The 57,671-nt window shown below is 37.6% G+C and carries 49 protein-coding genes; 15 read left to right on the top strand and 34 right to left on the bottom strand.

Annotated features, from left to right (window positions below; all coding sequences use genetic code 11):
• Window positions 1-572: 572 nt before the first annotated feature.
• Complete coding sequence (locus tag QWZ08_RS00245; protein ID WP_290335139.1) at window positions 573-776, top strand: hypothetical protein; 204 nt, start codon at window positions 573-575, stop codon at window positions 774-776.
• Window positions 777-800: 24 nt separating this feature from the next.
• Complete coding sequence (locus QWZ08_RS00240) at window positions 801-1,178, top strand: single-stranded DNA-binding protein (RefSeq protein ID WP_290335138.1); 378 nt, start codon at window positions 801-803, stop codon at window positions 1,176-1,178.
• Window positions 1,179-1,600: 422 nt separating this feature from the next.
• Here the strand turns inward: QWZ08_RS00240 and QWZ08_RS00235 are convergent, their stop codons facing one another.
• From QWZ08_RS00235 to QWZ08_RS00140, 20 genes are all read right to left on the bottom strand, one after another.
• Window positions 1,601-2,179 carry an RNA polymerase sigma factor gene (locus QWZ08_RS00235; protein WP_290335137.1) on the bottom strand — a complete coding sequence of 193 codons (579 nt, stop codon included), beginning with the start codon at window positions 2,177-2,179 and terminating at the stop codon, window positions 1,601-1,603.
• A gap of 440 nt (window positions 2,180-2,619) precedes the next feature.
• Window positions 2,620-3,969 carry an alkaline phosphatase family protein gene (locus tag QWZ08_RS00230; protein WP_290335136.1) on the bottom strand — a complete coding sequence of 450 codons (1,350 nt, stop codon included), beginning with the start codon at window positions 3,967-3,969 and terminating at the stop codon, window positions 2,620-2,622.
• Between the two features lie 16 nt (window positions 3,970-3,985).
• Complete coding sequence (gene eboE, locus QWZ08_RS00225) at window positions 3,986-5,191, bottom strand: metabolite traffic protein EboE (protein ID WP_290335135.1); 1,206 nt, start codon at window positions 5,189-5,191, stop codon at window positions 3,986-3,988.
• Window positions 5,188-6,360, bottom strand: a complete 1,173-nt coding sequence (locus tag QWZ08_RS00220; protein ID WP_290335134.1) for a 3-dehydroquinate synthase — start codon at window positions 6,358-6,360, stop codon at window positions 5,188-5,190. Before QWZ08_RS00220 ends, eboE begins: the two co-directional genes overlap by 4 nt.
• A gap of 53 nt (window positions 6,361-6,413) precedes the next feature.
• Window positions 6,414-7,304 carry a UbiA-like protein EboC gene (gene eboC / locus QWZ08_RS00215; RefSeq protein WP_290335133.1) on the bottom strand — a complete coding sequence of 297 codons (891 nt, stop codon included), beginning with the start codon at window positions 7,302-7,304 and terminating at the stop codon, window positions 6,414-6,416.
• A 9-nt stretch (window positions 7,305-7,313) separates the two neighbouring features.
• Complete coding sequence (locus tag QWZ08_RS00210) at window positions 7,314-8,300, bottom strand: TatD family hydrolase (RefSeq protein ID WP_290335132.1); 987 nt, start codon at window positions 8,298-8,300, stop codon at window positions 7,314-7,316.
• 4 nt (window positions 8,301-8,304) lie between these two features.
• Complete coding sequence (locus QWZ08_RS00205) at window positions 8,305-9,204, bottom strand: EboA domain-containing protein (RefSeq protein ID WP_290335131.1); 900 nt, start codon at window positions 9,202-9,204, stop codon at window positions 8,305-8,307.
• On the bottom strand, window positions 9,204-9,569 hold the full coding sequence (locus QWZ08_RS00200; protein WP_290335130.1) for a transmembrane 220 family protein: 366 nt from the start codon (window positions 9,567-9,569) through the stop codon (window positions 9,204-9,206). The genes QWZ08_RS00205 and QWZ08_RS00200 overlap by 1 nt, the downstream gene beginning before the upstream one ends.
• Before the next feature lie 209 nt (window positions 9,570-9,778).
• Window positions 9,779-10,648, bottom strand: coding sequence for a polysaccharide deacetylase family protein (locus QWZ08_RS00195; RefSeq protein ID WP_290335129.1), 870 nt, complete (start codon window positions 10,646-10,648; stop codon window positions 9,779-9,781).
• 56 nt (window positions 10,649-10,704) lie between these two features.
• The gene (locus QWZ08_RS00190; RefSeq protein WP_290335127.1) at window positions 10,705-12,126 is read right to left on the bottom strand and encodes a neutral/alkaline non-lysosomal ceramidase N-terminal domain-containing protein; all 1,422 of its coding nucleotides are present in this window, start codon (window positions 12,124-12,126) and stop codon (window positions 10,705-10,707) included.
• 87 nt (window positions 12,127-12,213) lie between these two features.
• Entirely contained in the window at window positions 12,214-15,258 is a 3,045-nt protein-coding gene (locus QWZ08_RS00185; RefSeq protein WP_290335126.1) for a PVC-type heme-binding CxxCH protein, read from the bottom strand.
• A 119-nt stretch (window positions 15,259-15,377) separates the two neighbouring features.
• Entirely contained in the window at window positions 15,378-16,961 is a 1,584-nt protein-coding gene (locus tag QWZ08_RS00180; RefSeq protein WP_290335125.1) for a SusD/RagB family nutrient-binding outer membrane lipoprotein, read from the bottom strand.
• A 67-nt stretch (window positions 16,962-17,028) separates the two neighbouring features.
• Window positions 17,029-20,409 carry a SusC/RagA family TonB-linked outer membrane protein gene (locus QWZ08_RS00175; protein WP_290335124.1) on the bottom strand — a complete coding sequence of 1,127 codons (3,381 nt, stop codon included), beginning with the start codon at window positions 20,407-20,409 and terminating at the stop codon, window positions 17,029-17,031.
• Between the two features lie 115 nt (window positions 20,410-20,524).
• Window positions 20,525-21,568: a FecR family protein gene (locus QWZ08_RS00170; RefSeq protein WP_290335123.1), complete on the bottom strand. Its 1,044-nt coding sequence runs from the start codon at window positions 21,566-21,568 to the stop codon at window positions 20,525-20,527.
• 436 nt (window positions 21,569-22,004) lie between these two features.
• On the bottom strand, window positions 22,005-23,540 hold the full coding sequence (locus tag QWZ08_RS00165) for a glycoside hydrolase family 30 protein (protein ID WP_290335122.1): 1,536 nt from the start codon (window positions 23,538-23,540) through the stop codon (window positions 22,005-22,007).
• A gap of 64 nt (window positions 23,541-23,604) precedes the next feature.
• On the bottom strand, window positions 23,605-24,744 hold the full coding sequence (locus QWZ08_RS00160; protein ID WP_290335121.1) for a Gfo/Idh/MocA family protein: 1,140 nt from the start codon (window positions 24,742-24,744) through the stop codon (window positions 23,605-23,607).
• A gap of 27 nt (window positions 24,745-24,771) precedes the next feature.
• Window positions 24,772-25,956 carry a DegT/DnrJ/EryC1/StrS family aminotransferase gene (locus QWZ08_RS00155; protein ID WP_290335120.1) on the bottom strand — a complete coding sequence of 395 codons (1,185 nt, stop codon included), beginning with the start codon at window positions 25,954-25,956 and terminating at the stop codon, window positions 24,772-24,774.
• 141 nt (window positions 25,957-26,097) lie between these two features.
• Window positions 26,098-27,531, bottom strand: a complete 1,434-nt coding sequence (locus QWZ08_RS00150) for an APC family permease (RefSeq protein ID WP_290335119.1) — start codon at window positions 27,529-27,531, stop codon at window positions 26,098-26,100.
• A 64-nt stretch (window positions 27,532-27,595) separates the two neighbouring features.
• Window positions 27,596-29,416, bottom strand: a complete 1,821-nt coding sequence (locus QWZ08_RS00145) for a RagB/SusD family nutrient uptake outer membrane protein (RefSeq protein ID WP_290335118.1) — start codon at window positions 29,414-29,416, stop codon at window positions 27,596-27,598.
• 26 nt (window positions 29,417-29,442) lie between these two features.
• Complete coding sequence (locus QWZ08_RS00140; protein ID WP_290335117.1) at window positions 29,443-32,979, bottom strand: SusC/RagA family TonB-linked outer membrane protein; 3,537 nt, start codon at window positions 32,977-32,979, stop codon at window positions 29,443-29,445.
• Window positions 32,980-33,345: 366 nt separating this feature from the next.
• On the opposite strand from QWZ08_RS00140, the gene QWZ08_RS00135 reads away from it, so the two are divergent.
• Complete coding sequence (locus QWZ08_RS00135; RefSeq protein ID WP_290335116.1) at window positions 33,346-34,014, top strand: HAD family hydrolase; 669 nt, start codon at window positions 33,346-33,348, stop codon at window positions 34,012-34,014.
• Between the two features lie 483 nt (window positions 34,015-34,497).
• On the opposite strand, the gene QWZ08_RS00130 is transcribed toward QWZ08_RS00135, so the two are convergent.
• Complete coding sequence (locus tag QWZ08_RS00130) at window positions 34,498-35,322, bottom strand: c-type cytochrome (protein ID WP_290335115.1); 825 nt, start codon at window positions 35,320-35,322, stop codon at window positions 34,498-34,500.
• A 191-nt stretch (window positions 35,323-35,513) separates the two neighbouring features.
• Entirely contained in the window at window positions 35,514-35,705 is a 192-nt protein-coding gene (locus QWZ08_RS00125; protein WP_290335114.1) for a hypothetical protein, read from the bottom strand.
• Window positions 35,706-36,058: 353 nt separating this feature from the next.
• Between QWZ08_RS00125 and QWZ08_RS00120 the strand changes: the two genes are divergently transcribed.
• The 5 genes from QWZ08_RS00120 to QWZ08_RS00100 all read left to right on the top strand — a co-directional run bounded on the left by QWZ08_RS00120 (window position 36,059) and on the right by QWZ08_RS00100 (window position 40,130).
• Window positions 36,059-36,931 (top strand): creatininase family protein, encoded by an 873-nt coding sequence (locus tag QWZ08_RS00120; protein WP_290335113.1) that lies wholly within the window; start codon window positions 36,059-36,061, stop codon window positions 36,929-36,931.
• Window positions 36,932-37,200: 269 nt separating this feature from the next.
• Entirely contained in the window at window positions 37,201-37,722 is a 522-nt protein-coding gene (locus QWZ08_RS00115; protein ID WP_290335112.1) for a GNAT family N-acetyltransferase, read from the top strand.
• Window positions 37,723-37,895: 173 nt separating this feature from the next.
• The gene (locus QWZ08_RS00110; RefSeq protein WP_290335111.1) at window positions 37,896-38,354 is read left to right on the top strand and encodes a hypothetical protein; all 459 of its coding nucleotides are present in this window, start codon (window positions 37,896-37,898) and stop codon (window positions 38,352-38,354) included.
• A 71-nt stretch (window positions 38,355-38,425) separates the two neighbouring features.
• The gene (locus QWZ08_RS00105; RefSeq protein ID WP_290335110.1) at window positions 38,426-39,280 is read left to right on the top strand and encodes a DUF488 domain-containing protein; all 855 of its coding nucleotides are present in this window, start codon (window positions 38,426-38,428) and stop codon (window positions 39,278-39,280) included.
• Between the two features lies 1 nt (window position 39,281).
• Window positions 39,282-40,130: a DUF8758 domain-containing protein gene (locus QWZ08_RS00100; RefSeq protein ID WP_290335109.1), complete on the top strand. Its 849-nt coding sequence runs from the start codon at window positions 39,282-39,284 to the stop codon at window positions 40,128-40,130.
• A 145-nt stretch (window positions 40,131-40,275) separates the two neighbouring features.
• Here the strand turns inward: QWZ08_RS00100 and QWZ08_RS00095 are convergent, their stop codons facing one another.
• From QWZ08_RS00095 to QWZ08_RS00085, 3 genes are all read right to left on the bottom strand, one after another.
• Window positions 40,276-41,244, bottom strand: a complete 969-nt coding sequence (locus QWZ08_RS00095) for a transposase (RefSeq protein ID WP_290335108.1) — start codon at window positions 41,242-41,244, stop codon at window positions 40,276-40,278.
• 71 nt (window positions 41,245-41,315) lie between these two features.
• On the bottom strand, window positions 41,316-41,564 hold the full coding sequence (locus QWZ08_RS00090; protein WP_290335107.1) for a hypothetical protein: 249 nt from the start codon (window positions 41,562-41,564) through the stop codon (window positions 41,316-41,318).
• The gene (locus QWZ08_RS00085) at window positions 41,549-41,812 is read right to left on the bottom strand and encodes a transposase (protein WP_290335106.1); all 264 of its coding nucleotides are present in this window, start codon (window positions 41,810-41,812) and stop codon (window positions 41,549-41,551) included. Before QWZ08_RS00085 ends, QWZ08_RS00090 begins: the two co-directional genes overlap by 16 nt.
• A 171-nt stretch (window positions 41,813-41,983) precedes the next feature.
• Between QWZ08_RS00085 and QWZ08_RS00080 the strand changes: the two genes are divergently transcribed.
• Window positions 41,984-42,730 (top strand): HIRAN domain-containing protein, encoded by a 747-nt coding sequence (locus QWZ08_RS00080; RefSeq protein ID WP_290335105.1) that lies wholly within the window; start codon window positions 41,984-41,986, stop codon window positions 42,728-42,730.
• Window positions 42,731-42,763: 33 nt separating this feature from the next.
• On the opposite strand, the gene QWZ08_RS00075 is transcribed toward QWZ08_RS00080, so the two are convergent.
• Complete coding sequence (locus QWZ08_RS00075; RefSeq protein WP_290335104.1) at window positions 42,764-43,069, bottom strand: hypothetical protein; 306 nt, start codon at window positions 43,067-43,069, stop codon at window positions 42,764-42,766.
• A gap of 394 nt (window positions 43,070-43,463) precedes the next feature.
• On the opposite strand from QWZ08_RS00075, the gene QWZ08_RS00070 reads away from it, so the two are divergent.
• Genes QWZ08_RS00070 through mobC form a run of 3 tightly spaced genes read left to right on the top strand, consistent with a single transcriptional unit; the run spans window position 43,464 to window position 47,093 of the window.
• A complete protein-coding gene (locus QWZ08_RS00070) occupies window positions 43,464-43,859 on the top strand; it encodes a plasmid mobilization protein (protein WP_290335103.1) in 396 nt (131 codons plus the stop codon).
• Window positions 43,844-45,118 (top strand): relaxase/mobilization nuclease domain-containing protein, encoded by a 1,275-nt coding sequence (locus QWZ08_RS00065; RefSeq protein WP_290335102.1) that lies wholly within the window; start codon window positions 43,844-43,846, stop codon window positions 45,116-45,118. The genes QWZ08_RS00070 and QWZ08_RS00065 overlap by 16 nt, the downstream gene beginning before the upstream one ends.
• A 16-nt stretch (window positions 45,119-45,134) precedes the next feature.
• Entirely contained in the window at window positions 45,135-47,093 is a 1,959-nt protein-coding gene (gene mobC, locus QWZ08_RS00060) for a conjugal transfer protein MobC (RefSeq protein WP_290335101.1), read from the top strand.
• Between the two features lie 76 nt (window positions 47,094-47,169).
• Here the strand turns inward: mobC and QWZ08_RS00055 are convergent, their stop codons facing one another.
• From QWZ08_RS00055 to QWZ08_RS00040, 4 genes are read right to left on the bottom strand one after another with little or no spacing between them, the layout of a single operon-like run.
• Window positions 47,170-47,892 (bottom strand): DUF6602 domain-containing protein, encoded by a 723-nt coding sequence (locus QWZ08_RS00055; RefSeq protein WP_290335100.1) that lies wholly within the window; start codon window positions 47,890-47,892, stop codon window positions 47,170-47,172.
• 2 nt (window positions 47,893-47,894) lie between these two features.
• Window positions 47,895-48,830: an AAA family ATPase gene (locus QWZ08_RS00050; RefSeq protein WP_290335099.1), complete on the bottom strand. Its 936-nt coding sequence runs from the start codon at window positions 48,828-48,830 to the stop codon at window positions 47,895-47,897.
• Window positions 48,831-49,346: an HORMA-1 domain-containing protein gene (locus tag QWZ08_RS00045; protein WP_290335098.1), complete on the bottom strand. Its 516-nt coding sequence runs from the start codon at window positions 49,344-49,346 to the stop codon at window positions 48,831-48,833.
• Between the two features lie 4 nt (window positions 49,347-49,350).
• Complete coding sequence (locus QWZ08_RS00040; protein WP_290335096.1) at window positions 49,351-50,316, bottom strand: CBASS oligonucleotide cyclase; 966 nt, start codon at window positions 50,314-50,316, stop codon at window positions 49,351-49,353.
• A 136-nt stretch (window positions 50,317-50,452) separates the two neighbouring features.
• On the opposite strand from QWZ08_RS00040, the gene QWZ08_RS00035 reads away from it, so the two are divergent.
• Genes QWZ08_RS00035 through QWZ08_RS00025 form a run of 3 tightly spaced genes read left to right on the top strand, consistent with a single transcriptional unit; the run spans window position 50,453 to window position 52,349 of the window.
• Complete coding sequence (locus tag QWZ08_RS00035) at window positions 50,453-51,196, top strand: RNA polymerase sigma factor (RefSeq protein ID WP_290335095.1); 744 nt, start codon at window positions 50,453-50,455, stop codon at window positions 51,194-51,196.
• Between the two features lie 8 nt (window positions 51,197-51,204).
• Complete coding sequence (locus tag QWZ08_RS00030; protein WP_290335094.1) at window positions 51,205-51,552, top strand: hypothetical protein; 348 nt, start codon at window positions 51,205-51,207, stop codon at window positions 51,550-51,552.
• Entirely contained in the window at window positions 51,552-52,349 is a 798-nt protein-coding gene (locus QWZ08_RS00025) for an ImmA/IrrE family metallo-endopeptidase (RefSeq protein WP_290335093.1), read from the top strand. The genes QWZ08_RS00030 and QWZ08_RS00025 overlap by 1 nt, the downstream gene beginning before the upstream one ends.
• Before the next feature lie 193 nt (window positions 52,350-52,542).
• Here the strand turns inward: QWZ08_RS00025 and QWZ08_RS00020 are convergent, their stop codons facing one another.
• The 4 genes from QWZ08_RS00020 to QWZ08_RS00005 form a co-directional block, all read right to left on the bottom strand.
• Window positions 52,543-53,634, bottom strand: a complete 1,092-nt coding sequence (locus tag QWZ08_RS00020; RefSeq protein WP_290335092.1) for a PDDEXK nuclease domain-containing protein — start codon at window positions 53,632-53,634, stop codon at window positions 52,543-52,545.
• 1,186 nt (window positions 53,635-54,820) lie between these two features.
• On the bottom strand, window positions 54,821-55,702 hold the full coding sequence (locus tag QWZ08_RS00015; protein WP_290335091.1) for a helix-turn-helix domain-containing protein: 882 nt from the start codon (window positions 55,700-55,702) through the stop codon (window positions 54,821-54,823).
• 23 nt (window positions 55,703-55,725) lie between these two features.
• Complete coding sequence (gene fabF, locus QWZ08_RS00010) at window positions 55,726-56,982, bottom strand: beta-ketoacyl-ACP synthase II (RefSeq protein WP_290335090.1); 1,257 nt, start codon at window positions 56,980-56,982, stop codon at window positions 55,726-55,728.
• 39 nt (window positions 56,983-57,021) lie between these two features.
• Window positions 57,022-57,648 carry a pyridoxamine 5'-phosphate oxidase family protein gene (locus QWZ08_RS00005; RefSeq protein WP_290335089.1) on the bottom strand — a complete coding sequence of 209 codons (627 nt, stop codon included), beginning with the start codon at window positions 57,646-57,648 and terminating at the stop codon, window positions 57,022-57,024.
• Window positions 57,649-57,671 lie beyond the last annotated feature (23 nt).

Below are 57,671 nucleotides of genomic sequence, written 5' to 3'. Positions count from 1 at the left end.
TGATATATGCTTTCCGTCCTTTGGGCCTTTTTCAACTTTGGAAATTGCTGTAAAGTAGGAAGTAAAGACCGGTAAACATATTGAAATGACCCGGCACAGTACACCTGCCTTATTTCTTTCCGCCTTCGGCAAATAAGACAGGAGAACTATGCCGGACAATGTTATTGGTCATTGAGATTGGCTCGTACCTCACCAAACACAATTCCAGATGTAAAAAACTTCACAGATTTCGCCAACAAGATTATTTAAGTATTGCCACCTGAGAATTCACAAAACAGATTTATTAAGCAATATTATTTAAAACTCGTTCATCCTTATCTGTCGCAAATTTCTTGACAGGCTTTGACAAAAGCAAGGTCTGCGTTTCGCCAAAAATGCAAGGGCGAAACTTGCCACCGGTTTTGCAAAAACAATCTCCACCCCGGTTTGGCCTCCTTCGGAGATACATCTGTGGGGTAGTATTCTTTTTACAAAAACCTTGCTTTTGCCAAATCCCTTTCAAGGCCGGGTTGCTACGATTAGAACGAACGAGGCGTATGCCGGGTTAAGAAAATCATCTAAATATAAATCGTATGCAAACAAAACAACTTTCAGCACTTATGCGGCTTTCATGGAAGATTCAGCACTCCAAAAAAACAAGCCGTTCAAAATCCCTTGTATCTGCATGGGTAATTTATCAGCAGGCAGACATCATGGTTTACTATCTGGTAAAAAAGCACACACAGGAACAGCGAACAACTGCAGGAATTGACAAAAATCTGAAACTTATTTTTTAAACATAAAATCTATCAATCATGGAAATGACAGCAAGATTAACAGGTGATGCAAAAATCAACACCCTGAAAAACGAAAAGCAGGTAGTGAATTTTAATGTAGCTATTAATGATAGCTACAAAGCAAAAGGCAGTGATGAAACTACTAAAATTGTGACCTATGTGCAGTGCGATTATTGGGTAAATCCCGGCATTGCCCAGTTCCTCACCAAAGGCAGTTTGGTTGAGTTGCAAGGGCGAATTGGCGTAAATGCTTACACGGGTAAAGATGGGGAAGCAAAAGCCACTTTGACTTTTCATGTCAACACTATCAAACTACACGGAAGCAGCAGCACTAAAAATGAATCTCCTGCAAAAACTTCTGAACCGGCAAAAGAACCGGCAGCCGATGACCTCGCATTTTAAAATTTTCTCACAACAACATTTTCAAAAAATTAAAATCAATTATCATGGCACACAATTTAAATTTCAACGAGCAAACAGGTAAACACGGTTTCTTTTCAGTAAAGGAAAAAGCCTGGCATGGATTAGTATGATTTTGCCGAAGGCAAAGGTGGTAACCTGGTGGACTTTGGAACAAGATATCATCAATGCTCCGTTAGTGAATTTTTGCACACACTGGAGATTTTTAATCCATCGGTTAAACAACAACAAGTTCCTGCGATGGTTTCTTCAGAAAAAGAAGAAGAGATGAATAAAATAACAGTTTTATCAGCACATCATATCAGTGCCACTGCCCTTGTCAAATATCTGCAGACAAGAAGAATATCTTTTGACTCAACAATCAAGCCCCGCAAGGTATGCTTGGCCGGAGGGATAACTTAGTATTATACCGCATGCATATTTGAAAAGCAAGATTCTTTCAAAATAGCTAACAGCAAAATCATTGGAATATTGAGTAGCTCTTTTAATTTCAACAATGATCGGGTTATTAATTTATACGTAGCTTTTACTGAAATGTTCATTACCTGTGCTACTTCTTCAAACGATAAGGCTTCATAGAATCTAAGAAAAATAGCTTCTCTTTGGCGGGATGTAAGACTTATTAATGCTTGCTTTAATTGTTTGTTTAATTCAGCACTTGTTTCTCTATCAATTATGATATTATCAATAGAAAATTCTGGTTCCTTATTTTGAAAAACAACTTTTTGCTGCTTTTTTTGTTCTTTAAAAATGTAATTCCGAAATGAATAAAATATATAGCTATGAGGAGAAGAAATATCCACGAACTTCTCTCTGTTATTCCAGACCATAACAAAAACCACTTGAATAGCATCTTCAATCAACGCGGTATTATCTGTAAACTTTCTACCGTAATTGTACAATTTTTTGTAGTAAAAAATATAAGTTTCAGAGTATGCTTCTATATTTCCTTGTTCAATGTGATTCCAACGTTCACTTTCCAAATTAAAGAATATAATTTAAGGTTAGAAATGTTTAAAAAGAACAAGGCCGCATAACCTGAAACCTTGTTCCTGTTTGTTTTAACTCTATTTACTTTTTTCATACTGATACAAAAAATCATAACTTTAAAGAATCAGATTCTATGATAAAAGATAATAAAAATTATCTTATCCATTTTACAACTACCTTATCTAATACTATGTTTAAAAATACATTTTTTTAAATTAGTATCCTAATTATATTCAAATCCGTTTTCAATTAATAGGATGATATTCAGGTTATTAGGCACCATGTATTTAACCAAATAAAAATGCTTATATAATTTAATATCTATCAACTTAAATAGCAGCCCAAAATGGCGAGACTTATACAGATATATAATTTAACTGAATTGTAATCATCAGGTTTTTTAATATTCACAGTAGTGAGGATTACTTCCTTCCTATTTCCATATTTGTTCATAGATAATTTCAAAAACATTAATAGCGCTTATGTTATTTTTTTGCAGGTTTTGGCAAGTGATTATCACAGGACAATATTCCGGAGAAACCCCGATTCGTCCATGTGAACCTTTTATCAAAGTTGCATCAAGAGGTATAACATCCATTACATATCTTAAACCCAATTTTTTTCTCAATAATTTATAGGCTGCACGCAACTTTGAAGACATGAACATTTCGACCGGATCATACCCGGGTTTCTTATGTATATCCACACACCTTGCATAATCAGGTGCTTTTGCATCATCCATCCAGAAATAATAGGTGAACCAGCTTTCTACATCAGCCATTAATACAAGGTCTCCGGCCCTGTCATGATTAATACCATATTTTTCCTGAACTACTCTGTCAAGAATTAATTCTATACCGGAAACTTTTTCCAATAGACTTCTTACCTGCTTTGTTACGGAAACATCATTAATATAAACATGAGCCACTTGGTGGTCTGCAACTACAAAAGCTTTGGAGGCTCCTGCATCCATCAATTCCAATCCCCGTTCAACCCTTACTTGTAATAATCCTTCTTCTCTCAATAACCGGTTTAGGTGAATGGGTTTACTAACGGGTGCAATACCATATTCAGAAAGAATAATAATTTTTGCATTTTTCTTTTCATAAAAAGTTACCAACCTCTCCACCACTTTATCAATCTCCTGCAAATCCTTTCTGATCTTCAAAAGATCAGGACCAAATTTTTGGAGACAATAATCCAGGTGTGGTAAATAAATCAAACTGAGTGTAGGATCGTACCGATCATCGGTTAGCATGGATGCGTCAGCAATCCATTGGGTAGATTTGATGTTGGCGCCGGGGCCCCAAAATTGAAACAAAGGAAATTGACCTAATTGATCTTGTAGCTCATCCCTCAATGCTGCAGGGTATGAATAGCAGTCAGGAAGCTTGCGTCCATCTGCAAGATACTGAGGCCTTGGTGTTACAGAATAATCCGCAGAAGAATACATATTGTACCACCAAAACATTTGTGAACAGGTAAAGGAAGCTTCTTGCTTTTTTGCTTTCTCCCATATATTCTCAGCCAATACTAATTTGTTCGATTGCTTCCAGAATTTTATTTCACAGTCTTCCCTGTCATACCATCCATTACCTACAATACCATGTTCAGAAGGCCATTTTCCGGTAAGGTACGTTGACTGTACTGAAGTGGTTACAGAAGGAAGCATAGGAGCAATCGTAGCCAAATATTTTTTTGAAATATATTTTTTTAGAAAAGGCATCTCTCCTATTAAAGAAGAGGAAAGTGCTACTACATCAATTACAACTGTTTTATTCATTTAAATTTCTTTTGCTTTATAAATGCGGTATCACCCATTGCAACTCTCTTATAACAGACTCCTGAATTGGTAATTTCAATACTCCCGGAAGTACTTCCCATGTATATGTTTCCACTTCAAGATGGTTGGTAAAATTTATTTCCTTTTGTAACCGTAGTACTTCTTCAATATCTTTTTGTGTTGATTGCAATGATCCAAAATTTTCTTCAAAAATAGGTACATGAAAATGTGCACGCCATTCAATTACTTCCGGATTATCATAATCAGCCAAAGCTTCAGGAAGATCAGGATACCTTAATAATTCATCATTATTTTTTTTTGCAACCACCTGGTGCAGGTAAGTTGGTTCATTGTATTTCGAAAAGCTTTCTTTTATATTTTGCCTTAACAAAATGTCTTTATTTTTTGCTCCTTTTAGGGCTGCGCTTATTTGTATTTTACCAATCTTTATTCCTGAATGTAAAATTTCCCGGATAATTGCTGCATGAGGCTCATAGCCAATTGCAAAGTGGCACACATCATAACATAAGCGTACATGCTCTTTTAATAACTCTTCCGCCCGCGGAATGGTAACATTAAATTTTGTGGCAATAGTTTTTGCTCCCCCTGGAAGCAGCTCCGTTAAAAACCAATGAATAAATTCTTTCCCTGTTTCAAGCATTCCATCAGGCTCCGGTTCAATATCAAGGTGTAAAATTTTCCCGGTAGATTGATGAATGTCTATAAGACTTTTTACTACTGATACAATATTATCAGTGCTCAATTTCATAGCATTTTTTAATGCATCCTCCTGTTTAAACCAGTGTTTATAACTCAATGGTGATGTAGAAATACCACCCTCTGTTCCGGCAGGTAAAAGGTCTTTCAAAATTTGAAATAATCTAATGGTATATGCTACTCTTTCCTTCGTAGTCCAGTCGGGGGCGTGCACCTGATCTTTAACACGGGTATCATGAAAACTGCCATACGGAAACCCATTCATTGTAAATACATAAGCATTGTTTTCATGCAGCCATTGCCTGAACACCTCCAAGTTTTTATTGTCAATAAGCTCAATACTTGCAACGTTTGATAACCGCAAACCTATGCCCATGGCGTTGTCAGGAGACAGTTTCTTTTTTATGCCGGGAAAATATTTTTTAATTTCATTGAAATGATCTTGCCAGTTTTCACCATGATGAATATTGGTACAATATGTTAATTGCCCGGAATTGGTAATCATATATTTGAGTTGTTAAAAGTTTTCATTTCAGAATAAAACTTTATTTGTCGTGATGCTTCTATCAATAAAGTGGTATCTATTTCATGTACCTCTTCTCCCCTTCCAATATCTTGCAACAGCATAATAGTTAAACGTCCACCAAGGTGTTCCCTGAATTCGTTTAATCCCAATAAAATGCTACTATTCTCTTCTATTTGCATAAATGGATGAGAGATTTCAAAACCTAACCGCAACAATAGTTTGACAACTCTTTCAGCTTTTTCTACAGGCAGTCTTCCGGAAAGAGATGAATACGTAGTATCCAATGCAATCCCCATAACGACCGCCTCACCATGCAACAATTCAAAATTAGAAAGTTGTTCCAATTTATGCGCACTCCAATGACCAAAGTCTAATGGACGTGAAGAACCCATTTCAAAAGGGTCACCTCCCGCAATATGCTCCAGATGAAGTTCAGCACATTGCCTGACCAGGTAATTCATTGTATTTAAATTTCGGGAAACTAACTGATCTGCATTGTCCTCGATCCAATCAAAAAAAACAGCGTCCTTTATTAAGGCTACTTTAATCGCTTCAGAAATTCCTGAGCGCCAATCACGTTCTGATTGTGTGGGCAAAAACTGATCATCATTAAAAACACCAACTGGCGGAGCAAAAGTGCCCAGAAAGTTCTTTTTGTTGAAGTAATTGATACTATTCTTTACTCCCACACCTGAGTCGTTTTGTGATAATGTAGTGGTTGGAATTCTGATATGCCTGATGCCCCTGTGAGATACTGCTGCAGCATATCCTGCAACATCCAATACAGATCCCCCGCCGATTGCAGCTATGTAGGAGTGCCGGTCAATATTATATAAATTGACCGCTTTTACAATATTATCGAATAAAGTGAGATCATTCTTTGCGGCTTCACCACCAGGCGTTATTAGTATATCGTCAATTAATTGAACGGTAGTATATTTTTTAAAATAAGAGGAAATTTCTTCTAAAAGATGGCCATGTGCATTCGCAACATTTTCATCGATCACAAAAAAAATTTTTTGAAACTGGGCAGTATTTTTTTGTTTAAAAAAATTATCTAAAATTGTATTGGAAAGATTAAAAAGTGCCGAAGTAAAATAAACTTTATAATCAAAACTTACATTAAATTTCTGTTCTAAGTAGTCCATAAATATTAAATTTCAAAAACGGTTGACAATTTTAAACCCGGCATATTTTTTCTTCACGTTACTGAAAATTTTTTTGCGAGGTATAAAGATAAAGGCATTAAAAGCAATATTAAAAAAGCAAGCCCGGTCGAACCAAATGCCGATGCCCATGAAGCATTGAGAAATATTAAAGCAATTACTCCGGCTTTAACCGCTTTGCCAATATTTTTCCCTACAGGTTGCCGAATGGCTTTAACGAGCGGTATGAAGATCATCGCTGCAAAAGGAAATAGGAAAAGCAATGTCAGAAATTCACTCTTATTATAAAAAGAAATAAATAAAATGGAAAGTATCACCAAAATGTAAAGAAGACCTGCAAAATAAAGTGATTGACTTTTCCCTCCATGTACTTCTCCTCTGCTGATCATTGTAATAGACGCTATATAAATTATGGGGACAATGGCAACATACCAATATAAATTGAGTTGAGTTACCAAAATACTCACACCCAATAAAAGATTTAATCCACGGCACAATCCCATATTTAAAGGACCCAGAAAGGAACGATGCTTCCCCCATTTATTGTACACTATTGCAGAAACAGCAATAATAGTGGCAAGAAATCCGGAAACCAGGTTTACAAAAAATGCAGTAATAATACCCATCAGCAATAAAATGATTCCAAGCAAAGTTGCTTCTTTGATGGTGATGATTCCCATGGGAATAGGCCGCTCCGGCCGCTCTATTTTATCAAGTTCTGCATCAAATACGTCATTAAAAACAACACCTCCTCCATATAGCCCTATTGTAGAAATGCATAATAAAATAAGCGGCAAAATCCAATCAGCCAATAAGCCCTGCTGCATAAAAAATCCTGAAATTGCCACTCCTGCAAGCACATCTGCTATGGAGGTTACAATATTTGCAGGCCTCATCAATTTTAAATACGCAATTGTTTTATTCAAGAATATTCTTTAACTGATGATGATAGAAGAGGAATCAATCCGTGGTTGCTGGCCGCCACGAAGTACTGTGTTGCCTTCAAATTTTTCAGACTGATCTATATTTTTTGAAGTAACAAAATCTCTTTCATCAATCTGGCCACTCTGGGCGAAAGCGGTAATAGCATTTTGATAGGTAACTAATCGTATCTCCACATCGCTAATGCCACGTTGTTTCATCAGGGCCGCCGTTTTAGGAACAGCAAGCGGATCGCTTATTCCCCAGTCGGCTGCTGAATTGATCATAATCCGCTCGGTGCCATATTGCTTAACAATTTCCACCATACGTTCGTTACCCATTTTGGTGAAAGGATATATTGTAAACGCAGCCCAAAAACCTTTATCTAATACATCTTTAACGGTTTCTTCATTATTGTGATCTATTATAACCATATATGGATCAAGCCCATGCTCCAATGCAATATCCATGCTGAGTTGGGTGCCTTTTTTCTTATCGCGATGAGGCGTATGTACCTGTACAGGTAAAGCTGCTTCTTTAGCAAGTTCCAACTGAAGGCGATAATATTTTTCTTCAAGGGCTGTTTGATCATCAAAACCTATTTCACCCACTCCAACAACACCCTCTTTATAAATAAACAAAGGAAGCATTTCCATAACCTGTTCAGCAAGAAGTTCATTATTTGCTTCTCTCGAATTTAAACCTATAGTACAATAATGTTTAATACCAAATTGTGAAGAACGAAATCTTTCCCATCCAATTAAACTACTGTAATAATCCCTGAAAGTATCGGGGCCGGTACGTGGCTGTCCGAGCCAAAAAGCTGGTTCTATAAGCGCCACCACCCCTGCATCTGCCATAGCCTGGTAATCATCTGTCGTACGACTGGTCATGTGAACATGCGGGTCAAAAAACTTCATTCCACGGATACTTTGCAGATCAACGGGAATAGCTTCTTTGGACTGGGTCTCCTTTTCATTTAAAGAATTATTGCAACACATACATTCAAGCGTTTATATTTATCCAATTCAATTTGTTTGCGAGTATTTCGTTTTTAAGTTCCGGTACATTTTCCAATAAATTTTTAGCTGGTGCATATTCACTTTGAAAACATGTTAGCGCCGCAGCCTTTCTTTCACCAATATCTTCTGAAGCAGCTATCTTTTGAATGTCTGAGATATTAGTTTCATCAATGAACCCACCTACCAATCTCCAAAGCTGAATGTTGACCGGTCGCTTAGCTGCCCACCGTTCATGAGCATAATCAATAAGTGTTGAAGCCAATGATAGGTTTGCCCTTTCATCCAAGCCATCAATTCGGTTAACATCTTTTTCAGTAAAAAAAGCTTTTAGCACCAACTGGTTCCAGGCTGCCTCATCCAAAAATTTAGAAGGATATGGATTATCATACATGATTGCTTCGAGTACAATCCCGATGTTACTTCTTATACCTTCTGCACAACGTTTTACCCATTTTTCCGGATAAGCAAAAACCGGCAAAGCAGCATAGAGGTCTGCTAATTCATTCATCTCCGCATTTTTAAAAAGGCCGTCTATTTTATTGATGTAACTATCTTTCTCAACAGCATTCACATGTAACAATATCCAGGTCCTGCATAACCTGTGCAAAGGCCAGCCAACAATAGAAAATCCTGGAAGAATAGCGTTGACCTGTTTTTTTTGATCCGTATTTAGTTTAATTATTTCCCGCCCTGTTTTTCGTGAAATTGCAGCAAAAGAAAGATTCAATTGTGCAGCATTATTTTCTAACGCAACAAGACTGGCTTTTTCTTCAAGCCACAAATAATTATCGATAGTGAGATAATTCTTTATAAGAGTTGATAATACTATTTTCAACTCATCCACATCATACAAATAAATTTCATTTTTCACTGTAATATTCATTAAGCTGCAAAATAGTTTATCGCCAAAGCAGCACTGATAATAAGCAATCCGAAAAATTCTCTTGTCTGTTCAATATAAGGTTTTGTTGCCTGCATATTTTCCACTATACTTTCCCTTTTATACTTTGTTATCCAGTCCCGAACACCGTCTTTTGCAAAAAAAAGTTTGATGGCATATATCAGATAGAAAGCAATAGCAACTAAATCTATTATTGGGTAATATTTCTTAAAAATTGCCAGTCCACAACAAATAGCCGCTACCATATAAATGCTAACCCACAGCCATGCATCTTTATCGTTAACGTTTACATAAGCAAAAGCAATAAATGAAAGGAAGAAAATGACATTTAAAATTGTAAGTAGCATGAAACTGCATTGAGGGTTCAAAGGTAAAACAAGCAAACTATCTTATCTATATTATAGTATATAGGTATTAGAATATTGAAAAGTATATTATTTAAAATTAAACCTAATTTTATAAATTGATATCGTTACCAACATGTTAATGATATATAAATGCTGAATTTCAATTTAGCATTTATATCCTATAAGGCCATCTATAAATTTAAATCTCTTTATGGCTTTTCTTTCTTTTGTTTTTGAATATATTTGGCAACGGTTCCCATAGGTGCAATCCATATTCCATTAGCAGGATTTTGTACATATTCTGCTAGTTGTTTTAACATGGCGAGACGGGTTGTTTGCTCGCCTGAATCCCCCATTTCATGGCCTGCAAGCACCAACCAGTTTCCATTTTTCCTGGCATCTTCCAAAAGAGGGAGAATCTGATCAAAATTTTTACCATCCATTTCAACTCCGGTTAGCTGAGCAAAGTTACAATACGATGGATCATTGGCGGCTTCATCCATCCAGCCCCTACCCAAAAGAAACATTTTTGATACAAGCGGAACATAGCTCTTGGTGTTCGCACCCTTTCCCACAAATTTTTGTCCACATGGATAAGCAAAGACTTCCGCTTTTACGTGCAACAACTCTTCAATAAGTTTATTACATTCCATTAACTCAGTCCGCATATTCTTAAGCGTATAATCTTCTAACGCATTTTTTCGAGACCAGGAAAAATTTCCGGTACAAGGGTGGGTAAGAGAGTGGTTCCCGATTTCATGACCGTTCGCAACTGCCTTTTTCCAACCTTCCAAACGTTTTATGACTGAGGAAGGTTGAACAAAAAAAGTAGCTTTTATGTCATACAAATCAAGTAAGTTCGTACCCACTATTACCTGGCTCTCGCGGGCATCATCAAAACTTAAACTTACGGCTGCCTGTTTACCTTCCGGCCAAGAGAAAACAGCAGAATCCAGCTGTGCATTTGTAACCTCGCTCAAAAGAAATACAAAGACAAAAATCAGCAACTGAGGAAAAACATTAGTTCCTCTTTTGTTACGTTTAATATTTAATGCTAAGATCTGAGTATTCAATTTCATAAAAATAATAATTAAGATATGGAAGAACAGGATGTAGATTTTTATATCGTAATTCTTTAATTGTGACTCCGGTCTTTTGCCCGAATAGGAGGATTGCTTCTCATTTCACCTTGAAGATAACCAGTCACTGACTCTGTCAGATCCTTTGCTGCAGCAGGTGTATATGGAGAAACAGTTGTTTCATATCCACCCTGTTCCCAAGCTGATCCTGTTGGCAAATAACCCAGCCACCCATTGCTATACCCAAAATAAAAAGTGTAGGGAAAAGGAGACCGATCCCTTATTTCATTAGAAATATCACAAAACAACTCAAGCGGCGCACTCCATAATGCAACATCTTCATTGATTTTTAAGAAACGGACAGGCAGCCGGACCATCTTAATACCAGTATTTGTCGTCCGTGTATAATTACCAAGATCCGAGGGCCAGTTTGTTAAACTGGGCTTTCTTGGCGTTTCTATTATCAACGAACCAGACAATAACTTTACCTGATCTGTTGTAGAAGTAATCTTGCGGTTTGCTTCAATAATTCTGTCACCTAACAGCACACGGAATTGTCCTAAATGTCCTGCTTGAGGATTCGGGTATACACTGTAAATTGGGGCCAAATTTCCTGCGGCACCATTAATAAATAGGACTGGTACGCCACACTGCTGCTCCACATATTCTGAAACAATTCCAGGTGCATCTCCGCTAATTTCCAGATTTTCTCCACCTAAAACGGTCCCATGCATTGGGTAATTAGCAATTAAAGCGAGGGGACTTCCATCCTCCTTTTCAATACGCAAAAGCCCGATGCGCCGGTCAACAACTCCGTCTGGGTTGAGTCCAAGGGAAGCTTTGCCATCAATATCAATAGCACGCCTGTTGATATTCGCCTGAGAAAATCCCCAACCTACACCAAAGCGAGCTGGTGCAAGTTTGTTTCGGGCCTCCTTAATACCCTCAATCAATTTCTGTTCTACTGAAGCTGTATAAATTGAATCGACATTGTGATGATAACGTTCACCAAGGAAAATACCGAGCAGTCCCGGAACTCCTACTTCAGGAGCAGAGTGGGTATGAGTTACCGTCCACCACAGATTGGAGGGATTGACTCCTAATTGCCGCTTCACCTGCACTGCTACGTTATCACATTCAGAGGGGGAGATCAGACATATATCGGTTGATACCAGAAAGAATTGGGTAGTGCCATCATCCAAGGCTACAATCTTATGATAGATATGGTCATGAATCCCCATTGATTTCCGGGCCTGATAACCTAACAACATCTTGGAATCATCAGGTGTAATATCAATTTTAACTACCGCAGCTCTAAACCTGCCATTTGTTACATTTAAAGAGGAGCTTGTTTGTTGCGGAAATAGCAACTCGCCAACAAGCATTAAAATCCCCAATATTGAATACCTGAGAAGATTACCTGATAACAAACCACTGTTACGATAACTATGTTTATTTAGTTTTCTATTTATTTCCATAACTATCCGATTATGATTAAATTATTAGTATTTTTTTAGTAAAGAGTAGTGTTTAATTCTCTCCAGTGAAAAACCGAATTTGAAAAATTATTTGTTTTCTCTTAAGTAAGCCAGTAGATCAGCCATTTGCTGTTGATTGATTTGTTTTTCTAAACCAGTTGTCATCGCCGACATATTTAGTGCTTTTAATGACTTAATATCGGTTCTGTTAATTGTTCTTGCTTCAGTTCCAGAGTTTTTCAATTTTATTGCAGTGGCTGTTTCGTTTGAGATGATCCCCTGAATAGATTCTCCATTTTTTAGTTCAACCGCCCAAAGATCATATCCACTTGATATAGATAAGTTAGGCGCCAGAATATTTGCCATAATAGCGTCGGCTGACCAATTATGAATTGTACCTAAATCAGGCCCGAAACTTAAACCCATACCCCCTCTTATTTGGTGACAAAGGGCACAGTTTAACAGAAATACATTTTTCCCCTTTGACGTGTCTCCTTTCATAGAAAGAGATTGTTGATAATCTTTGTTGACCTTTACCCTATCCTCTTCGCTTTTAGTGAGCAGCATTCTAGCTTTACCACGTAATTTCATGTTAGATTGGGCCATTAGCCTTACACTTCGGCGCCAGCCTACACTAGCTGGCTGGACCTTGCCCGCTTCAATAGCATCTAATAACATCGCGATTCTATCATCGTTGACTAAAAAAGTATTCATGGCTGCATCCTGTATTTCCGGGGTTAAATTAGTCCATCGTTGCAACAAGTATTGAGAAACAGTAGTATCAGGTATGGCACTCAACGTGCGTAAAGAAGCTACCTGAATAGAAGATTGTTCACGTGGAGAAATTAATTTTTTAAGAAGATCCGAATAGGGAGCTGGATTTCCAAGTGCTAAAAAATTTATAGCTTCTACTCTTTTCTCTTCAAGTTGGTGCTCATCAACTATAATGGATACAGCTTTTTTTATGGCTTCATTTTTTGAAGTCTCATTTTTCATACCCATTACTTTTAACAGGTCAAAAGAAGCATTGCGTAAATTAGCTGAAGAATTTTCAAAAAATGTTTTAATAAGTATATCCTGTTCTCCATTAAAAGCAGCAGGTGTTTTCTGTGATTTAAATCCTTGTGCCAGGCCTTCCAGCAATGGTGCCTGCCATTCAGCTTGTTGGCCTGTAGTAGCTTTTTGAATTAGCTGGTGCACAACAATAGGTTTTTCACTTCCGCCAATCATAGCCCCTAACCGCTGCACCAGCGAAACATAAGCCGGGACCTCTTTATGAAAACTATCCAGCACTACATTCAATAGAGATGCGGTTTGAGAGGAAGAACCTGACAAAGCTGCCACCTGAACCCATTGGTCATCGATATCTTTGAATAAAAGTTTATTTCTGACCTTTAAAGCTTCGGGCGTAGTTATAGAGCCAAGAGTACACAGCAATTGAAACCGTACTTTGGCGTCAGCATCATCCTGCAATGGGAACAAGGCTTTTGATAAATTAGGTGCAGTAGTCAAATGAAGTTCAGCTAATTTAATGGCGTTTTCTCTGACTCCTGGCACAATATCTTTTAATGCAAATTCAATCAGTTCAGATTTTAGTTCGTGAACACCTTCTAAAGTCCAAAGAGCATGTAACCGTCCCAAAGGAGAAGTAGAATTTTGAACCATCTTCTCTAATAATGGCAGTGTAGTTTTATCTTTTCTGTCTACCAATAAACGCTGAGCATTTAACCTCCACCATATATTTGGATTGGATAATTGCTCTACTAGTTGTTCGCCATTTGCATCACCTAGCTTTAGGCCTTTTGTCCAATCTGCAGTTTTTGTATTAGTTGGTGTTATACGATATATCCGTCCCATGTCATGACCATTATAGAGTTTGCCCGACTTGACCACATCTTCCCCCATCCATTCAGGATGTTCGATAATCTGGCGATAATAATCTACCACATACAACGCTCCATCTGGTCCGACATACATATTTACAGGTCGAAACCAAGCATCCGTGGAAGCGAGAAACTCTTTGTTAGGATGAATACGGCTGGCTACAAAACTGGCACCTTTGTCAGTTAGTTTATCCACATGAACCAAGTTACTAACCGGCTCTGCGACGAAAGAAGCATTGTCAAAAGGTGCTGGAAAAGCACCTCCTAAGTAATCTGTTATTCCGCAAGCTGAAGTTATTACTCCTACATCCGTCAATAATTGACGTTCTGGATTTTTAGTAATAGGAAACACTTCGGCAGCATCGCTGTGATCGGAAAGTGACTGGGTAGCATCGGAAAGAATTAAACTGGGGTTTCGTTTTAGATAAGGAGCTGCGATGACTTCCTGAAATATATGGTTCGAATTACTCACAAGAAAATGATTACCCCATTGATCAAATGTATGGCCAAATTGGGTATTACTTGATGATGTTTCTATTAAGTGTTCATCGGGACGAAATCGTACGGAACGGCCACTTGCATTTTTCGCAAGACGAGGACTATTTGGTTGGTCTGGAAAATAAATTTCACTACCCAGATCGCCAAATTCTTTTTTATATGTTTGTGTCGTAACTGCCCCCTCATGCCCCAGGTAAATCCAATTATCGATCCCTAATACGGGGCTATTAAGGTTATGTTGAGGATTAGATAATGCAAAACCGGTGAGCATTGTGTCCTTGATATCTGCTTTACCATCACCATTAGTATCTTCAAAGTACAAGACATTTGGTGCATCTGTTACCAATATCCCTTTTTTCCAACGCATGATGCTGTTTGGCAATGTTAATCCTTCCGCAAAAATTACACTCTTATCCATACGACCATCACCATTGGTGTCAGATAACAGTTTTATTACTCCAGTACCACTTTTGTCTAGCGGATATCCATGCATTTCAACCACATAAAGTCGACCGTATTCATCAATCTCCATATCAACAGGGTCAGAAATCAACGGTTCTGCCGCAAGTAATTCAATCTTGAAGCCTGGCTCTAGTTCAAATGTAGAAAGCGCATCCTCTACTCGTACCCCCGAATTAGTAGCTTCCGATTTAATATTAGAATTCTTGGAATTGTTATGACAACCAGCCATAATTAAAATAAATAATATAGTGGAATATCGGTTTATTTGGCTAGGGAGACTCATTTTCATGTAATTTTATTGTTGTTAATTTATATTATATGATTATAGAAATATGACTCATATTTATTTCAAATCTGGCGTATACATCTATTTAAGAGATATTAATTCACAGTCACCTATTTCCACCTTTAACGTATATCCCACCAAATTTTCGTAAACAATTTATCTTGTCCATGAAGGTATTTACTAACAGCTTCGGCTGTAGCAGCACCACTGGCATTGGTAATTGAAGTAGGGTAAATTATACGCTTGATAAATTGTCCATTGGGAATATCTCCGTTGCTATTATTGACCATAACCGGGTAAAGTTTCGGATAACCTGTTCTTCTGAACTCTGACCAGGCTTCTTGACCATCCGGGTATAAAGCAATCCATTTTTGAGTAATTATACGTTCAAGTTTTTGCTCAATGGTAGCACCTTCTTCCCATTTGATGGTTATTGATGATAAAGGGGGAGCATTGTTTGCTGAATTTTTTGGGTCAACATAAGCAACTGGGGTATTGGTATTATTATTTAGATAAGCATCCTCACCTCCAACAGCATTCGCCTTAAAAGAGGCCTTAATACCCTGTTCATAAAAGTCTTTTGCAGTACCTCCCATGTTCCAACCTCTTAATGCGCCTTCTGCCCTTAAAAAATAGCTTTCCGATACATCCATCAGTTTTACCGGGGGATTGCCAGCAAAGTTAACCATCGAAAACCCAACATAAGCATCATTAGAAGGAAAGGAGATTCCTTGCCTCATTCCCTTGATTTTATTATTAAGAGCCGGATCTGTCGCTGGCAAAGCATATTTTGATAATCGGGGATCATTATAACCTCCTAAAATAGTTTCTACAGGTGCACCTAGCCTTGTTTCCTGCCATGAAGACGTAATGGTTGCCAAAGGGTGACCGTTACTGGCAGTTATACTGAAAGAACCATCTGCATCAGAAAGCACTACATCGTTAACAGCGGCCTCTGCTTCTGCCTGAGCTTTTACAGAATTTATATAAGAAAGACGCATAGCAAGACGAAGCCTAAGTGTATTTGCCAACTTTATCCATTTTGCATAATCTCCGCCATACTGCGATTTATCAAATTTGGCAAAACGAATCTGATCGGCATTTGGATCAGCATCTTCTGCTTTTTTTAAAGCTGCCACAGCCTGCTTCAAATCAGAAAAAAACAAATTGTATGCTTCTTCCTCTGAATCAAACTTAGCGTCACTAGAAGTGCCATATTGAGAGTAAGGAATAGGTCCAAAAGTATCCACAAGCCTATGTCCTGCGAAAGTTTTCAAGATTAATGCGATAGCATATAAGTCAGGATATTTGACATCAAAACCCTTTTTCTTCATTACTACCCATTGGTCTAAAACCCGGGTAGCAGGAACAGACCATATCCCTGAATTCCAACTGTCAATCATAAAATAGGAAGAATTATTTATGCCGGCAAAGTATGGTTGGGGAAGCATCATATAGCCGCTATAATAATCAGCATTCAGGTTCTGCTGAAATTCATAGTTCCAGGGTTCATCTACCTGCAAAATATTCTTCATCATACCAGGCAACAGAAAACCTCCCGCATTAGCGTCTTGTTCTAGCATCTGATCGGTAATCAATTTTTCATCCGTATTCGGTAATTTAGTACATGAAATAGATAATAAGGATAAAAGACTGATAAATGATATAAGTTTACAGCTAACATTTTTATTTATAAAATTTTTCATATTAATATTATTTAAAATAAATAATTGCACTGCTTTAGTTTTAATGGAAGTACATAATTTTTAAAAATTACAATGTGGCCCTTAAAGAAATGCCATAAGAGCTAGTTGAAGGAAGATTATAAGCTTCAATTCCTTGTAAACTGTTAGACGCGTTAATGCTTACTTCGGGATCAAATGGTGCCTTTTTATAAAAAAAGAATAAATTCCTTCCAACTAAAGAAAAGGTTAGTTCCTTAACCACATGACTAAATTTAGGTAAGGTGTATCCTAGTGACAACTCTCGTAAACGAATATTGGTGGCGTCAAAAAAGTATTCTGAAACAGCACCCTGACTACCTGCACCCGTTTGATTATAATAATAATCCTTTGTATCGATTAATTTTCCGTTCACCATAACTCCACCATTATCCCTGGCAATACCCGTTCTTTTTGATAATCCTTTATAATCCAACCACCGTTCAGTTGCCGAAGCTACACCTCCTCCAAATCGTCCATCAATCAAAAAAGAGAGGGAAACATTTTTAAAAGTAAAAGTATTGTTTAAGCCTGCTAGAAAATTAGGATTTGCATTCCCAATATAGTGATCAGCTGTCGCAGATAATAGTGGTAAACCGGTACTATCAGTCAAAAACTTACCGTTTTGTTCTTTTTGATATACTTTACCAAACATATCGCCATATGATCCATATTTACCATTTACTGGCCGGGTTAGAAAAAGGGCAACCAACCTTGTATCGTTATAATCTGTTAAAACAAATCGATCCGCTTTCAAAAGATTGCTCAACTCCCTTATCTGGTTTTTATTCCGGGCGAAAGTTACCGTAGTTGTCCATTTTACCTTACCCAATGCGGTATTGTAACTCAAAATCGCCTCTATTCCTTTATTTAAAATAGTACCTCCGTTTATCCAGAAATTGGCAGCTCCAGCACCCGCTGGTGCCTGTATCTGAAAAACCTGATCATAGGTAGTGGCGTTATAATAGGTGAGATTTAAGCTCAACTTATCATGAAAGAATCTTAGATCAGCTCCAATCTCATAAGACTTTGTACGTTCGGGTTTTAGCTTAAGCGTATCTGTACCATTAAAAAAAGGCAAGGCATTTCTTCCGTTAATATTACCTCCATTATCCAATGAATAGGGTGGTGCAAAGCTTGCGACGCCAAAAGGCAAACTATTACCTACCTGAGCATAAGATCCCCTTAATTTAGCAAATGATAAAGCGCCCGTATTTCCTCTGTTATTCAATAATACATAAGACAGTCCTACTGAAGGATAAAAAAACGGTTGTGCTACCGTAGAACTCCATTCGTTTCTGCCGGTTACATCCAGGAATAATTTCTCTTTGTAACCAAATGTCAGATTACCAAAAGCTGCCTGATTTAAGATCTTTGTTTTCGATTCTGATTTATTGAATTGTCCATTTAAAGCATAAACTGAAAAGTAATTGGGATAGGATAACGAAGTGGCATTTGTACTTGACAAACTTATTCCGGAATAATTATTTTGGGTATTGCTTAAACCCAAAGTACCTGAAAAAGAAATATCTTTAGTTATATTTTTATTCCCCATCAACAACAAATCACTATACAGTTGATTATTATTAGACCTATTTGTTGTATATCCTCCGTTGATGCCAGCTTCAATTGCATCAGTCGAAGCACTCACTCGTTGTTCATAACTGTCTTCAACTCTATCATATGTAGTTCTTGCTTGAATATTCAACCAATCAAAAATTTTGTATTTAGCCATAATGGATGATATAGTACGATCACGAAAAAGGTCATTTTGGTCTCTCTTTTGAATCCAATATGGATTTTGACTATTAAGGGTCTCATTTCGTATATAAGGCCAGTTTTGAACGTACATTTGTCTTACCGGGCTCCATATTTCATAATTGTTGCCACTGTATTTTGACCAGTCGTCGCCGGTAGGGAAAGAATAAAGCGGGAAAATAGGATTAAAGTTGAATCCAGCCTGCGGACGGTTGTATACTTTCTGATTAATATAATTTACAGACGCATCTAGGGATAGCCTATTATTTAGTAGTTGTGTGGTGCCTCTTAATGTAATGTTATGTTTATTAAGATCGTTTTCGGGAACAATTCCTTTAACTTGGGTATTCGCATAAGACAAATAAAACTGGCCAAGGTCATTGCCATTCGAAACAGAAACTGCATTTATATAGTTCGAACCAGTTTGGAAGAATTCCTTCAGATGCCTGTCACTACCATTGGTAATTTTCGGGCCCCAGCTATCGTTAAGATTTGGGTCACTTTGGCCGTATTTAGTTTGTAGTTGAGGTAATCCAATAGGACTTTCAAAAATAGCTGTAGACGAATAGTCAACTTTAGCCACGCCTTTTCTTCCCTTTTTTGTAGTAATCAATATTACCCCGTTGGCAGCCTGGCTGCCATATAAAGCAGCAGCAGATGCTCCTTGTAATATCTGGACACCTTGAATATCTTCTGCATTTATATTAGAGATCGCATCGCCACCATCAAAAGCTCCATATAAGCTGCCGGTTTGGCTGCCGGTAGCGTTATTCATGGGAACGCCGTCAATAACATACAAAGGAGAATTACTCCCTAGAATAGATTTGTTACCACGGAGTATTATCCTTGAGGAGCTGCCTGGGCCACCTCCGCCTTTTGTAATGACAACACCGGCTGCTTTGCCCGCCAAAGTATTCATAAAATTCGGATCTTTCACCTTGTTCACTTCTTCTCCGGAAATGCCCTGGGTAGCATAGGTTATGCTTTTGACATTTTTTGCAATACCTAAAGCTGAGACAACAACAGTTTGTAATTCACTTTCTTTAGTTAACATTTGAACATTTATTATGCTTTGCCCGTTAACGGGTATTTCCTGAGTGGCAAATCCAATATAGCTAAATACTAAAATCCCATTTGAACTAGCAACATGAATCGTGTACTGGCCTTCCCCGTTTGTGCTGGTGCCTAATGTTGTACCTTTGAGGTTCACAGTCACTCCTGTCATAGCCTTTCCTGTCCTATCAGTTACTTTACCTTCAATAATTTGATCACGCATTGCCCCATTTGATTCTGTTAAAGCAGTGTAACTAACGTCACTATGCGCTCTTTCTCCATCATTAAACTGGTCTTTAGCTGCTATGCTGTAATAATTCTTTTTTACATACAAAAAAACTAAGTTATTGGGATAAAGAATATTTTTCAATACCTCTTCAACTGTCTTACCTTTTATAGTCTCTTCTTTATAAAGCGTATTTTTACCATCCAATAAAGACTTTTCATACACAAACTGGGTGTTAAAGACGTCGCTTAACTTTTTTAAAGCATTGTCAAGCGAGATGATTTCACTTTTTTGTTTTTGCGAGGGGGAATAAGTGCTCTGGGTATATCCGGTTCGTGGAGCACCAGTTAGAATAAGAGAAATAAGCACCCAAGCAGTTAACTTAATTTTCATCATAAGACAATTGTTAATAGTTAAAAAATTATATTACAATAGATGTGATTATAAACTAACCATATAAAATATTGATTAAAGTTTCAAACTTCTATTCACTGATTCTTTACACATAACCTTATTTTCTATTTTTAAAAATCAGTGTATTTCCTTGTTTTTCAATTTTTACGTTTAGCGTATTGGACAAAACAAACAATACATCTTTCATATCATTCAGCAATAATATTCCTTCCATCTTTTTGTTTCCAATAGCAGTATCTTGGAGTATGACTTTATAGCCATAGTAATCCTGAATATATTGAGCAATTTCAGTAACGGAAGCATCTTTTAAAACAAGTTTTTTATTGATCCATGTTGTATAATTAGCCGGGTCAACAGACTTTAGCAAAGGTGGACTACTGTTATCATAAGTTATCATTTGTCCTGGAAGCATATTAACAGATGCTTGAAATTTATTATTAAATTCTACCATGATTTTTCCAGTCTCTAATATTACCTCTGTAATTTGATTCCTTCGTTTTACATCAAACGAAGTCCCCAAAACTTTTACAACCAGGTCATTGGTCGACACAATAAAACGTTCTGATTCTTTAATGTCATTTTCATCTTTATTAATATGGTTAATTTTAAAAAATGCTTCACCTTCCAACCAAATTTGCCGTGGCCTATTCTTTCGGACATGAGTAAAATAGGAGATTGTTGAATGTGCATTTAGCACCACCTGTGAACCGTCAGGTAAAACAACCTTTTTTGTTTCACCATACATTGCTGAAATGGTAGTCTTTGCATTCCAATAAGTGTAATAAACTATACCCCCTGTTAAAGAAGCAGCAATAAAAATGGCCGCTATTTTTAATATTTTATTTACCCCCAATAGTTGAACTATTTTAACTTTTCTATTTTCCCGTAGCTCTCCTAATTTGTTTATAATAGAAAGTGTTGAAGCCAGTGAATTTTGCATCTCTTCCAGAGTAGGCAAATGTTCTTTAAATTTTATGTGCAATAAAACATTCTTTGCTTCCTCAATTATCTGACTTCTCTCCGGATGTTGCAATACCCAACTGCTCCAAAATTCATCTGTTTCCCTATCTGGTTTGATCACCCAATTCTGGAAATATTCATCACATATCAAATCAGTTGTTGAAAATTCTGTATAATCCATTCTATAGTTACTTTGATTATTATAAAGAGTCTGAAGAAATGTTTTTTACCCCATTAGTAAAAAATTAAATTTTTATAGGGCATTACACTAGCGTCCCGTTAAATTTTGAAACTGATAAAAAACGAAAAAGCTTAAAGATTTTCAAGCTAGAGGTTTGGGTAATTTTTACTTTTCATAAAAAATCAATTTCAAATCGTCACCGTGAATTTTATGTAAAAACTCGCCCTATCATTCAATTATATTGATTAATAATAAAATTTTACGGGACACTAGTGAGGGCATTATTATAAATCCAGTAATACGGCCCAATAAAATCACATCGGCAACTCGATTCTAATACCTGTAAAGGTGTTTGCCTTAGTATAAATTAAATGATTCAATTTCTCATTTAAATTTACCCTGGAACGAATTATTTTCTTTGAAGGAAAAATGCATTTTATTCACTGTTTTTCCATTTGAAGGTTGTTATAGAATGGGGCTGAAGTTTTTGTGTTATCACTTTATTATTCCATACTATGTTACAATCACTTGCTTCGTCATTGTTGATTACATTCAATACTATAGTGCCGTCGCTATTTTTAAACCCTACAAAATTTAGCTTAGAGCTGCCTCCTGTGCAATTTATCCGGAAAGCTCCCGGCCTTACAAACCTGCTGAAATGTGCCAGGTAATAATATAATCCAGTATATGAAACCTTTTTAGTATTTCTGTTTATGATCACGACCGGTTGCTGAGCGTTTTTATCAGGATCCCCGTGCTCTGTTGAAATTAACCATGGCCCACCGTTTTCATCCAAAACCATATTCCAATATATCCAGGCTGATACCCAATTTTTCATATCATTAACAATCATATTCCCCCAAAATTCTCCATCTTCAAATCCATATACAGGTAATTTAGTAGGGCCACCTGGAGGAACATTATTAACATCGGGTCCATACGCATAACAAACCTCAGTTTGCCATATGGGAAATTCGGGATACTTATTGTGTAAGTCAGTGAGAGTAGAAAGTTTATCCCAGTCATACCCATGCACTGTAAGAGAATTAACATATTTCCGAACTTCAGCATCATCCAGACCGGCAGGAAATTTTTCTATGGCTTCCGGCCTGTTGGAACTCTCACCAAACTGAATCTTTGTTGTCAGACCATCTGCTACTAATTGCGGTGCAACAAAGTCTTTTATCATCTTACCAATCTCTTTATAGGTCACATTCGAATACCATTTATTATTGGCTTCATTAAACAGGTTAAGGTAATTAATAGTCACTCCCTTGGCAGCATAGTCCTGAATGTATTTGGAGTAATACCTGGCCAATGCAGGATAATATTGAGGTTTGATATGCTTTTCACCCGCTTTCAAACTGTAATACATCCAATCTGGTGCAAAATCCATCGGAGATTCAATTTGAAAGTTGCCGAATTTTTTGGCCTTCCTGATAAAGGTGATCAATCCATCAGGTGCTAAATCTCTTTTAATAGTAAAGTGCTTCATCAAGGTATCGTCCCTGGTTTCATTATAGGAATACCATTGGCCGGCCGAGGCAAAATCGCAGGCTGCAATGGGTGACTTCATCATAGTAAATCCTGCGCCTTGCACGGAATCAAATAAAGATTTAAATACATGGTTTTGGTCTTTAGAAGTCAGGGAGCGAATACTAATCATTCCTGCTTCATTAAAGGTGGCACCGAACCCTTCTATCTTTTGAAAAACAGTTCTTTCATCTATTGCTATTGCCGGTTCACCTGAATCGGTATTTATAGTAAATTGTACATCGGCTTTTCTAGCAAACCGGTCACCCGCCATCGATGAAGTGTAAACATTAACAGTGGGCCCTTTCGATGGCACTTGTTTAATAATTTTATTACTTTTTTTATTACTTTCTCTTTTATTTTGAGCAGTAGCGAACTGGGTGCTTGCTCCTAAAAAAAATCCGGTCAGAATAAACGAAATACATTTGTGATAATACATATCATGATTTTAACATAATAAGGAAAACGCTGATTAAACTATAAAAAATTAGATGTTAAAACAATCAAACACCTTTCCAAACCCGATTGACAGCTGATAATTCAATAGCTTCCAATATTTCCTGGCATTTTACACCATCTTGAAAAGAGGGGGTAAACGGCGTATCTTCAACAATAGAACGGACAAATTCTGCTACTTCAATTGTAAACAAGTCAGCATAGCCAATACCATGGCCCTGTGGCCACCAACCGCCTTTGTATGGATGCACATCATGCGTAACATTTATTTTTCGAAAACCAGCTTCCTTTGGTGACAGATCGTTATCATAAAACAAGAGGTAATTCTGATCTTCAAAATTCCAGACTATAGAGCCTTTTTCACCATTCACTTCTATCGTGTTATAGTTTTTTCGACCGGTAGCCAGGCGTGTTGATTCATAACAACCGGTGGCACCACCTTCAAAATTGACGAGAAATTGTGCCACATCATCTACCGTAACTTTCCCTTTCGGACCGCTTATATTGTTACTGTCCAAAGGTCTTTCTTTAATTAATGATTGCAGGTTGCCTATTACTTCTTTAAAAGTTAAACCTGTAACAAAACGGGTAGCATCTATTGAGTGAGCACTTAAATCGCCCAAGGGGCCCGATCCTGCAATTTTTTTATCAAAACGCCATACCATACCGAAGTTTGGATCGGCTATCCAGTCCTGTGCATACCTGACAAATACATGATAAATCCGACCTATTCTTCCCTCCTGAACCAATTGTCGTGCTAAGGCCAGGGATGGTGTAAAACGATAGGAAAAACCGCAGCAATGTTTTACTCCAGCTTTTTCAACGGCTTCAAGCATCTCCCTGGCTTCGCTTAAATTGTTAGCCATCGGTTTTTCGCATAATATATGCTTACCGTTTTTGGCTGCCTCAATAGCTATTTCTTTATGCAAATAATTTGGTGTTGCAATAATAATGAGGTCAATATCATCTCGTGTAACTACTTTGCGCCAGTTAGGTTCACAGCTTTCCCAACCATACTTATCTGCAAATACCCGTAAATTCTCTATGCTATCTTCAGCGCATAAACACTTCATCGTTATTTTGGCAGGTATATCAGTCCACATAGTTGCATTTCGGAACGCATTGGAATGAGCAATGCCCATAAACTTACGCCCGATCAGGGCAACTCTAATTTCTTTCTTGTTCATATTCCATTTAAATTAAAAAAGATAAACCTATTGACAGGCCGCAAGGAACTGCTTTGCAGCAGTTTCAATTTCAACATCAGTTGAATTAATATTGATACCCCATCCTGCTCCTAAACCTCCATCTACCACCCCCACACTAATATTCATGGCACGGCTAAGAATATCATCTGTTTTTGGATATGATCCTTTTGTATGGGGTTGTCCAACTTGTTTCAGGTAATTTAAAATATGCTCCATATTAGCATATACATGCCATCCGCTTTGATCTATCGTTTTTGATCCCAATGCATTTGAAACTTTTGCAGCCTTCTCTTTGGTATCAAAAATAACTGTACAAAGCGTAGCACAATCTCCTTCGGGATCGTTTAATGTTCTGAATTTAAAACCTTCAGCCTTAGAAATCAGGCTTTTTAGTTGGTTTCTTTTTTCACGAAGCGTAGCTACAATTTTATCAAGTTTACCTAATTGAGCAAGACCTACAGCAGCAGTAAGTTCATTCATACGAAAGTTTAATCCAAGCACGCTGCGGGCACCGACTTCAACACCTAACCTGCTTGGGCTATGGCCCTGATCGTGTATCGCAAAGGCCGTTGCATAAAGTGCTTTATCATTAGTTACAACCAAACCGCCATCACCGCTGTTTATGGTTTTGAACATATTAAGAGAGAAAGCGCCCATATTACCTATAGTACCAACTTTTTCTCCATAGTACGATGCACCTGCGGCCTGACAACAATCTTCCAATACCAATAAATTATGTTTTTTAGCAACAGCCATGATTCTATCCATATTGCAGGGATTACCCAACATATGTACAGGCATAATTGCTTTTGTGCGGGAAGTAATTCGTTTTTCAATATCATCCGGATCAAGTGTCAGGCTTTCATCAATTTCGGCCAACACCGGAACAATTCCAAGAAAAATAACTGAAGAATAACTGGCAACAAATGTATATGCAGGAACAATAATTTCATCGCCGGCTTTAAGACCTAAAGCCACTAATGAAGCAAGTAATGATGATGTTCCTGATGATGTTGCCAATGCAAAATTTGCCCCACAATAATTGGCAAATTCTTTTTCTAAAGTATAGACTTTATGAAGAAATTTCGGATCATTTTCGCTTCCATAACGAAAAAGATACCCACTTTGCATAACTTCCATTACTGCTTCCCTTTCTTCTTTTCCAAACCAATAAGCGCCCGGACCTGGCATAATAACCTCCTTTTTTAGTTTAATTAAAATATATTGATAACCATTTATTCATTTATAATCCCAGCTTTCAATCAAAAAAAAACTTGCAACCAAGGTATATCAGCACATCAAAACAACAATCCACCCATAAGTCTGGCACATCTAAGAAAAATCGATCATAATAGTTCTTTTCCGAAAACCTTTTGTGCGGATAGCCAAATAAAGAATCCCTATCAGCATCCAGCTTCCCCCTATAATAAATGTCATTAAAGGCAAATTAAGCCAGATAATCAGGCAAATCAGAAAGCCAATAAAGGAAGGAAGGAAATTCAGCAAAAAGCTTTTTATTGATTTTTCTTTGGGCTTGAAATAGTATTCACGTATCGACGAAATATTTACACCCATGAATGCAAAAAAAGCCCCGAAATTAATCAGGCGTGCACACTCTTCATAATTCAACAAAATGGCTCCAAGTAAAGCCAGCGCTCCAACAATCATCACATTATAATTGGGGCCGGAATGTTTTTTATCCAAATGCCCAAAAAATTTTTTAGGGATCACACTATCCCTTCCCATGCCATACAAAAGCCTGGATGCACCGATTTGACCTGTTACTCCGGATCCGACACTACCGAGAAGCAGGATAAATGATAAAGAGGCATCCAACACAGTACCACCAACACGATTTGCCACTGACATAATTGCTGTATCCAATGCGTTGTTCCGTGCCGCTTCATCTGATAATCCTTGTGTAAAGGAAGCCCAGTCCGGCCAGGACACTTGTGCAAGATATATCTGGGCACCACTCCAGATACCTGTGATCAGGCAAGTTATCACTGCAGCTAATAGCACATTTCGCCTGGGATTTTTCACTTCTTCAGATAAAGTCGTTAAGCCATCAAACCCGATATAAGTCAAGGCAGCCAATGCTGTCGCAGGACCTAAAGATCCCAAAGAAAAAGAATCCGGATTATAAAAGGGGCGTGAAGAAAATAGGCCACCAATTCCATTTTTTATAAAAATGTACCGAATGGCGGCTGCCATAAAATAAAACACTACCACACTCATAATAATCATCAAAATCCAATTGGCTTTGGATGCCAGCTTAATACCATTTAAATTGAGTAAAGTAAAGCCGGCTGTAAAAAATAATATCCAAAAATAATAGGGAATGAAAGGCAGGAGATGGTTTGCAGTAATGCTGGTAAAGATCACACAAATGATCGGTATAAACAGATAGTCAAGAAACATTGACCAACCGGCAACAAACCCTAGATATGGGTGCAAACTCTTGCCTACATAAGTATAAGCAGACCCTGCTTCTGGAAATCTGTTCGCCATTCGCCCGTAACTCACTGCAGTAAAAATCATTGCTACCATTGCAATGAGAATGGAGGTAACAGCATGCCCCCTAGATATATCGTTAGCATGACCAAATAACGGCAAAGCAGCAACCGGTTGAATTAATATAATACCATAAATGATAAGATCACTGAGCGACAGTACCCTGCGCAATTTAACGACCGGGGCGATTTCTTTGTCGGTCCCTAAAGAAGCCTTCTTTTTCCTGACAGCGTATTCATTTTTATTTTTCAACGGAACTCTTATTATTTTAATTTATTGATGATTTTACTCAAGGACATAGATATTGATTTCAATGTTAATAGCCGGGGTTCTGTTTCAATGTACCAACGCCATTTTGCATACTTAGATCAATTTGAACTTGGGGGATAGGGTATAATTCATTTTTTCCCTTAGTAAAGGTTGCGCCGTTCATATACTGGAAATTGTACCCCGGAATATGAGTTTCATGCTGTATATAACTATTTAACACATCTGTCATATACCCCGTGCCGCTATCATACCGTTGCAGATCGAAAAACCTGTGACCTTCCATTGCCAATTCAATTTTTCTTTCAAAACGGACGGCTTTACGGGCATAGCTCTGACCTTGCGCAGCAAATTGTCCGGTATAAAGGCCTATCTTATAATTGGCAGCGGGGGCATTGGTAAATCCTTTTGAAGGATCGTTGTTATCTACATATGAATGTACCCAGCCTTCAGGATTGGCTGCACGTTCTCTAACCATATTTACATACTTTTCCGCCTGAGAAAGGCTACCCGCCTCTACTTCACATTCTGCTGCCCATAATAAAACATCTGCAAAACGAATCATTACATAATTGTTAGAAGTAACCTGGTTTACGGCCCAACCATTATAAGTATCACTTGTTGATGCCTGGTCTGCTTTATAATAAACATTTTTAACAGAAACATATGGTCCCATAGCATCCTGTGAAACAATCCATATCCTTCCCGGCATCACCCCCCAATCAAGGTATGGAATACCTCTTCTTCCTGCTGTATAATCCAGCCTGGGGTCCAAGGTTCCTGTATAAGGTGTAAAGGGAGCATCGCTTGCTATACCTTGATCATTTTTTACGTCTGAATCATTCCAGGTATCAAGTAAAGGCAAACCTGCAACCGGATCTGTTTTAAAAGAATTTACAAGACTGAAAGAAGGTTGATAAAATCCGCAACAGGTTGCAGGTCCGCCACTACCAAAATTCAGTACATCACCGGCATTACCATTAGCGCCATTGGCATTATCATGTACTGTCATCTGAACAGAAAATACTGCCTCCGAATTATTTTTTTGGGAAGGGTTGAAGTTGTCAGCGAATTTTTTAGTCAGCGCATATTTTGTACCCGATGATGTTATTCCATTCGCTACAATATCCGTCAGCAAAGTCTTTGCTTCGGTAAATTTTTGTTGAAACATATAGGCTTTTGCCAAAAATGCTTTCGCCGCCCAACTGTTTGCACGTGCAATCTCACTTTTGGTATCTTTTAAGTTTATTGCTGCAAACTGAAGATCCTCTTCTATTTTAGGCCATATAGGTACTGTATTGGGAACATTATAATTATTATTGGCAAAACTTATCGTTTCATCTACATAGGGAACATTTCTCCATATTTTAGCAGCTTCAAAATGATAGACAGCGCGTAAAAATCTTGCTTCTGAGGTAATTTGTTTTGCTTCTTCATCTGATATAGAACCATCTGTAACTGTAGCCAGTATTCTTAATACATCATTGGCACGTTGTACACCGGCATATAGCGCTATCCATTTTTCATTAAAAGGAAGGATAACCGGCGTTACTGTATAATTTTCAATTTGCTGGTATTCCGATATATCGCCATATTCTGAGCCTTTATGCGCATCATCCGATGCTATTCCACCCAGTACCCAATTACTTACTGGTGTATAGAAAGGATCTCCGGTGCCACTTTGCCCTACTCCATCTAGCAAGGAATAAGCTCCAATTAATAAACCTTCAACTCCCGCTTTATTTGCCAGGGTAGTTTCACTAAGCGAACCTAAAGGTTGTTTTTCAAGATACGATTTTTTACAGGCATATAATAATACCAGGCAAGTCAGGCAGATAGCAATTATAAATTTATAATTTGATTGTTTCATAATTTTTTTAATTTAAAAGAATACTGTTAAAATGTAACATTTACCCCCAACAGAAAATTTTTCTGGTTATTTGGATAATTACCATAATCTACCCCAAAAGCTGAACTGGCTTGATTACCTCCCAGGCTTCCAGTAAGTTCTGGATCCAATCCGGTATATTTAGTGATAGTAAATAAATTAGCAGCCTGTAGGTATAACCTGAACTTGCTAATGTTATATCTTTTTAATATTACTGGATTAATACTATATCCCAGTATTAAAGATCTTAATTTAAGGAATGAACCATTTTCTTTATAATAAGAATTGAAAACTCCATTCGTGCTGAATGTGCTTGCATATTCTGCTATAGGAGTTTTAGAATTGAGGTTCTGAGGAGACCATGCATTCTTTAAAACGTTACTTTTCCCTTTTCCTTCAGATGTACCAAAGAAATCAGTATAATAACGTACAAAATTAATGGCATCATTTCCCTGAGAACCGTAGAATATAGTTGATAAATCAAATCCCTTATAAGTTACATTGAGGTTCAGACCATACGTAAAGTCAGGGTTAGGATTTCCAAAGAAAGTACGGTCTTCGGGTGTAATTTGACCATCCCCATTTAAATCCTTGTACCTGAAACGTCCGGGTGCGGCATCTGTTTGCGTTGGAGATTTAGCCACATCGGAAGCATCCTGGAATAAGCCTACCACTTCATATCCATAGAAAGAGCCTACCGGATGTCCTACCTGATTTCTAACCAAATTACCAATACGGGAACTGGAAACATCAAAGTAGCCGGGATCAGGAATTTTAACTACTAGATTCTTATAGGTAGTAACGTTTAAACCCACATTAAATTTAAAATCATTGGTTATAGTACCATGATAGTTCGCAGAGAAATCCCATCCTTTATTTTGAATATCACCTACGTTTATGGTTGGAGGATCAGCATTACCAGTAGTTGCAGGCAATGGTTGGGGAAACAATAAGCCGTTAACAGATTTTTTATACCACTCAACTGAAATATTTACTTTGGAATTAAGAATAGTGGCATCAATTCCCACGTTTGAAATCACATCCTGCTCCCATTTTGTGTTAGGGTTGCCATTTCTTGACTGAAAAAATCCTTGTCTCGTTGAGCCGGAGCCGGTTATATCATAATAGGAAGTGCCAAATCCTGAACTGAACAAGGTAAAGGCATTTGAAGCACTTACGTTAGCTTGTGCACCTAAGATTCCGTAACTCCCTCTAACTTTTAAATCATTTATAAAAGTTACATTTTTCATGAAGCCTTCATTGGATACCCTCCATCCCAGCGAAAAGGAAGGGAATATGCCATATCGTTTGTCAGCGCCAAATACAGAAGATCCATCCCTTCGTACTGTGGCCCCCAATAAATATTTATCTTTAAAAGAATAATCTAAATGGCTGAAAACAGAAAACAGCGAATTGACATAAGAGTTACTATAATTCGTAACATTACTTGTGCCATTATTTAAAAAAAGGTAATTAGGATTTGTGGAGAAAAAACCGTTGGAACTGCCTCCTAATGCCTCTCCGTAATTTTTTACAGCTTCAGAACCTGCTAACAATTTAATGCTGTGTTTACCAAATGTATTAATGTAATTTATGGCATTCGTCCAGGTATAACTACTATTAAAAAATGCATTTTCATTATAACTATTCTGACTGGTGTGGCCCTGCTTGTCATTGTAAGCATTAAAAGTAAAATTATGGCTGCTCTGGTGATCAACAGTACCGCCAAAACTGCTACGGGCAGTAAAGTGCTTAAGGAAACTAACTTCCGCATATACATTACCTATTACATCCCATGAATTATTTTTGTTATTTGCAGTGCGTTGCTGAACCGCTACTGCATTTTCTACCGTTCCCAAGTCAGGCCCTAACCAGGTACCACCATAATTTCCTTTTATATCATAAACAGGAATGATGGGCAGGGTTCGAAATGCTAAAGAAACGGCATTGCCTTCCTGTTGATTACTGAAGCCCGGGTTTTGCTTGTAAAATAAATACACATTTTCTCCTATCTTAATATTCTTATTTATTTTAAGCTCAGTATTAACACGGGCTGAATATCTTTTTAAATAAGTATTTATTAATGTTCCCTTCTGATCTAAATAACCAAGAGAAAACAAGTAATTAGATTTATCAGTTCCACCACTACCTGTAATAGTATGGCTCTGCATCGGTGCTGGTTTAAAAATTTCGTGAAACCAATCAGTACCAGACTTATTTATTCTTTGAATCAGGTAATCATTTTCCGGGTTGGAGGCATCAAAATTATAATTTACAGGATTGACTGCAGGGTCTCCTTCCATAGCCGTACCTGCGTTTGAAGGACCTGCATATGTGTAATCGGGAAGCCCATTTGCAAATAATATAGTCCCGGGATTTACTTGTTTAAAAAGTGTAGCATAATCCTGAGAATTTAATAAATTAAATACATTGCCTTTGGCAGGAGATTGATTACCATAATAAGAATCTAAGGATAGAGTTGGCTGACCTGACTTTCCTTTTTTTGTGGTAATTATAATTACGCCGTTGGAACCCCGTACGCCATATATTGAAGCAGCCCCTGCATCTTTTAAGACCTGCATAGACGCTATATCATTTATATTAAGATCCGTTAAGCTACCTTGTACGCCATCCACAATAATTAAAGGTTGTGAATTTCCAAATGAAGTTACACCACGGATAAAAATATCATTACGACCACCAGGTGCTCCGGAGCTAATTACAGTTACCCCGGCAGCTTGTCCTTGAAGTGCCTGTTCAGCAGAACCTGTTGGAATGGATTTCAAGGCATTCATATCCACCACTGCTACTGAACCAGTAATGTCCTTTTTCCGTTGATTAGAATATCCTGTAGCAACCACAACTTCATTTAATAACTTTAACTCTTCTGATAGTCTTACATTCACAATGCTTTTTCCACTGATTGCAATTTCTTGTGTAGCATATCCAATATAACTAAATACTAACGTTCCATTATCAGGTACATTAATAGTATATTCACCATTAACATCGGTAGTAGTGCCTGCATTAGAACCTTTCAAATTTACACTTACTTTTTCAATAGGATTTCCGGTACTATTTATTACTTTCCCTTTAATAATTTTATCATTTACCGTATTTTTTACAGCCGCTGTGTAAGTATAAACTGCTTTAGTAGTAACACTCTGCTGATTTGTTGCCACCCCTCCTGGCGAGCTTCCATTTTCAATAAACTGTTTTTGAGCTACTATGCTGTAATAATTTTCCTTCACATATAGAAATATAAAGCCATTAGGGTAAAGAATACTTTTCAATACTTCTTCTATCGGCTTATCTTTTGTAGCCTCTCCTTTATAAACCATGGTTTTCCCTTCCAACAAAGATTTTTCATACACAAACTGTGTGTTAAATACATCACTTACCTTTTTTAAAGCACTGGTAAGAGACATGGTTTCATTTCCCTGTGTTTGAGCAGCCGAAGAGGTAGTTTGGGCATATCCGCTATGCTGGGTTGCAGACAAAATAAGCGGTAACAGTACCCAGGCAATTAACTTAATTTTCATCATAAGACAAGTGTTAGTTAGTAATTAAAATTTATGTAATAGGCAATGCGTTTATAATAACCAACAGGACATCGATCATCCCATAAGCAAGTGAAGGAAAATTGTGCATGATCAATTTCTCTTTACTATTGTATTTCTATTAAGAGCCACGAAAAAAGATTTTTACCCCATCAAATAAAAATTTTATTTAAAAATAAATATGTAGTATTGATGAAGAAAAACCTGGAACTATAATCAGTAATTTTTTATACAACTATATAAAGAATTGCAGAATTAAATAAATAATACCCTTACTTGTAATGTTTGCCAGGTTGCTAAATTTATTTTCTTTTATTTTTATTATAGAAGCAATAAGAGATAAACTATTTGATGAAAAAAAACAATAAGACGCTACTCATTTTTGATTGCGATGGCGTTTTGGTAGACAGTGAGCCATTAGCCAACAGAACTATTATTCAATGTTTAAAGAAAGAAGGCTTTGATGTAGATGAAGCCTATGCTTATAAACATTTTCATGGCATTTCAACCCGAGATTGTATTGCACATATGGAATTAACTTTTAAAAGAAGGGTTTCCGATAATTTTGTTGAAACACTTTCGCTTTTGACCAATGAAGAAATTAGAAATACGCTTCAACCAATTCCACATATAAAAGAGGCGCTCGCCACGCTTTCTTATCCCAAGTGTGTTGCATCAGGAAGTGAACCTGAAAAAATTCTGCTTTCCTTAGAAGTAACCAGATTGAAAAAATACTTTACCCATATATACAGTTCCTTGCAAGTACAAAGAGGAAAACCTTTTCCGGATGTCTTTCTTCACGCTGCGAAAGAAATGAACTTTACTCCTGACCAATGCATAGTTATTGAAGACAGTAATCCCGGTGTACAAGCATCACTGTCTGCAGGAATGAAAGTATTATTGTACAGATCTGCATTGGAAGATAAATCAAACCTGCCAGAAGGAGTAACTGTATTTACAGATATGGCTCATCTGCCTACTCTTATCCCCCAAATAATTCAAAATAGTCATTTACAATAAATAAACCTTTTTCAAATTTTAATAATCTTTGATTGTTTTTCTTTTTATTTTTTGTACGAAGTAACTTCTAAATCAAACTAAGTTTTCGGATGATTAATTTCTCCATTACTCCATTTTGTGATGTGATTAACCTGTTCTTGAGTTGAATAAATTATATGCATGGTCCCAGTATTGATTTTGGAAATTCAAGCAATTCTGACCTCGATCCGCGATTCATTTTTACGTTTAATTCTGCATGACCAAGGGGGACAACACCCTTGGTTTTCCAAGTTAGTATGCATTTTAAATTGCCACTAACTTGGGTGGCTCGCCGTAGGTGTCCTTTACCGCTCGTTTTCATCTTATACTGGTCAACTCTTATCTAAAATTCAAAAACAATTGCTTTTCATACAATTAAAAACTAGCGTATTCCTAATTGCTGTACCTGAAGCAAAATAAATTTGAAAATGCACCTCAGTGGCCTTTGTATTTCCTCGGCCGTTCTTATTTTCTTTTTAATTCTATCTTATAAGTCATTGCTGACAATTCTTTTTCTGTCAGCGTTCCAGGCTTCTTATTTCTAAGTTCTTTTATTTTAGTAGCATTTATGGCATCTGTAGGTTTTGACACAAAGGCATTATGTAAATACTTAATCATATCTTCTATTTGGCTATCTGTATAGTTATTTCCAAAATTAGGCATGCTACCATTAAATTTATAAAGCACGCCGTTAACATGTACAGGCCCTTCTAAGCCGTTTAAAATGATAGTCGCCAACCTTTCTGAGGGGCCTTCCACATATTGGGAGCCTTTTAGCGGAGGTCCTATATTTTCAATACCTTCACCAGCGGTGCCATGACAAGTAGAGCATGTAGTACTAAAAATAAGTAATCCATTTGTTCTTGCATCATTTGGAACTCTCTCATTTACGAAGATTGAATTCATTTTTCCATCGTTCCTATTTTTAATGGTACTACTTAATACTGAGTCTATTAGTCCATTGGTGGTCTTGCTAAGGATTGGGTTATTTAAAAGTGCCTGGAATTTTTCTTCAATTCCGTTCAAACTGCTTGTCACAGCTTCCTGGTAAATAGCAGTACCTCGATAGATTTGAGAGATTTTCGCAAGTATAGGCAAAAAAATCCCACTTGATACCTTAACCCAAGGGCCAAGCGAAGTTGCCAGGTAAATATTGATAACAGAATCATTTTTATTCAGTAAAGTATTTGCTAAGGCCGCCATTGATTGTACATTTTCAATCGTATTGTACTTTTCCAACAGAGTTAAAGCATGGGCCGATAGCATTGGATTATCTCCGTTGGCAGCCACTTTTTGAAGCAATTCAAGGGACAGCGTGTTCCCCTGCAAATTGATAATTCATAAATAGATTGTTTTTTTATACTACTAAAACAATCCCTGCTGTGCTTATAGAAGATATAAACTGTTCGGCTTCTTCCTGACTGTTGCAATACACAATAATATCATCGGCAGACCGTTCAAACGGATTGGATGGTAAGTACTTACTGACCCAAAATCAAAGTCATGATGCGGGTCCAGATTTGCAAGTAATAGACTGGCAACATCTCCCTGAGGTGTACCATTTTGCCTTGCAATGCTTCCACCCCCTGCTTTATACCCTTTTCAACCACGGCTCTGCGTAAAGCAGCACCTATTTTTCCCGCGCATGATGATTCAGTATTTTCATAATCCATTCGTGACTGATATTATTAAAAAAACCTTTGGTGTCTAAATCTATCACCCATGAATGATGTATGCAATTGTGCTGGCATTGTGCCAGCGCATCGTGAGCACACTGTAGCGAATTGCGAACTAAACGACATTTGATATGAAAGTTAAAAATATGCCCGATAAACCGCCTACTGAAATATATGTTCCTAAACTAAAAGAGAAAACTAAAGCTAGTGGAACGCGTTAGAAAATCATTCACTAAATTTGAATTGAAGACTGATGATTTTGGTTTTGCGAATGCATCATTATCTCCAACATCATAAAACATTAGTCAGAATTCTCTATCACATCACTATATTCCTTAAAACAATTGCCAATGAAAAGAATTGCGATTTTTTTACATTCATTATGTTTCGTCATTTTTATTTGCTTGCAAGCCAGTGCTCAAAAACTGCCCACACGCTGGGATGAAATAACCGCGGCCGACTGGAATAATGCTTTAACCAAAAGCAGCAAAACCTGCATTCTCCCAATTGGCATATTAGAAAAACATGGTCCGCATGTACCCGTGGGCAGCGACCTGATCCGTGTGCGTGAGTATGCTTTACGTGCTACCCAAAAAGAATACGCCGTAGTATTCCCCGATTATTTTTACGGGCAGATAAACGAAGCCAAACACCAGCCTGGTGTATTTGCGTTGCCCGAAAGAGTGGTATGGGACCTTCTGGAAAATACCTGCGATGAAATTGCAAGGAACGGATTTAATAAGATCATTATTGTAAACGGTCACGGCGGTAACCCTGAGCTAATAAAATATTTTATACAAACAAGGCTTGAAAAAGAAAGGAATTACGCCGTGTATTTTTTTCAGCCATCCTCCGATTCTGCCTTTAATAAAAAGGTAACTGTCCTGCGGCATTCCGATGCTGAAGGCGACCAGCATGCTGGCGAAAAAGAAACATCGGAAGTATTATATTTCCGCCCAGAACTGGTGCAATTAGACAGCGCCAAAAATGAGTCCGGTAAAAACCAGGACCGGTTATCCATACCAAATGTGTACACAGGTATCTGGTGGTATGCCGATTTTCCAAATCACTATGCAGGTGAAGGTGATAAAGCTACAGCTGCACTTGGTAAACTAGTAGCGGATCATACAATCAGCCAGTTAATTGATGCTGTTAAAGCTATTAAAAGCGACGATAAAACATTGAAGCTTCAGAAAGAGTTTTTTGATCGTGTGAGAAAGTGAAAAGAGATATGAATTAATAACATCGGCAGCACAAGAAAAACAAGAAATAATTCATAAAATTTAAAATTGTATTTATGACATGGATTGGTGTAAGACTAAGACCTAAGCAAGCAAGTTTTACTGAAATTCACACTATGGCAGACCCGTTAGACGAATCACTATTGCAAACAATAAACAATTATTACAAACTAAGCACCGGTTTTAGATGGAAGAAAATGTTCCAAATGCCATAAAGGCCTGAAATTTAGCAAAATCTTATTAGATATAATATGATAAAATTAAGACAAGCGCAATTTTTAGACTACTCCACAATTGCTAAGTTACATTCGGACAGCTGGAAAAAGAATTATCGAGGTATTCTAAGTGATCATTACCTGGACAATGAAGTTGCGAATGACCTCCTCAATACATGGCATCAAAGACTCACATCTCCAAGCGAAAATCAATATATTACTGTCGCAACTTCAGAAGATACTATTGTAGGTTTCTGTTGCTTGTACTTAACTGAAGACCCCGTATTTGGATCATTGATTGACAATCTGCATGTTTCATCAAGCCTACAGAGATCAGGTATTGGTAAAATGCTAGTTAAAACCTCGGCAAAATATATCTGTGACCATTCGGAGGATAAAAGAATGTATCTAACGGTATATGAGGCCAACACGAACGCAAGAATCGCTTACGAAAGACTTGGAGGAATAAATTTGGAAACTTTCAAAAAGGAAAATCGTGACGGTACAATCTCAAACACCTGTCGAATTATTTGGGCTGACGCTTCGAAATTGACTTAGAAAAATTTCGTCATAAAAGCCCAGTATAATGGGTGGCGAGGTCTCTATCGGCAAAGAAGATGGCGGCTATTATTTTAGCTGATAACCCCGAAGTCATAAAGGGACTTCAGTCAGGCACCATAAAACATATGATTGTACCGTTTAATTCCGAACCTGAGGAAAACAATATGTTTGTGTCAAAGTTCCTCAGCAAAGCAGCACTTGAAACGCTCGTCTATAAAGTCGGGCCGGTTGAGGAATGGCTGAATGAAATTGTAGATCATCCACAACTTGACTACATAAGGAATTATGTACGTAGGGGAGATAAACCTGCATACTGGGAATATCATCAGCGGCGGGTTTACAATGAAGGCGACCAATTTTTAAATAAGAAAATATCTATTGAACCCTACGAAATTCTACACGAATTTGACTTTATATATTCTGACGAAGGAGAACTTTTCTTTGTACTGGTAATTATGAGTATGGAGTATGTTGTCAGTTTAGCTGAAAGTAACATAAGTAGATATAAAAAATGGCTACTACAAAACCCCGGCAAGTTTCCTTTGCAATCGTATGATGAAATAAAAGTAAAAAAAGGAGAAAATGTGAATGATTGGTTGGGTAAAAAGCTGAGCTTTTATTCAAAATAGCATTAATAACAGCTTAAAAAAAGAGATAGTATCTTTGTTCTATGTTTTACCGCAGAAAAATTATATTGGCCTTGTTACAGGTATTTGGTGGCAGATTGGAAAAAATTAATCTTCAAAAGTTACTGTTCCTGGTATGTCAAAAACAAAAGGAACCGGAGTATGATTTTATACCATACTTATACGGCTGTTATTCTCATTCAGCCAAGGCTGATTTGTTTACAATGGTTAAAAAGGATTTTTTAATTGAGGACGAAACCGGCTATTCAAAAAAGGACCGAAAAAACTATTTGTCTTTGTTAGATGAAGAAGACAAAAGATTGGTGAACCAGGCTTATGTGTTGTACAATAAAATGGACGGCGATGGATTGATGAAACATACTTACACAAACTTTCCTTACTATGCCATAAACAGCACTACTGCTACCAGGTTATTGACAAAGGAACAACTGATAAAAGTGGATGCAATTCGACCCAATGTAAATAGTACAACTCTTTATACTATTGGATATGAAGCAATATCGCTGGAAGCTTATTTAAACAAGCTAATTAAGAACGATATAAAAGTATTGGTTGATGTACGGAATAATCCACTAAGTCAAAAATTTGGATTCTCAAAAAGCCAGCTAATCAATTATTGCAAGGGGTTAAATATTGAATATATTCATTTCGCTGAAGTTGGCATACAATCAGAATACAGGCAGGAGTTAAAAGAGCAAAGCGATTATGATAACCTCTTTACCAGTTACAAAAAGAAAACACTTCCAAAAACCATAGCTACACAGGAAAAAATACTTGGCTTATTGAAGGAAAAGAAACGAATTGCATTGACCTGTTTTGAAGCAAATATTTGCCAATGCCATCGTAAACATTTAGCAGAGGCCATAACACTACTTAAAGCTTGGGATTATGAATTAAAGCATATTTAGAATGGCCCTTACCAAAGTACTGATTGCTGTAAAAACTTACCCTTCACTCTCTACAAAATATGATGAATTAGTGTGTACTGCCGGCTTTTTAGAAAACGGAAGTTGGATAAGGATTTTTCCCATTCCATTTAGAAAATTAGAGTACGATAAAAGATACAGTAAGTACGATTGGGTAGAAATTGATTTGACAAAAAACACTGTTGATTTTAGGCCTGAAAGTTATAAACCCCGGTCAATCGAAAATGCATTTAATGTAGTTGGCCATGTAGAAACGCATAATAACTGGAAGGAAAGAAAAGATATTGTTTTAAAGAAAGTTTATACAAATCTCACCCAACTTATATCGGAAGCGAAAGACAAAACAATAGCCACATCGTTAGCCACTTTCAAACCCGCTGAAATTCTTGATTTTACTTTAGAGCAGGTTGAACGGGAATGGGATAAAGAAAAACTGGCAGCACTTAAAGCAAAAGCCCAACAACTACATTTGTTTCAAAATGCTGAGAACCCTTTTGATGTTGTAAACAAACTGCCTTTTAAGTTTTCTTACCGATTCAAAGACGATGCTGGTACCATATCCAAATTAATGATTGAAGATTGGGAAATCGGAGCCTTGTATTGGAAGATGTTAGCGAAGTATGACAGTCATGACCGGGAAACAAAAGCTTGTGAAGATGTAAAGAAAAAATATTGGGATGATTTTGCCTTGACAAAAGATCTGCATCTATTTCTGGGAACTGTGTATGAAAGCCATGTAAAAAACTATCCGAATCCATTTGTTATTATTGGCACATTTCATCCTACGTTTCCAAAACCTGTTAAAGAAGAACCTCAATTAAAGCTGTTTTAAAAAAGCTAAATCCTTGTACTGTTGATGAAAGGATTGCGACGCAACGACAGACTGTGCAAAAACTAAAAATTGCGGTTTAAAAAATTTTTTTCGCCCTGCAACTTGTTTTTAATTTCATTACAGGCAATCTGCCAGTCCCTATTTTTTAGGCTGCTATGCCTGTTGATATCATTTGCCATCTGCTAATGCACTTTAATAAGCGTGTGTTTGGCGGCTTTAAAGCAGGTTGGTGCTTTTTGAGCTTGTCTAGCAATACTGTGATGCCTAATATTGTTATTGCCCGCCTTAAATTATACATGGTAAATATGATGGCCATTTCTCCATTCACTTTTTCAATGCTTTTAAGCAACGTGTAACTATACCCCCAGCTTCTTTTTATGGTGCCAAAAGGGTGTTCTATTATTTGTTGCCGCTTTTTGTATAATGCCCCATTTTCATCTACCCGTTTATTGTTGGCATCTATGGCATCCTGGTAAGTACTGCGCTCTATCGCCCTGCCGCCTTTTTTTACTGTGGTGCATAAATGTTTTACAGGGCAACCGCTGCATTGTGCTGTACTGTATCGTTTTACCAGATAAGTTGTTCTGCCAATATGTTTCTTTTCATACTCCACTCCATCAGTACTAAGTATAGCTCCCTGCGGACAGCTGTAACAATCTTTGTTTGCATCATAACTAAACTCGCTTGTTTGATACGCAGGATCTATTTGTGATGCCCGGTTGTTGCGATCAGGATAGGCCACAACGGTAGTGATATGCCCTGCTGTGCATTCCTGCAATTGCTTGCCGGTATGGTAGCCTTTATCGGCCAGTGCCATTATTGTTTCCACTTCTAATACCTGCATGGCTTTACCGGCCATTGTACTTAACTGCCCCTGGTCGCCTTCATTGATGGTATCAAAATCAACAATAACGCTATACTTGCTGTCGGCTACTGTTTGTATATTATAACATACGTTGGTGATGTCATCTTTAACTGGTAGTGAGCGGCTCTGCCCATCGATGGTGCTTACCTGCTTATCACCACTGGCGGTTAATGCTTCGGTAAGCTGCTCATATTTTTGTTTGCGTTCTTTAAGTACGGCTATCTTCTTTGCCACTTCCTGTTTCTTCAATGCCCCGGCCTGCTTATCTTCTATAGCATCATACTCATCTAAGAGGGCAAGGTATTCCTGTGTTTTATTTTCTATATAGCTGCATGTTTGGCAAGGGTAGCCTCGTTAAAATTATTCTTCTTATTATTTTGTGCCCTGATTTTTGTGCCGTCAATTGCTATCGTTTCTGCTGACAGTAACTCTTCGCCTTTTAAAAACGATACAAACATTTTAAAGGCTTTTTTAAAGGTTACTGCATTGTCTTTACGAAAGTCGGCAATGGTATGGTAGTCGGGCATCAACTGGTGCAACAGCCACCACAATTCTATGTTCGGGTGCATTCTGCTTCCAACTTACGGGAAGAACGGATACGGTTGAGGTAACCGTAATAATACAGCTTCAGCATATCCTTTGCATTATAAGGTGGACAGCCTTCTTTCTTTACCGTGGTTTTTGTAAAACCAAGAACGGCTAAATCAAGTTGCTCCACAAACAGGTCTATCAGCCGCACAGCATTGTTGTTTGTTATTACACAATCCAAACTGAACATGCTCATTTGTTCCCGTGCTATGCCTTGTTTATAACTCATATTACTTAGACAATGTTATTATTGCTTTTGATGTACCTTATGATAAGTTGTGGGTAAGTCATCTCTTTTTTTTGATTTTAGTTTTTGCACAGTCTGACGATGATACTATGAAAAATGAAGTTGGTATTACTATTTCTTAAATAAAACTTCGATCATTTACAGTTATTAAACATGAACCGTTCCGGCTTTTTAAAACAATTAGTCGCTTCCATTGCAATAGGCAAACTACCAGTTTTCATTACAAAGGATTTCAGGAAAATATACCTGTTACAATATTTTGTTGCAGGCTTTCGACACTACGAAGGAACGCAATTGCTGGATAGTATGAAAGAAGGCGATTTATTGGAACTGGTAAGGGCGCCGGAGAATGAGTACGACGACTGTGCCATCGCACTGCATCTACAAGGCAAGAAAATAGGTTTTATCCCTTCTTTAGTCAATGAAATGCTAAGCTATCTCTTGGATTCAGATGCACTGAGTTTATTTGGAGTAATAACACATTTGGAAAAGAACTCACAGCCCTGGGAGAACGTAGCTATGGCAATTTACTTTGTTCAGGAAGTTAACAAGGATATGCCAGCCCACGCCAGCTATTTAACCAGGATAGAAGCCCCTCATTATAGCACATTAAGCAAAAACAAAAATGAGGTAAAAAAAGAAAGGGTTTTAACGCTGGATCATCTGTTTGATGATAGTAACCGGGTGATCAATCTTGATACCATTCCTGCTGAACAGGTTGAAGCAAAAAACCATTTTGAAAAGTACTATTCCAAATATCCTGTTTCAATAAACAAACCAGGCAGATTTCTCCATATTAAAGACGACGGGATATACACTTATATGTACGAAATTGGAGATGATATTCAGTTGGTTAAAGATAATAATGGCGAAGAATTTATGGAGTTTTTTCTTACTTAAATCAGCCAGAAGGAATTTATATTTTAAGTTATATTATAGACCAGCAACTTCTTTATTTTCTTTGGTGTCAATAGCGGATTTAAGTAGTCCCAACGTTCCCTTTTCAACAGTTGTTTTTGCATCTTCAAAGTCATACCAATTTCCGTCTTTTGTCTTGTATAGCTTGCACGAATTTTGACCGCTCTCGTCTCCGTTTTTTGAAAAGTTATATTCCTGTAAAACGGCAATATTATACCCTAAAGCGTTCTTTAATTCGTTGGGAGAAATAGAATAATAAAATGAACTGCCGTCTTCCAACACAACCTGGTTACTAAAAACATGCTTTAGGGAATCTCTCATTTCACAATAATAATTCAATCTGTTTGAACTTCATGAAGAATTGTTCACATGGCTAAATATTAGCCATGCAAATTAGGCTTTTGGTATAATATTTCGCCCTTTTCGGGTATTGGATTGACCGTGAAAAATGATCGTTGTGAGTTTGAAAATCTAATTTTAATGAAGTCGCTATTCCCCTTTTGGCTATCTCACTTGCCGCATGCTCTTGTATTCCTGGGAACAAAAATTACAGATTTACTTACATTAATCTTTTTCAAGGCGAAATGTGCCGGGTCTTGCACATGGCAAGATGTACAAACGTGGCCACGTTTGGAATCTTGCCCCTTCACTCCGAAGTCGTACGGGGGATTGGAAAGATGCTACAACCATTGATCAAAGATTTAAAAATGAGATTATGAAGAAGAACGAAAATGAGGTAAGGAAAATAATGCTGAAGGTCAGGATGAATGAAAGTGAATTGCAACAGGTGAAAAAGCATCAGCAAAAAAGTACCGAAAAAAATATCAGTGCTTATGTAAGGGAAGTCGCAATGCAAAAGCCTGTTTTAATCAACTACCGGAACCAGTCTGCAGATGACTTTTTGAAGGACATGCTTGCTTTGAAAAAAGACCTGAATGGAATCGGAAATAATTTCAACCAGGTGGTGCACAAGCTGCATATTCTTGATAAGATACCTGAGTTTAGGGCATGGGTGAATCATTACGACGGGCTGCATCAATCTTTAGTAAAGAAGGTGGATGAAATAAAATTAAGGATGAATCAACTCTACGAAGAATGGTTGCAAAAATAACGATACCAAAAAGTATAGAAGCTGCACTAAACTACAATGAAAAGAAAGTTCAGAAAGGAACAGCGCAATGTTTGTTTGCCGGCAACTATCTAAATGATGCTAACAAAATGAACTTCTATCAAAAGCTCGACGGCTTTGAAACAAACAACCGGTTGAACAAAATGGCTACAACAAAAACGCTGCATATTTCTCTCAATTTTGATCCGTCAGAAAAGTTATCTGAAAGTAAGCTTGTTGAGATTGCCGGGGTTTACATGGAGAAGATAGGATTTGGTGAGCAACCCTTTCTTGTTTACAAACATGAAGATGCCGGGCATCCGCACATCCACATAGTAAGCACTACCATCCAAAATGATGGCAGCAGAATTAACACCCATAACATCGGGAGAAATCAATCTGAAAAAGCCAGGAAGGAAATAGAGCAGGCGTATGGTTTGGTGAGAGCGGAACGTCAGCAGCAAATACTGAAGCCTGGCATCAAGCCCGTAGAGGCCGAGAAAGCTATTTACGGAACATCAGAAACCAAGAGAAGTATTTCCAATGTTGTCAGTGCTGTATTCAGTCAATATAAGTTTAGTTCATTGCCAGAATTTAATGCCGCTTTAAAGCAGTTCAATATTGTTGCTGACCGGGGGAAAGAAGATGGCAGGATTTACAAGAGCCGTGGATTGGTTTATCGTATCCTGGATGCACAGGGAAATAAAGTTGGTGTACCTATTAAAGCAAGTACAATAGGTTGCAAACCCATACTTGATAATCTTGAAAAGAAGTTTTTGATCAATGAATCTGCAAAAGAATCGCTGAAACAGAGAACTAAAAATGCCATTGATGATTGCCTGCAGACCTCGTCAGCAAGTATGAACAATTTAGTAGCTACTCAAAGGCAGAAACAAATCTACACCGTGCTAAGACGAAATGCAGAAGGACGATTGTACGGTATCACTTTCGTGGACAATCAAAACAAAGTAGTGTTTAATGGAAGTGATCTAGGAAAAGGTTACAGTGCAGCAGCCTTGAAAAGCAGTTTAGGTAATGAAGATAAAAACGAATCCGTAACACAGGAAAAGAAATCAGGAGCGACATCGAATTCAAGCAATGCTAAAATGCAGCAAAAGCAATTTGACAAATCACATGATCTGCCTGCAAAGAGCGACAGCTTATTAGAAACATTGATGTCAGCAAAAGAGCAGTACGATAATATACCAAATAGTTTGCTACAAAAGAAGCGCAAGAAAAAAAGAAGAAATCACAATTTGTAAATTTTAAAATAGTGTTATGTCACAGACAGGGGAAAATGAACAGGGGTTAAGGAAAATAGTTGACCTGACAAGATTGGCCAGCATATTCATTTTGCTGCTGCACTTTTATTACTACTGTTATACTGCTTTTAAGCAATGGGAATTTAGAAGTACTATTACCGATAGGCTAATGGCTAACATCATGCATACAGGTTTGTTCATCAGCTTATATATTTCCAAGTTTATAGCGATTGGGTTATTGGTAATTTCATTGCTCGGTGCACAAGGCAAGAAAGATGAAAAGATTAACTGGAAAGTTGTAGCAAGTTATTTACTTATTGGCTTCATGCTTTTCTTTAGCAGCGGAATGCTATTCAATTTGAATTATTCGCTGGAAAAAATCGCTATAATTTACATGGTTGTAACAAGCATTGGCTTTCTACTAATATTAGCCGGAGGAAACTTGCTCAGTCGCTTAGTCAGACTGAATCTATCGAACGATGTTTTCAATTCGCTCAATGAAACTTTTCCGCAGGAGGAAAGATTACTAACAAACGAATATGCAATCAACCTTCCCGCCCGATACAATCTTAAAGGGAGGATTAGAAAGAGTTGGATCAACATCATCAATCCCTTCAGGGGTTTGTTGGTTATTGGTAGTCCGGGTGCTGGTAAAAGTTGGTTCGTAATTCAGCATGTTATTAAACAGCACATCGAAAAGGGCTTTGCTATGTTTGTGTATGATTTTAAGTACGATGATCTTTCGAAAATAGTTTACAACTGGCTGCAGCAAAACAAACATAACTATCCTGTTAAGCCATCATTCTATGTAATCAACTTTGATAACCTTTCAATTTCCCACCGCTGCAATCCCCTTGATCCAAACACGATGAATGATATTACTGATGCGACGGAATCTGCCAGGACGATATTGTTGGGGTTAAACAGGGAGTGGATTAATAAGCAGGGCGATTTCTTTGTAGAATCACCGATCAATTTTGTTACTGCCATCATTTGGTTTTTGAAAAAATATGAAGATGGAAAATACTGCACCCTGCCGCATGTAATAGAACTCATGCAATCGGATTATGATGAACTGTTTCCGGTTCTGAATACCCAACCTGAAATTGAAGTATTGGTCAATCCATTTATTACCGCCTACCAAAACGATGCAATGGAGCAATTGGAAGGACAAGTAGCTTCAGCAAAAATTGGTATGGCGAGATTGGCTTCACCGCAATTGTATTGGGTGTTATCTGGCAACGACTTTACATTGGACATCAACAACCCTAAACATCCGAAAATTGTTTGTGTAGGTAATAACCCGGAGAAGCAACAAATCTATGGCGCTGTTTTATCGCTTTATATTTCAAGGCTAATCAGGCAAGTGAATAGAAAAGGAATGTTGAAATGCAGTTTGGTGTTTGATGAATTCCCAACCATCTACTTCAACAACATGGACAGCCTGATTGCAACGGCAAGAAGCAACAAGGTTGCTACCACCTTGGCCATGCAGGATTTCAGCCAATTGAAAAAAGATTATGGAAAAGAGCAGGCAGATGTGATCGTAAACATTACTGGTAACATCATCAGCGGGCAGGTGATGGGAGAGACTTCCAAACTATTATCGGAACGTTTTGGAAAGATCATGCAGGATAGGCAGAGTGTTTCTGTAAACCGGCTGGATACTTCTATCAGTCATTCAAAGCAATTGGATAGTGCAATTCCGGCTTCGAAAATTGCCGCTCTTTCATCTGGTGAGTTTGTAGGCCTGGTTGCTGATAATCCGGATGAAAAAATTAAGCTGAAGATGTTTCATGGGGAGATTATTAATGATGCGGATAAACTGAATCAAGAAGTAAGCCGGTATAAAGACATTCCCGTTGTGTGCAATGTGACCCAGCAGCAGGTGCTGGATAATTATTACCAGGTTAAGATGGAGGTGAAAAAGTTGATTGGTGAGGAGGTTATTAAATTGAAGAAGAATCTCGCATAAGCGCTTTAATGGTTGCAAATAGCTTTTCGATACTGTAAGGCTTGCTTTTGCCTTACACAAAACAAGTTTCTAGATGTTAACTTGGAACTAGCCATTTCGAATATTCCATAACATCTATCATCGGCACAGTGCCGCTGAACTGCAGCATAGAAATGAGTTTGAAAAGAAAAGCTGTTGCAGGTTTACCTTCTGAAATGAACTCATATTCATTATCCTCTGGTTTGAAGTAAAAGTGTCCGTGCGCAGCGATACATCCAAGATCAATTACTCCGGGCGTAAAAGCAAGCGCCGTCTTTAAAGGGTCGCCCATACCTGGTGTCCAGTCGCTTTCAAATGTCAGTATTCCGCCAATAATATTAATCGGGGCTTTCGCAGGATATTTGCCTCCTGCATGTAGTATCGGAAGACTGGTTCTGTAAAGGTTCCGCACTGATGCTATTTTATCTTGTGCATATTTGACATACCCTGCATTTATTGATTGTTTAGCCTCGAACACAGCATAAACACTTTCTGCAGGTATAATATATTCTCCCTGGAAATTAAAGATAAAGGGAGAGTACTGCCTATCAAATATTACTACATCAATTTGCTCACTGAATTGACCCTTGCTGTCTACAATATGGGCTTTTTCAGCTCTGTATCTCTCAGGCAGGTACTTGTTTAGTAACTCAAGCCAAATCTTTTCGCTTGCATCTCCTTTACTTACCGGATGGCGTAAAGCTTTCCTTGCAATTTCTAAGCGCTGATGTATGTCGTCATGGAGGCCATGTAATATTTGTTCTAAAGTCCAGTTTGTCATAATTATGATTCTTTAAAAGGTGAGGTGGGGATTATGTTTTTTGCAATTTCAACAGCACGTGTCGATTGTACAGCACCGTTAGGGTATGCATCCAAGATGATTGAAGGCAGTAACCGTTGTACCAGATCAGAAAACGTACAACCGAATTCCCGGCCTTCCTTTGGTCCAGTTAGTTCAACTATCTTTTGGATTGATTTTTTATCAATCCCTAATTCACTTAAGGGCGAATTCAGCACGTGGTTACGAGATTCCACGCCCGGTCTGTTGAAATAAATAATCTCAGCTGCTCTTCTTCTTATGGCGGGATCCAACGCATTAGGGCGGTTGGTGCACAAGATAACAGCCGCAGGAAATTTGCCATTACCTAAATTATCAATTCCTCGGATAAAGGCATTGACGCCTGCCCTATCTTCATGATGCATCTGTTCATCTTCCCTTGACTGTGCAAGGGCATCAGCTTCATCAACCAATAATATTACAGCGCCCCGTGACTTCCCATTACTGCTTTTTAGTCTTTTAGCTTTTTCCAATGTATAATCAAAGGCTGCAGATACCAATTGAGTCATTTGACCAACCCTGCCTTGTCCTCTTGCCGCAAGACTTAAAGGAAAAAGTTCTAGATCCAGATTTTCTTGCCTAGCGACTGCATCACCAATGGTATAAGCGAGTTCAGATTTTCCTGAACCTACGTCACCTGCGAAGATAATCAGTGGTGGACGACGAGTCACAAAATTTAGCACTTGTCTCGCACCTTTATGATATTTATTGACCCAGGCTTGTACACCATCGGGATTGATAAGGAGGCTTAGTATTTTCCCTATCTTTTGTTTTGTTTCATCAAGGCCGACGAGCAAACTTAAGCGCTCCTGCATATCAGGGTCCGGGTATACGATAGTTGATTCAAATAATTCCGAAAACGAAGGTTTAATATTTTCCATTTAATAGTTTTTTACTGATGAACGATCAAGGGCACGACCTCCTGAAGAATAAGATTTGTCTGAGCTTGTGTATCCACTTATACCTGGAGTAGGTGCTCCGCCTCTTTTAATAGGTAAGCTGTCTTTGAACTTGCTTTGCTCGCTTTCTGTTAGCTGATCGTAAGCTGAATTTGAAACGAGATATGAATAAAATGAAGCATTAGAAATATCTGCATTGGGTCGAATACGTCCTGGGTCATCATCGCTGCTGCTCATTCCGGCAAGATCTCTTGCCGAATATTTAACTGTTGGTTCGATCCAGTTATCATTGCGTTTAAATCCATAAGAAACTTCAGTTAAATACCCACACTTTAAGTACTCAGTTAGTTCATTTTCATATGCTGTAATTTGGATATCACTTGGCGATCCGTAAAAACGTTGAATGCGTTTTAAATCTGCAGCGACTTTTGATGCCAGGTATTTGGCGTGAGTAAGGGTAAAAGTCTGTGTGTTTGAAGTTGTGTAACTAGTACTCATAGTATTAGATTTGAAAGGCAGATCCGAAGACCTTTTGCCAGTAATAAATTGTTTTTTCTTTCGTGGTTGCAGATAGTGCTGCATCAATGGCGTCCCCGGCATCTATGGAGGCATCAACAATCATATTTGCCTGTGATTTGGTGTATAAACCAGCTGCGTTATTTTTAGGGTTGACCGGATCGATTATCTTGACCGGATCAGTAAACGTAGGTACTTCCGAAGTTTTATAGTAGTCATTGAATACGATTAACTCGTTAAGATTACTGGTTGCCAGGTACGTAAAAAAACTTTGCAACGCTTCGGGATAATCTGAAAAATCTGTACCCGCATCGAGTAGTTTTGACATGATTAATTCAACCATGAAAGATTTGAAACGAAACCCATCACGTTCAGTTTTCATAAACTTGACCCAGTACTTAGCTAGCCTTATAACTTGCGCAAAGTGCGTTTGCTGCTTTTGCTTTCTCGACCTGATAAATTCCAGATGACGGGGAATACAGGTCTCCAGTAATGATCCGTTATCCTGGCTTACCACACAACCGTACCAGTTGGCGTCACCATAATAAAGAATGGGTACTACATCAACATCTAGACCTGACCCACGAAATGAAATAGTTACTGAATAGGTCTTGGGCTGTACCTGGTCAGGACTCATGTTCGGAAATGCTTTGCGTAATTTTTCCGCCAGATAGATAATTAATGCACTGATTTCTTTTGGCACATCCGATCCACTGATGTAGCAGGCCATATCAATATCGTTAAGTGTTCTTAAAGCGGTTCCTTTTGCCAGGCTTCCAGAAAGCTGTATTTTCTTTAAGGTAAAGTCAGCGTGTTCATCGAGGTAACCGGTTACCTTATCTTTAACTCTTGAGGCCTGTGCACGATATTCATCAGCTTTATCCTTGGGCAGATTTACTTTTTCCTTTGCAAACTGTGCTATTTCCGTATGACCTACATGTTCTCTTGCCATTATTATATGTTTAAGTAAAGAATTGAATTAAGGATATTTTATTATCTTCATCCTAACCTATACCCAAATGTGTGAATTTTTGCCAAGGACCGTATAAATCACACTTTTTAGTAACCCTAAATAGATGCTTCGCGGTATGAAAATTGCAACCAGTGAACTACAGGCAGATGAGGAATCAGACGATTATTTGATGGAACTCCTTGGAATGAAGCAGGATTTTCCTGATGAAGCTATGGATGCATATGGTAAAATATATCGCCGGTACTGGGATGTTATGCTTACGATTGCCAGGAGTGTCACAAAAGTTGAAGATACCGCTGAGGACTTATTGAGCGACACGTTCAATATGGTTTATAAAAGAGCAGCGACTTTTAAAAAGGGTAAGGCTCGTAATCCGGAAAATATACGCCTTTGTATTCTTAATTGGATGACGTCCATTATGCGGAACATCTTCTACGACGAATATCTGGACGAGGAGTATAAAAAAGCTTCAGATAATGAAAATCCGGAAGATTCTTTTATAATTAATAAAAGCAGTATTAAGAAACATATTAGCGATGACTATGATGATTTTATAGAAGAGTTGGAAAATGCTGAACACATTGACTTTGGCGATTTAGTCGTTAAAGACGATAACCATGCAGATTCGGAAAATTTAAAGAGGGTGAAAGAATATATGAGTAAATTATCAGACCGTGACAGGGACATTATACTGGAAGTCTATAATTATTATTTGCCTGGAAAAAATATGCCATCTGAGGTGTTGGACAAACTAGAAAAAAAGTGGGGTACTACACGTCAGAACATTCGCAAGATTTTGGAAAAATTCCGAAAGGCGATAAAAGAAACTTTGCATTCCCAATTATTTATTAGAAAATAAGCCAGATCATGGACAACGAACTAAACAATATGGACGATTTGTTGGATGATAACATTGGCAAATCATTAAGGCAATTGGGTTTCACCTTTCCCAAAACAGCCGGAGATTTTAAACGTTTGGACGAGTACGTTAAGAACAATAAAAATACCATGCCTGCGCGATTGCAGGATCCTAATAGCTTTTTAAATAAAAGAGCTTTCAAACCAAGTATTGCTCACGGATCTGACGAGGAGCAGGGTGAATATTTTCAAAAGCTTGCACAGGCAGCCAGGGATGGAAACGAAATTACCGACGAAATTAAGAAAAGGATGGCGGAGGATAAACTGAAGTCTGGTAAAAAGCAAAAGGAAGAATAATGCTTTTAAGAAAAAGGGAAATAGAACTTTCTGAATTGGCCGAATCGATAGCAGATTATTATTGTCCTGATGGAATTGTTGATCCTGAAAAAATTGCTGATAGTATTGGAATAACTTATAGCTACGGCGACTATGGAAATGCTTTTGACGGTTTGATTGAACAGGAAGCAGGAAAGTTCCATATATTCATTAATATTAAAAATAACAGTTCTAATCATGTAAGGTCAAGATTTACTTTTGCCCATGAGTTGGGGCATTATTTTATTGATGAACATAGACACGCTTTGCTGAATGGCAAAACACCATCACACCCTTCATTTACGAATTTCTCCTCAAAAAATCCGGTAGAGTTAGAAGCAGATCATTTTGCTTCTAGTTTATTATTGCCTGAAAATCGCATAAAAAAAGATTGTATAAAAAAGCCGTTTAATTTTAAACTTATTGAAACACTTTCGGCAAAGTATCAAACCAGTATTACTGCCACAGTACTTAAACTCATGACCATAGACAAACATCCGATAATGTTAGTTTGTTCTGTTAATGGAAGGATAAAATGGTTTAAATATAGCCACGATTTCCCCTTTAAGTGGCTTAAAAAACCTGCTGGTATAACTCCTAAATTTACTTTAGCAGGAACCTATTTTTCAAATAAGGAAAAGTTTGAAGAGGAGCTTCCTCTTACTGCAAATGAATGGTTTGAAAATGTAAGAGACAGCGAAATAGAACGACCATTTTTTGAGAAATGCATTTATGCTGACAAACATAGTTTCGTGTTGAGTATCATTTGGGAAAAATAAATTACTTAAACTTTACTATTTTTAGACAAGCCAATAATGTCTTTGTTAATTGAGCTAAACTTGCTAAATCAGGTATAAAATAATCCGAAAATTATACTGAGGACAGAATAAAATTTACATTAATTGGAATCCGATTGAGAATATGTAATAGATTGTTTAAATCCTATGAAATATTGAAATTGGTATCTATAAATTACTCCAATAACTTACCCAACTCATCTGTATCAGGCAATATCCCTTTCATTTGCACCGGCGTCTGTTTAGAGGTTTTATAAGTAGCCACACCCATAGCCTTATCAAAACTCTTGATTGCAAACTCAACAACGGTATTATTTTTTTCTTTACAAAGAACTATTCCAATGCTAGAATTTTCATGCGGCAGTTTTACCTGATCATCCAGCACATTCAGGTAAAAATTCAGTTGCCCCGCATCGGCAGGTTTGAATTTGGTTTTCTTCAATTCAAAAGCCACGAGTGCTTGTAAATGGCGGTTAAAAAATAACAGGTCTATAAAAAATTCATCCCCCTCCACTTCAAGCCTGTATTGGTTGCCGATAAAGCAAAATCCCTTACCCATTTTTAGGATAAAGTTTCGGATATTTAAAACTACCTGTTGTTCAATTTGACGTTCGTCGTCCAATTCATCGCCAGCAATAAAATCGAGCAGGTACTCATCCTTGAATACTTTTAAAGCAGAAGGTTTTAAGGACTCCTTGATAGTGGTTTGGAAGTTATTAGGTAATCGCCCTTCCTTGCGAAACAAGTCAGCATCAATCTGATGCTCCATAACAGTAATTGGCCAAAATTGGGTTGCAGCATTTTCAATATAGAACCACCGTTCTTCGATCTTTTTACACCGATTTAGCAAAAGGATATGGTGGGTAAAACTAATGCTCCAAAACACATCCAATTGGACCGTCGGCAACGGTCCAATTGGATGGCTATTATCATTTTTTTGCTTAAAATCGGAAATGGCCATTTGGGCCGTCAATGACGGCCTAATTTCAAAATTCGGGTAAGCCTCAAAGAATTGCCTCATTTTCTTCAGGTTGGTAAAAGAAAAACCCTTCAACCCCGGCAGGTTCTTTTGTAAATCAATGGCAATCTGTTCAAGCACCTTAGTACCCCATTTTTGGGCTTTAACCTTTTCCGAAAGCATCCCTCCCGTTTTATAATACAGCGATAGTTGCTCCCGGTTAGCCAGCCTGGCGGCCTGGTACCGGCTACTGATAATTTCCTGTTTTAAGGTGCCTATAAATTCCAGATAATTTTTATCAGATTTCATGAGACTTAGGTTTTACTGTTTTAAACATTTAATAATCAATATAATAAAAAAGACTCGTCCAAATCTTATGCCGTCAAAAGATTGGCGAGTCTGGTTAAATCGGGTATAAAATGGTTCGAGAATTGTACAGTTGGGGTAACCAAAGTTTAAAATCGATAAAACCCGCTCCCAGGGCGGGTTTTTGGTTCGATAAAACATTCATGATTGTCGAGTTTCTTGATATTTAATTCGGTTTCATTGCTTTATACGGTTCGAATCCTGTTAGGTTCAACGCATTGGGTAAATCGAAAATTGCTTGGGTTTGTCCATTTTTATTTTCGCTGAAATCCTTATCTATACTGTATATTAGCTGAACAGCTTAGTTTAGCCGGGCGGTTCGAAAATGAAATCCGTCAAAAGTGAGTTTTTCGGGATATATCAAACCAATTATTTCTCTCTTGTTTTCATTATTGGCATTTTCATATAATTTATCAAGAGATAGGAGTGTGGCAATGACTTTATTCAGCAAGGGTTCTTTGCTGTTACTCTCTTTGATAGTCCATTAATGTTGATTCCAAACCAGTTATTTTCTTTTCGTAGTCAGATTTTATCAGCCTGTATTCAGAAGGAAAAAAATCTACGGCGTTTAAAAGCTCACAACTTGCCTTTTCCAAAGCTTCATTCATCAGTTTTACATTTTCTCTTTGGGATTTTGTTTTTGATTTAAACTCTTCTTATATCACCAATTTGTAAACGTCTTTTCGTATTTACGGTAAAAACAGCATAACTACCAATTACCAAAAATGACGCAACAATTCCTTTGATCAGGTTTCTTAAATCAGTACACATAAACCTACGCCAAGTATATTGTTGTCCAATAATTATAGCACCTAAATATATTATCAGCCCAAGATTATTCTTGTTACTGGTGATTTATTTATTCTTTCTTTCATACTAGCCGGTACCATAAAATGTTTATTTATTTACTGAAAATTTATGTGGATGCATTTATAAATTTAAAATGACCTGGATATCACTGTACAGGTTAAATTGGTGATACAGCCTCGGTCAAAAACACTTTTGCTGTATTTCTGTTAGGCATAGCAATTACAGCAAGCGTAATTGCAGCCAGGTAAAGTAAGTTGCGCATCTGATAAAAGAGCCTGTAAATATGACATTAATTAGTGAAAATATTTTTCCGGATTGTCTACGCCAAGCCTCTTGCAAACCCCACTGTATCCCTGTATAATTGTGGCGACACATCCGCATTTACTTTAAAGAAACGGCTGAAATAAAATTCATCTTCGTAGCCCAGTTCATAAGCTATTTGCTTTACAGTTTTATCGGTAAGATATAGTTCTCTTTTAGCTTCAATAATGATCCGCTCGTTGATCAAACTCGATAATGTTTTATTAAAATGCGTTTTGGTGATTTTTGCCAACGCTTTTGGAGAAATGTACAACAGCTCTGCATACTCGCTGGCCGTATGCTTTGTTTTAAAATTTTCTTCGATGGCATCTTTTAACTTCTGCAATATAAAAGGCTCTTTACTGTCTTTAACCATTTCTGCGACTTTTGGTTGTTGTTCAATTTTTAAACGGGATGCAGTTATCAAAAATATTTTTAGATAAGATACCAGCAACTCGTGTTGAGCCAGTGCCGCATGTTGCATTTCGGCTTCAATTTGTTCACAAAGCATTTTAAAAGTTGCAGCAGCATTTTCATCCACTTTTATAAAAGGGGGCTGGTACACATTATTGTACAAAACGCCGTTTAATTCCAGTTCTTTTTGGTGTTTATGAATACAAAAAAAATCGAAATGAAAGTATATAGCGATGCCTTTAATGGGCTTCGTAGTCGTGAATACGTAAGGCTGATAAGGCGCAAAAGTAAACAGGCTGTTGGCCTCAAAATCATATCCCTCAAAATTGGCGTTTACCGTGCCCGCACCTTCCGTAACCCAGATCAGGGTGAAAAAATTATTGCGTTGTAAATGATCAAAAAATTCATTTCCTTCAAATGAGAAAAGTTTGAACGCAGGGTTGCCATTTTGCTGATTGATAAGTGTAAAATTCGACTGATTAAGCATAACTGATTTTTATTCTTCAATTATTAAGGACAATACTTTTTAAAAATGGTGGTAGCAATATGGCCGCCAAACCCAAAGGTATTGCTCATTGCATAATTAATTTCTTTTGCCTGGGCTTTACCCAACGTAAGATTGAACCTGCCTGCAAATGCAGCCTCCACCACTTCTGTATTTATTGTTGGTGGAACTATTTTTTCATCAATTGCCTTAATACAAATAATGGCTTCAACTGCTCCGGCTGCCCCCAGTAAATGCCCGGTCATAGATTTCGTGGCACTGATATTTAAATGATTGTTTTCACCAAATACTCTGCTGATTGCTTTGAGTTCACTCTCGTCACCCATGTGTGTTGACGTAGCATGCGCATTTACATAATCAATTTGAGAAGCCTGTATTGCTGCGTCTTCCAATGCATCCAGCATTCCTAAATAAGCCCCCTCTCCTTCGGGATGTGTGCCCGTTAAATGATAAGCATCAGCCGCCATTCCGGTACCAACAATTTCAGCTAAAATAGTTGCACCTCTTCTCAATGCCAATTCTAAACTTTCTACAATCAATGCCCCTGCACCTTCGCCTATTACAAAGCCATCTCTCTTTACATCAAACGGCCTGGAAGCTGCTTGCGGGTTTTCATTGTTAGTTGACAGTGCTTTGGATGCATTAAAACCTCCAACTGAACTCTCATTAATGGGTGCTTCTGAACCGCCGGTAATGATCATATCTGCTTTACCCAACCGAATATAATTGCAGGCATCAATGATGGCATTGTTGGAGGAGGCGCAGGCCGATACAGTAGAAAAATTAAGTCCCCTCAATCCATGCCGGATAGAAATAACACCTGAAGGAATGTCTGCAATCATTTTCGGAATAAAGTAAGGATTAAACCTCGGTTGCCTGTTTCCTTTCACAAAATCTTCCACCTGCTCCTGGAAGGTTTGAATACCCCCGTTTCCTGATCCCCAGATAACACCAATTTTATTCCTGTTTAATTTCTCAAAATCAATACCTGCATTTTTTATCGCTTCATCGGCCGCAGCTACGGCATACTGTGTAAACAAATCGTATTTACGGGCTTCATTCTTTTCAAAATAATCAGCCGGGTTAAACCCTTTTACTTCTGCAGCAAATTTTGTTTTAAAATAAGTGGTATCAAATTTTGTGATCAATCCAACGCCACTTTCTCCGGCAATAATATTACGCCAGAATGCATCAACTGTATTCCCCAAAGGCGTTATTGCACCCATGCCCGTAACCACTACTCTTTTTAATTCCTTTATCATCTTAGTCCCTTTTATTTTTACTAAACCGGATATCCTGCATTAAATACCTGCTTCTTTTATCTTTGCCTTTAATGCTTTAACTTCTTCTTCCAGCTGCGCCATGCGCTTACGTTGCGGGGCAAATGCCTGCTCAATTTCTTCCGCTGAATACCTTGGAATAATATGCTGCGGACAGTTCCAGTCATACGCTTCAATATTCAATACCATCATGCGCTCGGGTCTAAACTTATAATCACCTAAATCCAGCAAATCGTACAATTCGGGATTATTTTTTAGTTCTATAATCTCTGCCTTAGCATAAATTTTCAATCTTGCTCTTGCTGGATAATCAACCATTATCAGCGCAACATTATTATTGGTAGCGAGGTTGCCGACAGTGATGTATTGCATGTTACCCTTAAAATCGATAAAGCCAATCCGCTTCGAATCCAATACTTTTAAAAAACCTTTCGGTCCGCCACGATGCTGAATGTACGGGAACCCATTCTCTCCAATGCTAGCCATATAAAAGCTATCCCGCTGTGCTATAAAATCTACCTCGTTATCGGTTAACCCATCAATGTAAGTATCCCTTTCCATCCTGGCATAAGTTGCCCTGCTGCCTAACTTTTCCTGCATTTCTTTTACTGCATCAGAATAGGCGATTGCTGCAAAATTTTTGGCCATTGGTATTTATTTTATTAGCCCAA

The organism is Ferruginibacter paludis (assembly GCF_030409685.1).
Taxonomy (GTDB): Bacteria; Bacteroidota; Bacteroidia; order Chitinophagales; family Chitinophagaceae; genus Ferruginibacter; species Ferruginibacter paludis.
Note: the sequence above shows the minus strand (reverse complement) of the source record. Positions and strands in the feature narration are given on the sequence as shown.

Excerpts from the sequence above, each read along its gene's own strand:
- QWZ08_RS00245 (WP_290335139.1), top strand. The coding sequence starts at position 573 with ATGCAAACAAAACAACTTTCAGCACTTATGCGGCTTTCATGGAAGATT.
- QWZ08_RS00240 (WP_290335138.1), top strand. The coding sequence starts at position 801 with ATGACAGCAAGATTAACAGGTGATGCAAAAATCAACACCCTGAAAAAC.
- QWZ08_RS00230 (WP_290335136.1), bottom strand. The coding sequence starts at position 3,969 with ATGAATAAAACAGTTGTAATTGATGTAGTAGCACTTTCCTCTTCTTTA.
- eboE (WP_290335135.1), bottom strand. The coding sequence starts at position 5,191 with ATGATTACCAATTCCGGGCAATTAACATATTGTACCAATATTCATCAT.
- QWZ08_RS00220 (WP_290335134.1), bottom strand. The coding sequence starts at position 6,360 with ATGGACTACTTAGAACAGAAATTTAATGTAAGTTTTGATTATAAAGTT.
- QWZ08_RS00210 (WP_290335132.1), bottom strand. The coding sequence starts at position 8,300 with ATGTGTTGCAATAATTCTTTAAATGAAAAGGAGACCCAGTCCAAAGAA.
- QWZ08_RS00205 (WP_290335131.1), bottom strand. The coding sequence starts at position 9,204 with ATGAATATTACAGTGAAAAATGAAATTTATTTGTATGATGTGGATGAG.
- QWZ08_RS00200 (WP_290335130.1), bottom strand. The coding sequence starts at position 9,569 with ATGCTACTTACAATTTTAAATGTCATTTTCTTCCTTTCATTTATTGCT.
- QWZ08_RS00195 (WP_290335129.1), bottom strand. The coding sequence starts at position 10,648 with ATGAAATTGAATACTCAGATCTTAGCATTAAATATTAAACGTAACAAA.
- QWZ08_RS00190 (WP_290335127.1), bottom strand. The coding sequence starts at position 12,126 with ATGGAAATAAATAGAAAACTAAATAAACATAGTTATCGTAACAGTGGT.
- QWZ08_RS00185 (WP_290335126.1), bottom strand. The coding sequence starts at position 15,258 with ATGAAAATGAGTCTCCCTAGCCAAATAAACCGATATTCCACTATATTA.
- QWZ08_RS00180 (WP_290335125.1), bottom strand. The coding sequence starts at position 16,961 with ATGAAAAATTTTATAAATAAAAATGTTAGCTGTAAACTTATATCATTT.
- QWZ08_RS00175 (WP_290335124.1), bottom strand. The coding sequence starts at position 20,409 with ATGATGAAAATTAAGTTAACTGCTTGGGTGCTTATTTCTCTTATTCTA.
- QWZ08_RS00170 (WP_290335123.1), bottom strand. The coding sequence starts at position 21,568 with ATGGATTATACAGAATTTTCAACAACTGATTTGATATGTGATGAATAT.
- QWZ08_RS00165 (WP_290335122.1), bottom strand. The coding sequence starts at position 23,540 with ATGTATTATCACAAATGTATTTCGTTTATTCTGACCGGATTTTTTTTA.
- QWZ08_RS00160 (WP_290335121.1), bottom strand. The coding sequence starts at position 24,744 with ATGAACAAGAAAGAAATTAGAGTTGCCCTGATCGGGCGTAAGTTTATG.
- QWZ08_RS00155 (WP_290335120.1), bottom strand. The coding sequence starts at position 25,956 with ATGCCAGGTCCGGGCGCTTATTGGTTTGGAAAAGAAGAAAGGGAAGCA.
- QWZ08_RS00145 (WP_290335118.1), bottom strand. The coding sequence starts at position 29,416 with ATGAAACAATCAAATTATAAATTTATAATTGCTATCTGCCTGACTTGC.
- QWZ08_RS00140 (WP_290335117.1), bottom strand. The coding sequence starts at position 32,979 with ATGATGAAAATTAAGTTAATTGCCTGGGTACTGTTACCGCTTATTTTG.
- QWZ08_RS00135 (WP_290335116.1), top strand. The coding sequence starts at position 33,346 with ATGAAAAAAAACAATAAGACGCTACTCATTTTTGATTGCGATGGCGTT.
- QWZ08_RS00125 (WP_290335114.1), bottom strand. The coding sequence starts at position 35,705 with ATGGATTATGAAAATACTGAATCATCATGCGCGGGAAAAATAGGTGCT.
- QWZ08_RS00120 (WP_290335113.1), top strand. The coding sequence starts at position 36,059 with ATGAAAAGAATTGCGATTTTTTTACATTCATTATGTTTCGTCATTTTT.
- QWZ08_RS00115 (WP_290335112.1), top strand. The coding sequence starts at position 37,201 with ATGATAAAATTAAGACAAGCGCAATTTTTAGACTACTCCACAATTGCT.
- QWZ08_RS00100 (WP_290335109.1), top strand. The coding sequence starts at position 39,282 with ATGGCCCTTACCAAAGTACTGATTGCTGTAAAAACTTACCCTTCACTC.
- QWZ08_RS00090 (WP_290335107.1), bottom strand. The coding sequence starts at position 41,564 with ATGCACCCGAACATAGAATTGTGGTGGCTGTTGCACCAGTTGATGCCC.
- QWZ08_RS00085 (WP_290335106.1), bottom strand. The coding sequence starts at position 41,812 with ATGAGTTATAAACAAGGCATAGCACGGGAACAAATGAGCATGTTCAGT.
- QWZ08_RS00080 (WP_290335105.1), top strand. The coding sequence starts at position 41,984 with ATGAACCGTTCCGGCTTTTTAAAACAATTAGTCGCTTCCATTGCAATA.
- QWZ08_RS00075 (WP_290335104.1), bottom strand. The coding sequence starts at position 43,069 with ATGAGAGATTCCCTAAAGCATGTTTTTAGTAACCAGGTTGTGTTGGAA.
- QWZ08_RS00070 (WP_290335103.1), top strand. The coding sequence starts at position 43,464 with ATGAAGAAGAACGAAAATGAGGTAAGGAAAATAATGCTGAAGGTCAGG.
- QWZ08_RS00065 (WP_290335102.1), top strand. The coding sequence starts at position 43,844 with ATGGTTGCAAAAATAACGATACCAAAAAGTATAGAAGCTGCACTAAAC.
- mobC (WP_290335101.1), top strand. The coding sequence starts at position 45,135 with ATGTCACAGACAGGGGAAAATGAACAGGGGTTAAGGAAAATAGTTGAC.
- QWZ08_RS00055 (WP_290335100.1), bottom strand. The coding sequence starts at position 47,892 with ATGACAAACTGGACTTTAGAACAAATATTACATGGCCTCCATGACGAC.
- QWZ08_RS00050 (WP_290335099.1), bottom strand. The coding sequence starts at position 48,830 with ATGGAAAATATTAAACCTTCGTTTTCGGAATTATTTGAATCAACTATC.
- QWZ08_RS00045 (WP_290335098.1), bottom strand. The coding sequence starts at position 49,346 with ATGAGTACTAGTTACACAACTTCAAACACACAGACTTTTACCCTTACT.
- QWZ08_RS00040 (WP_290335096.1), bottom strand. The coding sequence starts at position 50,316 with ATGGCAAGAGAACATGTAGGTCATACGGAAATAGCACAGTTTGCAAAG.
- QWZ08_RS00035 (WP_290335095.1), top strand. The coding sequence starts at position 50,453 with ATGAAAATTGCAACCAGTGAACTACAGGCAGATGAGGAATCAGACGAT.
- QWZ08_RS00030 (WP_290335094.1), top strand. The coding sequence starts at position 51,205 with ATGGACAACGAACTAAACAATATGGACGATTTGTTGGATGATAACATT.
- QWZ08_RS00025 (WP_290335093.1), top strand. The coding sequence starts at position 51,552 with ATGCTTTTAAGAAAAAGGGAAATAGAACTTTCTGAATTGGCCGAATCG.
- QWZ08_RS00020 (WP_290335092.1), bottom strand. The coding sequence starts at position 53,634 with ATGAAATCTGATAAAAATTATCTGGAATTTATAGGCACCTTAAAACAG.
- QWZ08_RS00015 (WP_290335091.1), bottom strand. The coding sequence starts at position 55,702 with ATGCTTAATCAGTCGAATTTTACACTTATCAATCAGCAAAATGGCAAC.
- fabF (WP_290335090.1), bottom strand. The coding sequence starts at position 56,982 with ATGATAAAGGAATTAAAAAGAGTAGTGGTTACGGGCATGGGTGCAATA.
- QWZ08_RS00005 (WP_290335089.1), bottom strand. The coding sequence starts at position 57,648 with ATGGCCAAAAATTTTGCAGCAATCGCCTATTCTGATGCAGTAAAAGAA.